This is a genomic window from Magnetospirillum fulvum (assembly GCF_900108475.1).
In the GTDB taxonomy this organism is placed as follows: Bacteria; Pseudomonadota; Alphaproteobacteria; order Rhodospirillales; family Magnetospirillaceae; genus Phaeospirillum; species Phaeospirillum fulvum_A.
Genome location: NZ_FNWO01000007.1, coordinates 56,194 through 113,864, shown reverse-complemented (window position 1 = coordinate 113,864; position 57,671 = coordinate 56,194). Strand labels below are relative to the sequence as shown.

Below are 57,671 nucleotides of genomic sequence, written 5' to 3'. Positions count from 1 at the left end.
CATCAGGGCGGCATAATCGGCGACCGGATCGAAAATATCGACTTCCATCGTCCCGATCCGGACCGTTCCCAATTGGTCGAGGTCGATATCGTCGCTTTCGACCAATTTATAGGATTGGATCGTCAACGAGCGGGCGTAAATCGCCTCGGTGATCGCCTCGGGGGCGGGGCCGCCCGCCGGAATGTTGTATTTGATCCCGAAATCCTCGTCCGGGCCGCCGGGATTGTGGCTGGCCGACAAGATGATGCCGCCGAACGTCTTGTACTTGCGGATCACGCAGGATGCCGCCGGAGTCGATAAGATGCCGCCGCGTCCGACCATCACCCGGGCAAACCCGGCGGCAGCGGCCATCCGCAGGATGGTCTGGATCGCGGTGCGATTGAAATATCGGCCGTCGCCACCCAGCGCCAGGGTCTTGCCGACCGTGTTGCCGATGCTGTCGAATACCGACTGAACAAAGTTTTCGAGATAATGCGGCTGGATGAAAACGGAAACCTTTTTGCGCAGGCCCGACGTCCCGGGTTTCTGCCCGGCGAAGGGGGTCGTGACGACGGTTTTGACGTGGGCCATGTCTGCTTCCTTTTCGGCGATATCGCACACGATGGGTCATCGCCGATGCCGGGGCGGGTGTCAACAAGCCTATGCCCTGGAACCGGAAGGATAGAGGCCGTCGAACCCCCTTGGAGCGCGGATCACCCCGTCGTAAACTGCGCGCCTTGACGCAATCACCAATCGGGACCGACCATGACCGAAGAGACCGAAACCCAGTCCGCGCCTCCGACCCGGCGCGTTTCCAGCACCGTGGCGATGAACCGCTTCATCTGGGGGATGCTGAAGCCGTTTCTGCTGGTGGTTGGCGGCGCGGTGCTCCTGCTGTTTCTGCTGCGGCAGGCGGGGGTCTGATCTTTCGGTCGCGCGTCCTATCTCCTGATAAGCCGTAAGGTTGTTCCGGGCCGGTTTCATGACTATAGTATAAGTCATAGCCACGCCGTCGTCCCCATCAGGGCGACGGCGGTTCGGACATCTTGATATGGTGGGGAGAGAAGACCGGGATGGCCGCTCCTTCCCGCGACCAGTTCATCGCCATAGCCACCCTGGTTTACGGGGCTTTTGGCTTCGCGTGGATTTTGTCCTCGGACGCTTTGCTGGTCCGGCTGGTGCCGGTCGCTCAGCATGGCTGGGTCGAGATGGTCAAGGGCGGCGGCTTCGTCCTGCTGACGACCGTCGCGTTGTTGTTCCTCCTCCACCGCGTTCCCGACCGCGCCCCGACTCTGCTGCCTTTGGCTGCTCCCCCCATCTCGTTTTCCGTGAAACAGGGGGGGCCATGGCCAAAATGGGCGGCCTATTCGTTTGCCATGCTGTCCTCTGTGGCGACGATAGTTTTGTGCGGTTCGATTTCCGATTCGTTCGATCACTCGACGCTGCTGATCCTGTTCGTTCCGCCGATCGTCCTGTCCGCCCTGCTGGGGGGGCTGGGGCCTGGTTTGGTGGCGACGCTGCTGGCGGCGGGAGCTGCGATTCTGCTGGCGATCGATCCCTTTGCCCGACCGGATGGCGCTTCATCCTACGATCTGGTCCAATGGCTGGTTCTGGTCGCGTCGGGGGTTCTGGTCAGCGTTTTGAGCGAGGCGCTGCACCGCCTGCGTCTTCAGGCCGAGATCCGTCGCCAGTTGCAGGCGGTGACCCTGAACAGCATCGGCGACGCGGTGATCGCGGCCGATACGGCCGGTCTGGTGACCTTTCTCAACCCGGCGGCCGAAAGCCTGACGGGTTGGAGTCTTCAAGACGCAGTCGGGCAGCCAGTGTCCCAGGTGTTCCGGGTTGTTTCCGAGGAGGATCACCGGGCCGTTGACGATCCGGTGGCCCGGGTCATCGCCACTGGCGACGTGGTCGGGTTGGCCAATCACACCTTGCTGCTGGCGCGCGACGGCCGCGAGATTCCGATCCACGACCGCGCCGCCCCGATCCGCGCCCCGGGGGGGCGGCTGCTGGGGGTGGTGATGGTGTTCGAGGACAATGCCGACCGCCGTGCCGCCGAGCGTGAACTGGCCGCCGAGCGCCGTCTGCTGCGCGCTCTGATCGACAGCCTGCCCGATCTGGTGTGGCTGAAGGATACCGAGGGCCACTTCATCATCTGCAACCCGATGTTCGAGCGGTTCGTCGGCCATCGGGAAGCCGAGATACTCGGCCGGACCGATTACGATCTGGTTCCGGGCGAGCAGGCCGATTTATTCCGCAGCAACGACCGCCGCGCGATGGAGCAGGGGCGTCCTGTCGTTAACGAGGAATGGATCTGTTTTGCCGACGACGGACGTCGCGTCTTGCTGGAAACGATCAAGTCTCCGCTCCGCAGCGCCGAGGGCAGCGTGATCGGAGTGCTGGGGATTGGCCGCGACATTTCCGCCCGCTGGCGGGCGGAAAGTGCCCTGCGTCGCAGCAGCGAGAAGCTGGCGCGGCTCGCCTCGACCGTTCCGGGTATGCTCTACGATTATTGCGAAGATAACGTGGGGATTCCCCGGCTGTTGTATGTCAGCGATTATTGCCGCGAGATTTTCGAGGTCGAGCCCGAGGCGGCGGTCGCCGATATCGTCGTGCTGCGGTCGATGATGGACCCCGACGACGGCTTGCGGATGCGCCAAGGTCAGAAGGTCGCGGCGTCGGCAGAGGAATTGTTCACCTGCGAGGTGCGGATCACCACCCCGTCGGGAAAACGAAAATGGGTCCAGTTCATTTCCCGCCCGGCACAATCCGATCTGGAAGGGGTGTTTCACCTTCGCAGCGGTCTTGCCCTCGATATCACCGAGCGCAAGCTGGCCGAGGCTTCTTTGCGCGAAAAGGACGCTTTGCTGCACGAAATGAGCAGTATCGCCCATATCGGCGCCTGGAACTTCGACGTCCTTACCCGTCAGGTCTCCCTGACCGACGAAGTTGCCCGCATCCACGGATTGGAGCCGGGCGAGGAATCATCGCTCGATCAGGGGTTGAGCCTGTTCCCCGACGACAATCGGCGCAAACTGGAAACCGCCCTGAGCGAGGCGATCGAGCAGCGGCGGCCCTATGATCTCGAACTGGAAATGGTTACCGCCAGGGGCACCCTGAAATGGGTGCGGACGATCGGCTTTCCCGTCTTGTCCGATGGCAGGGTGGTGGCGGTGCGGGGAACCCTTCAAGACATCTCCGACCGCAAACAGGCCGAGCAGGCGCGGTTGCAGGCCGAAGAACGGTTCCGCCGCATGGCCGAAACGGTCGGCGAGGTGTTCTGGTTGGCGACCCCCGATTTCTCGCGATTCGAATATCTGAGCCCGGCGTTCGAACCAATCTGGGGGATGAGCGGCCAGGATTTGTACGAGAACGGATTGGCCTGGATGAACCCGATCCATCCCGACGATAGCGAGATGGTGCAGGTGGCGTTTCAGAATGTCCGGACCGGAATCGCCTGCGACATCGAATTTCGCATTCTTCGCGGCGACGGCAGCCAATGCTGGGTCAATTCGCGCGCCTATCCGCTACGCCGGGGCGACGGAACGATCGACATGATCTCGGGGGTGGTCACCGACATTACCGAGCGCAAGCAGGCGGCGTTGCGACTGGGAGCGGCCGAAGCCAAGCTGCGGTTATTCATCGAAAACGCTCCGGCCGCGCTGGCGATGCTTGACCGCCAGATGCGCTATCTGTTCGTCAGCCGCCGCTGGCTGACGGATTATCGGCTGGAACGCCAGGACGTGATCGGCAACGGCCATTACGACGTCTTCCCCGACGTTCCCGAGCGCTGGCGCGAAGTTTATCGGCGCTGCCTGGAGGGCGCGACTGAAAAGTGCGACGAGGATCCGTTCCACCGCGCCGACGGTGTCACGGAATGGCTGCATTGGGAAATCCGGCCGTGGATGGAAGATGATGGCCAGATCGGCGGCATCCTGATCATGTCCGAGAACGTCACCGAGCGGGTGGTCTCGCGCGAGCAGGTGCGAAAGCTGTCGCTTGCGGTCGAGCAGAGCCCGAACGGAATTCAGATCACCAGCGCGGTCGGCGGCATGATCGAATATGTCAACGAAGCCTTCCTTGCCATGACCGGCTATGCCCGCGACGAACTGATCGGCCGCAATCCGAATATCGTCTCGTCGGGCCTGACGCCGTCCACCACCTACGCCGATTTGTGGCGGACTCTCTCCGAGGGCCATCCCTGGCAGGGTGAGTTCATCAACCGCCGCAAGAATGGCGAGGTATTCATTGAATTCGCAAGGATTTCTCCTGTCCGTAACGAAGAGGGAGCGATCACCCATTATCTTGCGATCAAGGATGACATCACCGAACGCAAGAGAATCGGCCAGGAGCTTGATCTCTACCGCCACCATCTCGAAGAGGTGGTGACAATGCGGACCGCCGAATTGCGGACGGCGGAAAGCAAGCTCCGTCTGATCCTTGAATCGAGCGCCGATGGGTTGTACGGGATGGATGTCGAGGGGTGCCTGACCTTCATCAATTCCGCCGCCTGCCAGATGCTGGGCTACACCCCCGCGGATTTGCTGGGGCGAGGCTCGCACATGACCTTCCACCACAGCCATGGTGACGGTGGGGGCTATCCCGATTATCTGTGTCCGTCCTTTGCCACCTTGCGTGATGGGATCGTTCGCCGCACCACCGACGAGGTGTTTTGGCGCGCCGACGGCACCTCGTTCCCGGTTGCCTATGCCGTCCACCCGATGATGCAGGAGGAGACGATCGTCGGCGTCGTGGTCAGCTTCTCCGACATCACCGCGCGGATCGAATCCGATCAGGCTCGCGAGGCGGCGCTGACCGAGGCCCAGCGGCTGGCCCGGCTGCGCCGCGATTTCCTCGCCAATATGAGCCACGAAATCCGCACCCCCCTGAATGCCGTGCTGGGGTTGGCCCAGATCGGCCGGATCGAGTGCCAGATCGACCGGGCCCAGGGTTTGTTCTCGCGCATCCTGGATTCGGGGCAGGCGCTGCTGGAAGTGGTCGATGATATCCTCGATTTCTCCAAGATCGAGGCGGGTAAGGTCCGGGCCGAGCGGGCTCCGCTGATCCTGGGGGCGATGATCGATCGCGCCGTCGCCCTGGTTTCGCACCGCGCCTACGAAAAAGGGCTGCGCTTCCGCGTCGAGGAAGCCGCCGGATTGCCGGTTTCGATCCTGGGAGATTCGCTGCGCCAGACCCAGGTTCTAGGCAATCTGCTGTCCAATGCAGTTAAATTCACCCCGGCGGGAGGAGCCGTGGTGCTGTCGATTGAAGGCGTCGGTGGCAATCTGGTGCTGCGGGTGTCCGATACCGGTATCGGGATCAATCCGGAACAGATCGGGCGTCTGTTCCAGCCGTTCGAGCAGGCCGACGGCTCGACCACCCGTCATTTCGGCGGCAGCGGCCTTGGTCTGTCGATCTGCCGCCATCTGGTCGATCTGATGCACGGCGCTATTTCGGTCGAGAGCAGTCTGGGCTCGGGCAGTCTGTTCACCGTCTGTCTACCGCTCGACCCCGTTGCAGACGATAGTCCGGTCGTAACCGAGGCGGCATCGGTGACTCTGGTCGGTCTGGACGACGATGACGAGGTCGCGGCGCTGGAAAATGCGTTGCGGATGCGGGGCTGCGCCGTGACGGTGGCGAGCGATCTTGCCGACACCCTGCCCGAGGCCGAGATTCTTGTGCTGGGCCACGCTTTCGCCGCCGATGTCGCCAATCATCTGATCTTACGCAAACTGGCTCAGTTGGGACGGCGGTTGCTGGTCGCGGTCGATCCCGGCGATGGCCGGGTGCCGCCTGGTCTGTCCGACTTGGCAGGCGGGCTCGACTGGCCGTTGCGAGCCCGGCACGTCCTTGCATTCGAGCCGGTGTCGCTCGGTTCCTCTTCCTCCTCCGAACGGCCGCTGAACGGCTATAGCGTCCTTGCCGCCGAGGACAACGAGGTCAACCGTCTGGTTCTCGACGAGATGTTGACCTTGGCTGGGGCGGTGCTGACCCAGGCCGTCAACGGGCGCGAGGCGTTGGCGATCGTCGAACAGAAGGGAGGCGCGGCCTTCGATGTCGTGCTGACCGATATCCAGATGCCGGAAATGGATGGGTACGAACTGGCGCGTCGTGTGTCGGTGCTGGCTCCCGGCCTGCCGGTGATCGGGGTTACCGCCCACGCGATGCCCGAGGAGGAGGGGCGGTGTCTGGCGGCGGGAATGGTTGCCCATGTCACCAAGCCGATCGATATGGACCGGTTGGTTTCGGTCATTCTCCGTCATGCCTGTCCGTCCCGGCCGGTCGTGACGCCCAGTTCGGACGAAATCATCATTTCGGGAATCGATTGGGACGCGCTGTCCCGCCAGTATCCCGGCCGCGAAAGCTTCGTGGCCCGGCTGACCGCCGCCGTGATCCATTCCCATGCCGACACTCCCGAGGCTCTGCGTCAAGCCGGTCGCGACGGCCGCTTGGCCGAGATTTCGCGGATCGCCCATGCAGTCAAGGGCACGGCCGGAAACATGTTCTCGGAATCGCTGCGTCGTCGGGCGATGGAGACCGAGCGGGCGGCGCTGGCCGAAGGTGCCGATGCCGACCCGTTGGCACTGGCCGAGCCGCTGGCTCTGGCGGTCGAAGCTCTGCTGACCGAAATCGAAGATCATGATCGGGCGTCGTCCGAGTTGGCGGTGCCGCAATGAGAGCCCGTCCGCGCATTCTGGTCGTCGATGACCAACTCGACAATTGTCTGGTTCTGGAAGACCTGCTGTCGGCGTCCTATGAGGTCGAGATCGCCGCCGACGGACTGGCCGCGTTGGCGGTTATGGAGCGGCCTTCGCTGCCCGATCTGGTTCTGCTCGACGTGGTGATGCCCGGTCTGGACGGGTTCGAAGTGTGCCGACGCCTGCGCGAGCGGCCGGTCACCCGCGACCTGCCGTTGATCTTCCTGAGCGGGCTGGAATCCGCCCGCGACGAGGAACACGGCCTGTCGCTCGGGGCCGACGATTTCATCCACAAGCCGTTCGTCGCCCCCCTGGTGCTGGCCCGGGTCCGCAACGTCATCGGCCGTCGCGAATCCGCGATTCGCGAACGCCAGATCGCGGTGATCGAGGCCCGGCTGGCCGAGCAGGATTCCAATGCCGCCGCGATGCAGGCGGTGATCGACCGTCTGACGGTGATGAACACCGAACTCGAACGCTATGCCTTTGTCGCCGCACACGATCTGCGCGAGCCGCTGCGGTCGGTCACCAGCTTCGCCCAATTGCTTGAACGCCATCTTGGCGACGGGCTCGACCAGACCGGGCGCGATTACCTGCGCTATGTTGTCGAGGGGGCGCGGCGGATGCACGATCTGATCGGCGGTTTGCTGGCCTATTCCTATATCTCGTCGAATGTCGGCCCGCCCACCTGGGTGTCGTCCGACGCCGCCTGTCGGGCCGCGATCGAGAATCTCGACCTTATCATCCGGGAAAGCCGGGCCGAGATCATCACGTCTGACCTGCCGATGGTGCGCGCCGACGAATTACCGCTGTTGCAATTGTTCCAGAACCTGATCGGCAACGCGGTCAAATTCCGCTCGTCCGAGCGACCGTTGCGGGTCGAAGTCTCGGCCCGTCGCCGTGAGGGCGAGTGGGAATTCTCAGTCGCCGACAACGGGATCGGCTTCGATCCGGTCGAACAGGACGTGTTCGAACTGTTCCGTCGGGTCCGTCCCCATGACGGACCCAGCGGCAGCGGCGTGGGCTTGGCGATCTGCAAGCGGATCGTCCAGACCCTGGGCGGGCGGATCGGGGTGGAATCCAAGCCCGGCCGGGGCAGCGTGTTCACCTTCACCCTGCCGTCGCCCGAGCAGCCGGAAGAGGGGGCCGCTCGCTAACGCGGATCGGGGACGAGGTGGCCCAGCAGCCCGGCGGCTCCGGTTTCGATCAGGTCGAGCACCCGCTCGAACGCCTCCTGCTCGCCGTAATAGGGATCGGGGACGTCGTGGGCACCCAGGCCGGGGGCAAAGGAGAGGAACAGCCGCAGCCGGTTCACCCGCTCGGGCGGGCAGCGTCGCCGCAACAGGTCGAGATGGCCGCGATCCATCGCCAGGATCAGGTCGAAACGCTCGAAATCCTCGGCGTCGACCACCCGCGCCCGTAGCGGTGCCAAGTCGAAACCGCGCCGGGCCGCCGCCGCGATCGAGCGGGAATCCGGCGGTTCGCCGACATGGTAGGCATGGGTGCCCGCCGAATCGGTCTGGATGTCGCCAGACAGCCCCCGTCGTTCGATCAGGGCGCGAAACACCCCCTCGGCGGTGGGAGACCGGCAGATATTACCTGTACAGACGAACAGAACCTTGACCATTGCTGCGTTCCGGTTTTCGATCACAGCCCACATTATAGCCGAGAGAACGGACCCCGCCATGCCTCAGGTTTCCACGCCCGGCAGCATCGTCGTGCTGACCGGGGCCGGTATTTCGAAAGAATCCGGCCTTGATACCTTTCGCGACCACGACGGTCTGTGGGCGCGGGTGCGGATCGAGGATGTCGCCACGCCGGAAGGCTTTCACCGCGATCCCGGGCGGGTCCAGCACTTCTACAACGCCCGGCGGCGCGAATTATCCGAAGGCGGAATCGAGCCCAATCCGGCTCATCTGGCCCTGGCTCGGCTGGAACGCGACTGGCCGGGCGAGGTTCTGATCGTCACCCAGAATATCGACGATCTGCACGAGCGGGCCGGGACGTCCAATCTGATCCACATGCATGGCGAGTTGTTGAAGATCCGCTGCGAACGCTGCCAGCGACCGATGCGCTGGGCCGCCGATCTCGAGGTCTCCAGCCTGTGCCCCGATTGCGGCCGGGCCGGGGTGTTGCGCCCCCATGTGGTGTGGTTCGGCGAGGTGCCGCTGGAGATGGATCGCATTTTGACCGCGTTGGATCGCTGCTCGTTGTTCGTCTCGATCGGCACCTCGGGCCACGTCTATCCTGCCGCCGGATTCGTCTCTGCCGTCCGCAATGGCGGTCGGGCGCGGACGCTCGAGCTCAATCTGGAGCCGTCGAACGGGGCCAGCCTGTTCCATGACGTCCGCACTGGACCGGCCTCGGAACTGGTCCCCGCTTTTGTCGATGAGGTGCTGACCTCTGTCGGCGCGATCGTCCGATGAACGATTTCGGTCGCGGATTTTGCTCGTTTCAGTCCCCTCTGTCCCCCCTGGGGGCGGGTTTGGCCTCTCTTCGTTCTATCTCAACTCTATCTTTAAGGGAAAGTCGCTTGCGGCGCTTGACTCCTGACTCAATCCGGGTAGGCATGTGCCGATTGTATCCAGGGGGGACCCCGACATGACCGCCACCCAGGCCGAGGGGACGTCCCGGAATGTGCCTGCACTGATGCTTGCCGCGATCGGCGTGGTGTTCGGCGATATCGGCACCAGCCCGCTTTACGCGATGAAGGAAATCTTTTCCGGCCCGCACGCGCTGGCGATGGATCGCGCCAACATCTTGGGCATTCTGTCGCTGGTGTTCTGGTCGATTACCATGATCGTCTCGGTCAAGTATGTGATCGTGATCATGCGTGCCGACAATCGGGGCGAGGGGGGCTCGCTGGCGCTGCTGGCCCTGGTCAGCCATGCCGCTGAGGGGAACAAGCGTCTGGCCCTGCTGGTCAGCGCGCTCGGTATCTTCGCCGCCGCTTTGTTCTATGGCGACAGCATGATCACCCCGGCGATTTCGGTCCTGTCGGCGGTCGAGGGACTGGGCGTGGCGGCTCCCAGTCTCGAACGCTGGGTGGTGCCGCTGACCTTGACCGTGCTGGCGGCGCTGTTCCTGATCCAGCGTCAGGGAACCACCGTGGTCGGGCGGCTGTTCGGGCCGGTGATGCTGGGCTGGTTCCTGGTCCTGGCGATTCTCGGCATCCGCAATATCGCCCATGTGCCGTCGGTTCTGGCCGCGCTCAGCCCGCATCACGCCTTGATGTTCCTGGTCCGCGAAGACTGGCACGCCTTTCTGGCGCTGGGCTCGGTGGTGCTGGCGGTGACCGGGGCCGAGGCGCTTTACACCGACATGGGCCATTTCGGCCGTCTGCCGATCCGGCTGGCGTGGTATCTGCTGGTGCTGCCCGCGCTGGTGCTGAACTATTTCGGCCAGGGGGCGCTGCTGCTGACCGACCCAAGTGCGCTGGCCAACCCGTTCTTTCGGCTGGCTCCCGCCTGGGCGACGATGCCGATGGTTTTGCTGGCGACGGGGGCGACGGTGATCGCCAGTCAGGCGGTGATTTCAGGGGCGTTCTCGGTGACCCGGCAGGCGATTCAGCTCGGCTATCTGCCGCGGATGGAGATCATCCATACCTCGCGGGACGAAATCGGCCAGATTTACCTGCCCTTCATCAATTGGATGCTGATGATTTCGGTGTTCGCGCTGGTGTTGGGCTTCCAGAATTCGAGCAATCTCGCCGCCGCCTACGGAGTCGCGGTGACGGGGACGATGGTGATCGATTCGCTGCTGATCGGCTCGGTGATGCTGCTGATTTGGAAGTGGACGACGCGCAAGACCGCGATTTTCGTCGGCGGTTTCCTGGTGGTCGATCTGGCGTTCTTCCTCGCCAACGCGACCAAGATTCCCTATGGCGGTTGGTTCCCGCTTGCGGTCGGGCTGATGGTGTTCACGATGCTGATCACCTGGAAGCGGGGACGCCGTCAGTTGATGGAGCGGTTGAAGGCTCACGCCTTCCCGGTGGTCGATTTCCTTGCCAGCCTGTCGGACCGGGTGCCCCGCGTGCCGGGTACGGCGGTGTTTCTGACCGGGATGTCCGAAGGCGTGCCGATCGCCTTGTTGCATAATCTGAAACACAATCGGATCATTCACGAACGGGTGGTTCTGCTGACCGTCCTGGTCGAAGAAACCCCCTTCATTCCTGAAGAGCGCAGACTGGAAAACCGGCTGATCGCTCCCAATGTCCATCGCCTCTATCTGCGCTATGGCTTCATGGAGAGTCCCAACATTCCCAAGGCGCTGGCCCAGGCCCGCAGCGATCAGCTCGGCTTCTTCTACGAACCGATGTCGGTGTCCTATTTCGTCTCGCGCGAGACGGTGATCCCGCTCAAGCGTCCGGGTTTTTCCGGTTGGCGCGAGCAATTGTTCGCCACCTTGTCCCGCACCTCCACCAGTGCTGCCGACTTCTTTCATCTTCCCAGCGACCGGGTGGTCGAACTGGGTAGCCAGGTGGAAATTTGAGTGGCGGGGGAGTCTGACATGACGACGGTTTCACCCGCACCCGCACCCGCACCCGCACCCTGCCCCCCGGTCGCGCCGGGATCGAAAGTCCGGCTGGGCGCGCTGTCGCTTGCCGCCGCCGGGGTGGTCTATGGCGATATCGGCACCAGTCCGCTTTACACCTTGAAGGAATGCTTCCATCCCAGTCATGGCATCAGCCCGACCACCGACAACGTGTTGGGGATCGCCTCGCTGGTGGTGTGGGCACTGCTGCTGATCGTCACCTTGAAATATGTCGTGCTGCTGATGCGGGCCGACAATCGCGGCGAAGGCGGCATCCTCGCGCTGCTGGCGCTGGCGTTGCGTTCGATCGGTCCCGGCCGGGCGGCGGCCGGGCCGGTGCTGGCGCTGGGGCTGATCGGGGCCGGTCTGTTCTTTGGCGACGGGATGATCACGCCTGCGGTGTCGGTGCTATCGGCGATCGAAGGACTCGAAGTGTTGACTCCGGCGCTTCACCCCGTCGTCGTTCCCTTGTCACTGGCGGTGCTGATCGGGCTGTTTCTGATGCAGAGCCGGGGCAGCGAACGGGTTGGACGGCTGTTTGGTCCGGTGATGGTGGTGTGGTTTCTGACCCTGGCCCTGCTCGGCCTTGTCCAGATCGTCGAACATCCCCGGATTCTGGCGGCGCTCGACCCGCGCCATGCCCTGACCTTCCTGTTCAACCAGGGCTGGATTGCCTTTTTGATGCTGGGCTCGGTGGTGCTGGCGGTGACCGGGGCCGAGGCGCTGTATGCCGACATGGGGCATTTCGGCAAGGCCTCGATCCGGCTGGTCTGGAGCGGATTGGTGCTGCCGGCGCTGCTGCTGAATTATCTCGGGCAGGCGGCCTTGGTGCTGGAGATGCCCGAGGCGGCGAAGAACCCGTTCTATCTGCTGGTGCCGGGCTGGGCCGTCGCGCCGATGGTTTTGCTATCGACCGCCGCGGCGGTGATCGCCAGTCAGGCGGTGATTTCCGGGGTATTCTCGCTGTCGCGTCAGGCGATGCAGTTGGGCTATTCCCCCCGTCTGGCGATCCACCACACCTCGGACGAGGAAGAGGGGCAGATTTACGTGCCCCGCGCCAATTGGGGGCTGATGCTGGGCGTCATCGCCCTGGTCGTCGGCTTCCAAAGCTCGTCCGGTCTGGCCACCGCCTACGGCATCGCCGTCACCGGAACGATGGCGGCCACCTCGATTCTGGTGATGGTGGTGGCGCGGACGTTGTGGCGCTGGCCGCTGTGGCTGTGCCTGGGGCTGGGCGGGGTGATGCTGGCGGTCGATCTTGCCTTCTTCGCTGCCAATCTGATGAAGTTCGGCCATGGCGGCTGGTTCCCGCTGCTGGTCGGCGCGGCGATGCTGCTGTTGATGGGAACCTGGCGCAAGGGGAGGGCGATTCTCGACCGCCGCCTCGCCGAGGGCGCCACCGAGTTGCGGCTGTTCCTCGAGCAGCAGAAGACCAACCCCAACGTCATTCGGGTCGATGGCACCGCGATCTACATGACCGGCAATTCGCGGACGGTGCCGCTCGCGATGCTGCACAATCTGAAGCACAACAAGGTTCTGCACCGCCGCGTCGTGTTCATGACCGTCGCGATCGACGATATTCCCCGCGTCCATGGCCGTGAACGCCTGTCAATCGAGGATCTGTCCGACGGGTTCTACCGGATCACCGTCCGCTACGGCTTTGTCCAGGAACCCGATATCCCCAAGGTCTTGCGGCTGTGCAAGGCGCTGTACGGGATCGAGTTCGACATGATGGACACCACCTTCTTCCTCGGGCACGAAACTTTGGCGCCTTCGGCCCATCACGACATGCCGGAATGGCGCGAACGCCTGTTCGTGGTGATGAGCCGCAACGCCGTACCCGCCACCGAATTCTTCCACATTCCGCCGGGGCGGGTGGTCGAACTGGGCAGCCAGATCCGGCTGTAAAGCCGGTTACGGCCCGCCGGGGTCGGGATCGGGCGCGGTCTGGGCGGGGTGGCGCAGATCGAGTTCGACTTCGAGAATGTCGCCATCGACGGTGCGGGTGGGCACAAAGCCGAGATGCTGGACGAAGGCCAGCATTCGCGGATTGTCTTTCAACACCTGCCCGGCGATCGCGCGGGTTCCGCGCGATCGGCAATAATCGATCATCTTGACCAGCAGGCGCTTCCCCAGACCGGTTCCCTTGATATCCGAGCGGACGACAATCGCGAACTCGGCCTTCTCGTTGTCGGGATCGGTGACGGTGCGGACGACGCCCACCGTCTCGCGGCCTTCGGCTACGGCGATTTCGGCGACGAAAGCCATTTCGCGGTCGTAATCGATCTGGGTCAGTCGGGCCATTTCGCTGTGTGGCAGTTCGTGGACCAGACCGAAGAAGCGGAAACGGATGTCCTCGGGCGTCAGTTTCGAGATGAAGACATGGTGGTTAGGCTCGTCCTCGGGGCGGATTGGCCTCAGCAGAGCCTTCTGACCGTCAGGGAGGGCGAACACCTCCTCCAGTTCCTTGGGATAGGGCCGGATCGCCAGATGCTCAGTGCCGGGCTTGGCCGGGGCGACCGAGATATGGGCGTCGAGCGCCAGCACGCCTTTCGAGTCGGCAAATAGCGGGTTGAGGTCGAGTTCGACGATTTCGGGGAAATCGACCACCAATTGCGACAGATGCACCAGGGTGCGGGCGATCGCCTCGCGGTCGGCGGGAGGGCGGCCGCGATAGCCTTCGAGCAGGCGGGACACCCGGGTCCGCGAGATCAACTCATAGGCCAGCGTGGTGTTGAGCGGCGGCAGCGCCATCGCGCGGTCGGCGATCACCTCGACGGCGATGCCGCCTTGGCCGAACATGATCACCGGGCCGAACACCGGGTCGGTGGCGACGCCGACAATCAGTTCCTGCGCTCCGGCGCGGCGCGCCATCGTCTGAACGGTAAAGCCGGTGATGCGTGCCCCGGGATAGAACTGGACGACGCGGTCCAGCATGTCCTGGGCGGCTTTCTCGACTTCGGCCGCGCCGGTCAGGTTCAGCACGACTCCGCCGACATCGGATTTGTGGAGGATGTCGGGCGACAGGATTTTCAGCGCGATCCGGCCCGACATCGTCGCGGCAATCCGACCGGCGTCGGCCGGGGTTTCGGCGACATGGGTCTCGACGGCGGGAATCCCATAGGCTTCCAGCACCGCCTTGGCCTCGGGCTCGTTCAGGGTGCCGCCGCCATGGGCCAGGGCGTTGTCGATCAGGGCGCGGGCGCGGGCGGTGTCGGGGACGAAATCGAGCGGGGCCGAGGCCGGGACTTCCATCAGCAAGGTCTGATTGCGACGATATTCGATCAGGTGCATGAAGGCCTGAATCGCCGCGCGCGGGGTGTCATAGGCCGGAATCCCGGCACCGCTGAACATGTGGCGGGCGTGGGCCACCGCCTCGTTGCCGACCCAGCAGGTCATGATGTTGGCGCGGGGGCGGTCCTTGCTGCTGCGGATTACGGCTGTCGCCGCCTCGGTCGGGTCCGAGATCGCGCTGGGCGCATGCATCACCAGAACGGCATCGACCGCCTTGCATTCGGTCAGGATCATCAACGCCTTGACGTAGCGTTCGCCGTCGGCATCGCCCGCGATATCGACCGGATTGCCGCGTGACCAGTTCGGCGGCAGCACCTCATCAAGCTTGGCGATCACCTCGTCGGGCAGCACCGCCAACTCGCCGTTGCGTTCGGCCAGATCGTCGGCGGCCAGCACCCCGATCCCGCCGCCATTGGTCAGGATCGCCAGTCGGCGGCCCTTGATCGGGCGCGAGCGGGCCAGCGTCTCGACCGCGCCGAAAATCTCGTCGATATCGCGCACCCGTAACATGCCGGCGCGGCGCATCGCGGCGTCGAACACCAGATCGGACCCGGCCAGAACGCCGGTATGTGAGGCGGCGGCGCGGGCGCCTTCCATGCTGCGGCCGGCCTTGATCGCCAGAATCGGCTTGTTGCGGGCGGCGGCGCGGGCGGCCGACATGAAATTGCGCCGCTGCTGGATCGTCTCGATATAGAGCAGGATCGCCCGGGTCGAGGGATCGCTGCCGAGATAGTCGAGCACGTCGCCGAAATCGACTCCGTCGGTATCGCCCAGATGGATGAAATGGGAAAAGCCGATCTCGCGCGGGCGAGCCCAATCGAGGACAGCCGTGCACAGCGCGCCCGATTGCGACACGAAGGCCAGCTTGCCCGGCCGGGCTCCGCGATGGGCGAAGCTGGCATTCAGGCCGATTCCCGGCACCAGAATCCCCATGCTGCCCGAGCCGAGAATCCGCATGTCGTGGGTGCGGGCCACCGCCAGCGTCCGCTCGATCACGCTCACTCCGTCCGGGGTAACGGCCCGATGCAACCCGTGAGTCATGATGCAGGCAGCGCGGGTGCCGCGCTGACCCAGCGTATCAAGGATGCCGGGAACGGTCTCGGGCGGGGTACAGATCAAGGCCAGATCGGGGGCCTGGGGCAGGCAGGCGACATCGGGATAGGCCAGGACGCCAGCGACCGAGGGGTGATCGGGGGTGACCGGCATCACCGGTCCGGCGAATTCCTCTTGCAGCAGATTGCGCATGACCACCCAGCCGATGCTCTTGGGCTTGGTCGAAGCCCCGACGACCGCGATTGATTGCGGTCGGAACAGCGGTTTCAGGTTGCGGATGCTCATCGTACCCCCGGGTGCGAACCTTCGCGTTAAACCAACAAGATATGCTTCGACCCCGGTGCACGGCAATCACCGACCAAGACGTCGGCTGTCGCGAACCGGTCATTGTGCCTATGCCAAGAGTTAGATTATATTGTGCGCTGCAAAATAAAAAACGCAACGGACGCCTTACACGGAGCCGACCATGCCCGAGATGATTGAAAACAGGACGTTCGACGAGATTCGGATCGGCGATACCGCTACTCTGACGCGGACCTGTAGCATGGATGACGTCGAACTGTTCGGAGTCGCCATCGGCGGGTTGAATCCAACCCATTACAGCATTGAAAGCGCAGAGAAATTCACCAGAAGCGGCAAGGTGAAGGCCCACAGCATGTGGGGATGCTCGCTGCTGTCGGCGCTGTTTGGCAACGAATTGCCGGGGGCGGGGACGTCCTATCGCAGCCAGGACATCACCTTCACCGCGCCAATTGATGTCGGCGACACGGTGACGGTGACGGTTACCGTGGTCGAGACTCTGCCGCCTCACGACGTCGTGTTCGATTGCCTGGCGACGAAGCAAACCGGCGAAACGGTCTATACCGGACGGGCACGGGTCGCGGCCCCGACGGTCAAATCGGTGCAGCCGCGCATCCAGTTGCAGGAAGCCAGCCTGCGGCGGCGCCATCACGTTTTCGAAGACATCATCGCCAGTTGCGGCGGGCTTACCCCGGTTTCGGTGGCGGTGTGCCACCCGTGCGATCAGGTGTCGCTGGAAGGTCCGGTCGAGGCGGCCCGGCTGGGGCTGATCGTGCCGATTCTGGTTGGCCCCGAGGCCAAGATCCGTCAGATCGCCGCCGAATTCTCGATCGATATTGCCGGACTGCGCATCGTCGATAGCGCTCACAGCCACGATTCGGCGGGAAAAGCGGTCGCTTTGTGCCGGTCGGGCGAAGCCGAAGCGTTGATGAAGGGCTCTTTGCATACCGACGAGATGATGCACGAGGTTGCCTCGCGCGAGAAGGGGCTGAGAACCTCGCGGCGCATCAGTCACGTCTTCATCATGGACGTGCCGACCTATCCCCGCACCCTGCTGATCTCGGATGCGGCGATCAACATCTATCCGTCGCTGGAGGACAAGGTCGATATCGTTCAGAACGCTATCTCCCTTGCCCATGTCCTGGGGGTCGAACAGCCCAAGGTGGCGATCCTGTCGGCGGTCGAGACTGTCTATCCCAAGATTACCTCGACCATCGAGGCGGCGGCGCTGTGCAAGATGGCCGATCGCGGCCAGATCACCGGGGCTCTGCTTGACGGGCCGCTGGCGTTCGACAACGCAATCAATGTCGAGGCGGCGAAGATCAAGAAGATCGTCTCGCCGGTGGCGGGGCGGGCCGACATCCTGATCGTTCCCGATCTCGAGGCGGGCAACATGCTGGCCAAGCAATTGTCCTATCTGGCCGATGCCGAGGCCGCCGGGATCGTCCTCGGTGCACGGGTGCCGATCGTGCTGACCAGCCGGGCCGACAGCGCCAAGGCGCGTCTGGCCTCGTGCGCGGTGGCGGTGCGGTTCGCCCATGCCCGCCGCGCCAAGAACAAATCCATCGCCGCCGAATAGAGCGGGTCGGGTCAACCAGACATCTGAAAGAGCCTGCCCATGCAAGACGGTATTTTGGTCATCAATGCCGGTTCCTCCAGCATCAAATTTTCCCTGTACATCTCGCAGGAAGGAATCAAGCCAACTCTATCCTGCAAAGGTTCGGTCGAGGGGATCGACACAGCGCCGCATTTTGTCGTCAAATCGCCGCTCGGGCTGGTTCTGAACGAACGACGCTGGACCGATCATCCCGAGATGAGCCATTCCGACCTGTTCAAGCATCTGATCGAGTGGGTCGAGGATCATCTGGGCGATGTCGAACTGCGCGCGGCCGGTCACCGGGTGGTGCATGGGGGCGCGCTTTATTCCCAGCCGATGCTGGTCACCGACACCTTACTCGACGAACTGGACGAACTGGTTCCGCTGGCCCCCCTGCACCAGCCGCACAATCTGGCCCCGATCCGGGGCTTGCGCGAGGTTCATCCCGATTTGATCCAGGTGGCCTGCTTCGACACCGCCTTTCACCGCTCCAATCCCTGGGAGGCGCAAAGCTTCGCTCTTCCGCGCAAGATCACGATCGAGGGGGTGCGGCGCTATGGCTTTCACGGATTGTCTTACGAATATATCTCGCGCACGTTGAAGCTTTACGCTCCGGCGACAGCGCGGGCCAAGGTGGTGGTGGCGCATCTGGGTAACGGCGCCTCGATGTGCGCGATCACGGAAGGCAAAAGCATCGCCAGCACCCTGGGCTTCACCGCGCTGGACGGCCTGCCGATGGGAACCCGCAGCGGCGCGCTCGATGCCGGTGTCGTGCTCTATCTGTTGCAGCAAAAGGGGATGACCCCCAAAGAGATCGAGGATCTGCTCTATCGCCAGTCCGGTCTGCTCGGCGTGTCGGGAGTCAGCAGCGACATGCGGGTGCTGCTCGACAGCCTGGAGCCGCGTGCCGCCGAGGCGGTCGATCTGTTCATCTATCGCATCGCCCGCGAATTGGGCTCGCTGGCGGCGGCGTTGGGGGGGCTTGATGCCTTTGTCTTTACCGGCGGGATCGGCGAGAACGCCGTCAGCATCCGCACCCGCGTCTGTGCCGCCGCCGAATGGCTGGGGGTGCGGATCGACGAGGAGGCCAACGAGAAGGGTGCGCCCCTGATCAGCGCCCTCGACAGCAAGGTCTCGGTCTGGGTGATCCCCACCGACGAGGAGATGATGATCGCCAAGCACACCCGCGAGGTTCTGCGGGCGTTGCGCAGCCAGGGCGGGGTGGTTTGACCGCGCCCTGGGCACATGGGCCAGGGTCGCCATTTAACGCGCCCTAGCCAAGTCGCGTGGGAAAAGGCAAACTGACACCTAATCGCAAACGGTTGGGGGCCGGGTGATATGCCGAAAGTGAAAATCAGCGTCGGGCGTGTTGCCCTTCAGGTGGACTTGCTTGATACGCCGACCGCCAAGGCCATTCTGGCAGCGGTGCCGTTCGAATCGCGGGCGGCCACGTGGCCTGGCGAGGTTTATTTTCAGGCCCCGGTGCGGACCCCGCTTGAAAGCGATGCTCTCGAAGTGGTCCAATCCGGCGAGATCGTGTTCCGCTCCGAAGGCGAATCGATCATTATCGGCTATGGTCCGACCCCGTGCTCGGACGGCGATGAAATTCGGCTGGCGGCGCGCGCCAATCTGTGGGGCCGGACCAATGACGCTCTGGCCGGTTTGGCGGAGGTCGAGGCGGGCGATCTGGTTCGGGTCGAAGCGGTCGATCCGGCCTGACGCCACGGAAGGATGGGTGAAGACGTGCGTGCGGTTGTTTTGGTGTGGGTGTTGGCTCCGCTGCTGGCGGGCTGCGGTATTCCCGATCTGGTTGCCCATACGGTCAAGGCGGTCGAGAAAAGCCAGCGGGAGCCTGCCTCTTCGGCTGCGGCTCCGACGGCCGTTCCGGCTCCGGCAACCGCAGAATCCTCTTCCCAGGATCGAATCGAGGAAGCTCCGGCTCCGGCTCCGGCCTATACGCCGTCCTCCCGCTCTGGCGGAGGGGGCGGTGGAATCACCGTCGAGGAATTGCCGCCGCGCTGAAGTGAGGCGGCAGATCTTCCACCGCGAGGGCCAGTGCCGTCAGCGTGGCCTGAAGCCGGACCGCGTCGCGGTCGCCGTCGAACCTTTCGACATGCTCGCGGGTGGAACCGCCCCGAACCGCTAGGGCGAAATGGACCAGCCCGACCGGCTTGTCGGTTCCGTCCGAGGTGGGGCCGGCGATTCCCGTGATCGAGACGGCCCGATCAGCGTGAGAGTGAGCGATGGCCCCTTCGGCCATCGCCCGAGCGACCTCCGCGCTGACCGCGCCATGGGCGCGGATCAGGTCGGCGGGAACGCCCAGCATTTCGGTCTTGGCGTCGTTGGAATAGGTAACGAAGCCGCGCTCGACCACCGCCGACGATCCCGAAATCGCAGTCAGCGCCGCCGAAACCATCCCGCCAGTGCAGGATTCGGCGGTGGCGAGCTTTAAACCCCGATCCTTGAGGGAATCGAGAGTCCGCTTGGCGGACTCTCTCAATGCGTCGGGATCGCTCATCCGAGCAGAGGCCGGAGGTGGAGGAAGAGGACCAGCCCGGCCATCGCGAACAATCCGGCCAGCATGTCGTCGAGCATCACCCCCATTCCGCCGCCGAAAGAGCGGTCGGCCTGACCGATCGGTCCGGGTTTCCAGATGTCGAACAGCCGGAACAAGATGAAGGCGACGCCATACGCAACCGGATCAAGCGGGGCCGCTGCCAGAACCAGCCATTGACCGGCAACTTCGTCGATCACGACTTCGGACGGGTCTTCAACCCCGGTCCGGCCGATATATTCGCGAGCGGCCCACCAGCCGACGACGAAACAGATGATCGCCGCCACCAGCACCAACCGGCCGCCGCCAGCCGTCGCCAGCGCCCAGCCGAGGGGAAGCGCCACCAGAGAGCCCCAGGTGCCGGGGGCCTTGGGCAGCAGACCGACACCGAAACAGGTGGCAATCAGGGTCACGGGATGAAAGGCGGTGATGCCGTCGCGTCGATAGGCCAAAGTCGAACTCCCCTGGGACAACTGAAGGCCCTCAGGATATCACGACCGGCCCGAACGGTCACCCGGCCGGACGGGGGAGAGGCGGCGCGATCGGAGGGATATCCCAGCCGGATTGCAGCGCGATCCGCACCGCTTGAGCCCGGTTGGCTGCGCCGATCTTGCGATAGACGTTGCGGAGGTGGACCTTGATGGTGATTTCCTGAAGATTGAGCGCCAGGGCGATTTCCTTGTTGGTGCGCCCCTCGATCAACTGCGCCAGAATCTCGCCCTCGCGCCGCGACAGGCGGTCAAACGGCGGCGGCGCAGCCCCTGGACGGACGGCGGGCGGGGATTCCGTGGTTTCGAAGAAGCTGCTGGAGGGCAGATAGGTTTCGCCTGACAGAACCAGCCTGAGGGCGTTGACCATCGCGGTACCGCCAACGGTCTTGGGGATGAATCCAGCGGCACCGGCCTGAACTGCGGCTTGGACATGGTCGCGGGAGGAATAGCCCGAGACGATCACGACCGGAATCCCCGGAGCCAGAGTCTTGATCCGGGTCAGTCCGTCAAGTCCGGTCATTCCCGGCATCATCAGGTCGAGTAGCACCAGATCCGGGAGGGGCGCGCCGTCGTCGATGGCGGCGACAGCTTCATCCAGTGTGGCGGCGTCAATGATTTCGGCCTCGGAATCAAGCTCGCGGAGGAACGGTCGTAACCCATCCCGCACCAGCTTGTGGTCATCGGCCACAAGAATACGCACTTCGGTTACTCCCAGAATCGGGGTGGGATGGAATCGTCCCGCCCGAAAGTATAAGCGTCCCCGTTCGCCCCGACAACCCAGACCTAAGAGGAAATAAGCCTTATCAACAGGATGTAAAGGGTTCTTCGGACGGGGGGAGAAGGAACGCAGCAATCAGCCGAGTGATTTCGGACAAAGGCGGCGGTTTTTTCACTACGACACAGCGTTCGTCCCGGAAGCGCGCGTCCAACCGGTCCGCTCCGCCGGGTCGGGCGGTGGTGACGATGATCGGCAGCAGGGGGTCGAAATCGCGCAGGACGGTGATCAGATCCTCGCCATCTCCGGTCTGGACCAACAGATCGGTGATGACGACGTCGGCGGGATCGTTACGAAAGCGGTCCCAGGCGTCGCGTCCGCTGTCGGCCAGACTGACCCGGCAGCCCTGCGCGGACAGATAGGAAGACAGGGCGGCGGCGGCGGCGGGATCGTTCTCGACCACCAGGATGTGCGATCCGGCAGGTTGGGGGAGGGCGGCGGACGAAGCGGACGGGTCGGGTTCGTCAATCCGCAACGTGTCGAGAATCTGTGCGGTGCGTTCGGATTGCTCGGCGATCAGGGCGAATTGGCTTTCCGGCCAGCCATCGGCGGGAATTCTGTCCCGCTCGATCATCAGCAGCGCCCCCTCGGCGGCGAGCCGGATCACGTTGAGCGGCTGGGACAATTTGTGCCGTACCCTGGCGATTTGCTCCTTCAGGGCCTGTCGGGCGTCGCGGCGGGACTGATCGCGCGCCCGGCTCTGTTCGCTGGCGTCACGGATCACCAGCAATCGCGAGGGCCGGTCCCGAAAGACGATGTTGCGCCCGGTCAGTTCGGCTTCAAAATGATCGCCGTTGAGACGGCGCAGATGGTAGGGAAACACCTGTTCGGTGGCGGGAGGATCGGCCAGACGCATCATCGCCAGGGCGAGCGAGCGGTCATCGACCAAGTCAAGCGCATGGTGTCCCTGCACCTCTTGCCCTGTTTCTGCTCCGAACAAGCGCTGGGCGGCCGGGTTGGCGAACACCACCTCGGCTTGGGTGGTGACGATGACGGCGTCGGGAAGAAGGTCGAGCAGCAGACGGATATTGTCTTCGCTCGGGACGGTCGAGGCGATGTCGTCGCTGGCGGGCGGCGCGCTCATCATCTACACCCCAAACTGACGATCTATTTTGAGGATACGTCCGCCGCCTTGTCCGTTCCATAGAATTCCAATGGGTTGATGCCGCCGGACCTTGAGCCAAGCCCGTTCTCGTGATCTTCTCGGGGGCGGTAATCCGGAATGGACGAGGATAGAATAGAATGTCGAGACGGCTTGGGGCTCTGATGCTGATCTGCGCGCTGGCGGCGGGGCCGGGAGCCCAGGCGGCCGAACCGGCGCTTGATGTGCTTGACGCTCCGGTGTCCTACAGCGCCGATTTTACCCTGACCGGACCGCGCGGGGCCTATACCGGCCATGTCTGGCACGCGCCGGGAAGCGAGCGGCGCGAGGTCGCGACCCAGGGCGGCGGGCAGGGCGTGTTGATTCACCGCGATACCGGGACCGCCTATTTCCTGGGGATCGGGGGCAAATGGTATGTCAGCCTGTCGATGGAGGCGGCCAGCACGTTGATCGGCGGTCTGCAATCGTGGGAGATCGAACGGAGCCGGATCGGCGAGGAAACCGTTGCCGGGGTTCGGGCCACCCGCTGGCGTGCTCAGGCGAGCGGGCCAAAGGGCGGGTTCGACGGCGAGATGTGGACCAGCCGCGATGGGATCGTCGTCAAGGCGGTTGGCACCGTTGCCGCTCCCGGTGGCTCTCCGTCTCCGGTTGAAATGACCCTGTCCCGGCTCAAGGTGGGGACGGTCGATTCCAAGATGCTGGAGGTGCCCGAAGGCTGGTTCAGCCTCGACCTGCGCAAGTTGCCAGCCGATCGGGTGGTTCAGGCGATCGAGGGAATGAAGCCGATGTTGGACAAGCGAAGCGCCCGCTGATGCGGGCGTCCTACCACACCCGGACGCGTCCGGTGTCGATATGGACGAAGTCAGACTCGGGATAAGTGCCGACGCCCCCGGCGCGGAGCGAGCGGGCGGCGCGGCCGATCATCCGAGGGGTGTGGCCGGGAACGCGGATATCGACCGCTTTGCCTTCGGTGTGGAGGCTGTGGGTGGCGACGCCGTCGCTATAGCTGGCCAGGATCGCGTTGGTGGCGGGGGAGCGGTAGCCGCTGACGATGTGGACCGAGCCCTTGACGCCGACTTTGCGCTGAACCGACACCAACAAATCCAGCAGACGCGGATCAATCGGGTGAATCGCCCCGGTACGGTGATCGCGCAGGAACCGGGAAATCTGGGCAATGGCGCGGGGCTGGTAGCGGCCTTCCCCCCAATAGACCGTTTTCAGGGTCTCGCCAGTATGGATATTGTAGAGATTGAGCGAGCGTTCGGGCAAACGGCGAACAGCAGCCTCGACCGGAGAAACGGCCACCATCGCGGCGGCTGCACCCAGACCAAGGGTCAGGAAACCTCGCCGGTTCTTCACCTCGTCGATCATCCTCCCCCTCCTTGCGGATCGCCCTTCGGGTGGGCGCGGACCTTTCTTAGCACCGACGGCCGGTCGGGTGTCAACCCTATCCGTGCGGATTCGGTTTCATTCCGCACGCGTTCTGGCGGGAAACCGCTCAATTATTGGCGGTTGAGCGGTACCGTAGAACCGCTCTGACCTAGCTTCATTTTACGCCGATCATGCCGGAGGAGACGCAGGGCGCGGCTTGGCCTGAATCCGCGACTGGCGCAGGGCTTGGCCGAGGCGGCGATCGTGACCGTAAATGTCGTCGCGGAAATTGATCTCTCCCGTCGGATCGACCCAAGCCGTGAAGTAGATCAGATAGACCGGAATATTGCGTTCGAGCTTCAGGGTCCGGGTTTTCTTGTCCTCGTTCAGATTCTCGCTCAACCGGCTCTTCCAGCGGCTGCCCAGCAGCATCTCGCCCAAGGCAACCGGCTCTTCCAATCGGATGCAGCCATGCGATAAGGCGCGGTAAGCCCGTGAAAACGCCCGATGATTGGGGGTGTCGTGCAGATAGATGTCGTCGGCGTTGCGCAGGTTGAACTTCAACTGACCGAGCGCGTTGTCCGGTCCCGGCGGCTGACGCAGCCGATAGGGAAACTTCTTGCCGATCGCGTTCCAGTCGATGCCGTCGCCAGCGGCTTCGGGGCTGTCCTCGGGGTAATCGGCGATCTGGAGGTTGCTGGTGGCTAAATAATTGGGATCGCGCCGCAATTTGGGCAGAATCTCGTTGTTGGCGATGCTGCTCGGCACCGACCAGGGCGGGTTCAGCACCACCGAACTCATCGAGGTATCCATGCTCGGCGTCGGGTGGCGGGTGTCGCCGACCACCACTCGCATCGTCATCGCCACCGCGCCATCCTCGACCAGATCGAGCGAGGCGGCGGGGATGTTAACGCTGACATGCAGTCGCCCGAGCTGGTGCGGCATCCAGCGCCAGCGTTCGAGATTGGCGGTGATCTGGCGCAGCCTCACCTCGACCGGGACGTTGAGAGCGGCCAGACTGCGGGCGCCGATGGTACCGTCGGGGTCGAGCCCGTGGCGGCGCTGGAAGCGTTTGACCGCTTCGACCACCGGCGCGTCATAGGTGGTGCCCTCGGCCAAAGCGGGGTCGAGATCGCCGCTGACGATCAATCGGCGGCGCAGGACCGGCAGGCGGTCATCGACCGCTTCGAGCGGAACCAGCTTCGCTCCTTCGGGGATGATCGGCCAGCCCCCGGCACGGGCGATCGTCTGGAGCCGCTCCAGCCCTTCCTTCAGGCGCAGATAGCCGACGAACGGCGGCTGGACCGCCGCAGCCTGTTCGGCCAGCGTTTTTCCGTCAGCAAGACCACGCAGGAAGCGGGTGCCGTCGAATCCGTTGCGGTTGTTGCCGCCGAACCCGCCGAAGGCCCGGTCGGGATCGACCCGGCCGATCGCGATATCGCGGCCAAGCCGCAGCAGCGCGCGGCTGTGCGAGATGTCGGCCTCGATGTCGGTCGGAAACGAGGACGGGACGGCATAGGGTGAGCGGTCGAGTCCCTCGGCGGTGGCGACGGCGGGCAGGTCTTCGAGCAGCCGCGAGCCCGATGCGGCACGGGGACCGGTCCAGGCCAGATGATAGGAGCGGGTGCGATAGAATTCGCGCAAGACCCGGCCGTCCCGGTCAGGCTCGGTAGTGGCGGCCGAGGCGATCACCGTCTCGATCCGCCGCTGCACCGTCGGTGCCGATTCGGCCCAGGCCAAGGAATCGCCCCCCAGCGTTGCCAAGCCGAGGGTTAGGGAAACGTAAAAGTGGCGGGCGAAGGGCACGTTCAACCTCTGACCCCGGGGGCGGGGCGCGCTGGGGGGGCGATACGAAAGTCCCGCCGAGGATCGACGGGTTGTCCGACTCGGATATCGAACCAATCGACGGGAGTGTCAACGCCCAACCGCCCTTTGTTACGCCATTGGAGTCTGTTTCTTTAACCCTGTTGCCAAGGCAACGCGCTCGCTTTCCATCCTGACACGGTACCGCGATGCTTTTGGGCGTCGAATCCGCCCTCGAATCCGTCGGTGATGTTCCAGCATTCGCGATAGCCGATCTCGGTCAGATACTCGGCCGCCGCCCGCGACCGCACGCCCGAACGGCACAAAAGATAGATCGGATCGTCGCGGCCAACCCCTTCGGACTCAAGAAGGGCGGCGAAATCGTCGTTATGGGTCATGCCGGGAAAAATCTGCCACGACACCCGCACCAGAGACCGCCCCAGCGAGGACAGATCGGGCTGGCCGACGAAGGTCCATTCCGCCTGGGTGCGGACGTCGATCAGCCATGCGCGTGGAGTTTGGGCCAAACGCCGCCACGCCTCGGTCGGCGAAACCTCGCCGGCATAGGTCAGGGAACTGGCGGTTGATGAACTCATGACAATGGCTCCTTGGGAAAATACAACATCGTGACAATGTCATATTGCAAAATTATACACAATAATAATGTTGTCCGCTCCGGGGTCGGGCGGGCGTTGACTCCGGCCGGGTGGCGGTGTTGTTGTTCGCCCTGTGCATAACGGGAGGGGGGCCAGGATGGCCGGGTTGCGGTGGGCGTCGATCCTCGTGGCGGCGGTGCTGCTGTTTTCCGCTGTTGCGCCAGCCGAAGCCGCGCCTGAACCGGGCGCGTCCGACTGGGTGAGCTCCGAGTCTGGCCGGGTGCGGCTGATTGCCGCCCGCGCCACCCTGGCCGAAGCCGGGACGGTGCGGCTGGGCCTGCATTTCGATCTCGCTCCCGATTGGAAGATCTACTGGCGGACTCCGGGCGACGCCGGTTATCCCCCCCGGATCGACTGGGCCGGTTCGCAGGGCGCGGGAGAGGCAGCGATCCGCTGGCCCGCGCCGCATCGCTTCGTTCTGGCCGGGTTGCAGAATTACGGGTATCAGGGCGAGGTGGTGCTGCCGATCGATCTGCGCCTGACCGCGCCGGGTCAGGCGGTGTCGCTGCGGGCCAGGGTCGAGTTCCTCGCCTGTGCCACGCTGTGCGTGCCGCAACAGGCCGATCTGTCGCTCGATCTGGCGGCAGGCGACGGCGCAGCCTCGATCTATGCCCACACCATCGCCCGCTTCGATGCGCTGGTGCCCAGCGAGGGGGAGCGCCACGGCCTGTCGCTCGACCGCGCCGAAGCGGCGGGGCAGGGCGAGTCCAGCCGCTTGCGTCTGGTCGTTCGCGCCGCCGAGCCGTTCGAGGCTCCCGATCTGTTCGTCGAATCCCCTGATTTTCCCGCCTTTGCCGCGCCTCGCGTGACCGTGTCGCCCGACCGCCGCCAGGTGACGTTCGAGGTCGAGCCATCGACCCCGCCGACCCGGTCGTTGCTGGGGGCTCCGCTGACCGTCACCATCGTCGATGGTGCCCGCTCGCTCGAAGCGATGGTCGAGCCGGTTGCCGCTCGCGCCGATGCCACTCCGCTGGCCGGAATGCTGCTGATCGCGCTGCTGGGGGGGCTGATCCTCAATCTGATGCCCTGCGTGTTGCCGGTGCTGTCGATCAAGCTGCTGGGCATTCTCGGCCATGGCGGCGGTGAACGCGGTCATGCCCGGTTGAGCTTTCTGGCCTCGGCCGCCGGTATCGTCGCCTCGTTCCTGGCCTTGGCCACTCTCGCCATCGTCTTGCGTCAAGCCGGGCTGGCGGTGGGGTGGGGGATCCAGTTCCAGCAACCGGCCTTCCTGGCGGCGATGGTGCTGGTCCTGCTGCTGTTCGCCGCCAATCTGTGGGGCGGCTTCGAGATCCGGCTGCCGCGCTGGCTGCTCGACCGCACCCCGGCAGGTGAGGCGCAGCCGTCGCTGAGTGGGCACTTTCTGTCCGGCGCGCTGGCGACCCTGTTGGCGACTCCGTGCTCTGCGCCGTTTCTCGGCACTGCGATCGGGTTCGCCCTGGCGCGCGGCCCGGTCGAGATCATTGCGATCTTTACCGCCTTGGGGCTCGGCATGGCCGCTCCATTCCTGCTGGTCGCGGTCTGGCCCGACGCGGTGCTGCGACTGCCCCGGCCGGGGCGGTGGATGATCCGGGTCCGGGTGGCGATGGGGGTCGCGCTGGCCGGAACCGCCCTGTGGCTGTTGCTGGTTCTGGTCGAGCAGTTTCACACCGTCTCCCCGCCCGAGGAGAACAAGGTGGCGGCGGGCGCAATCGCCTGGACTCCGTTCGACCCTGCCGCGATCCCCGCTTTCGTCGCCGAGGGCAAGACCGTGTTCGTCGATGTCACCGCCGATTGGTGCATCACCTGCAAGGTCAATAAACTGGCGGTGCTGGAGCGGGGCGAACTGGCCCAAAGGCTGTCCTCGCCCGGACTGATCGCGATGCGGGCCGACTGGACCCGGCCCGATGTGGTTGTGACCGATTATCTCGCCTCGTTCGGGCGCTATGGGATTCCCTTCAACGCGGTCTATGGGCCGGGGGCACCCCAGGGGATCGCGTTGCCGGAATTGCTGTCCGAACAGGCGGTGCTCGATGCGTTGGAGCGGGCGGCGGCCCAGCCGCCTATTCCCGCCGCTGTTCCGCCCATCGTTCCCGAGAGCGGGCCTATTCCGCCGCCTCCCCCCCCGGCGGGCGGCTGAGGCCGGGGGGAAGCCGGGTGTCGAGATTGCACAGCGTCTTTTCGACCTGAGTTTGGGTCAGGTTCTCGACCTTCGACAGATCGGCGGCGCGCAGATCGGCCCCGATCAGGATCGCGCCCTTCAGATCGGCTCCGGCCAGTCGGGCCCGCGACAGCACCGCTCCGGACAGGTCGCTGCCGCGCAGGATCGCGCCTTCAAGATTGCTGAGGTCGAGGCGGGCGTGGCGGAGCGCCGCGACGCCCAGATTGGCGCCACCCAGATCGGCGGCGGACAGAACGGCGCGGCGGAAATCCGATCCGTCGAGCCGGGCGCGGGCCAGACTGGCGTCGGACAGGTCGGTCTCGCGGAACGAGGCCTGGGGCAAAATCGTGTCGGTGAGGTCGGCTCCGGCCAGATCGCGGCTGGCGAAATTGGCGCGCTGACCCTCCGCTCCGCTGCTTTCCAGCCATTTGCCATGTTCGGCAATCACCGCCGACAAATCGAAGCGGGCGACGTCGCCGCCGATGCGGACGACACGGCCTTCGGCGGCCAGCGCGTCCTGCCACGCTTGCCTGCGTCGTTCGGCGCGTCGGCGGGCCGCTTCGGCCTCGGCATCGAACGGGGAGGGAGCCAGATCGTCGTCGCCAAGGCGGCCGGAGCGTCGGGTTGGCAACGCGACCAGATCGTCATCGCCCAGGGTTCCCCCCGAAGGCCGCCGGATCAAAGCCGCGGCGATGCGACCGCCCGTCGCTTCGATCCGACGCGGCGGCGTTGGAGCCTGGGGCGGCGGGGCCGAGACGACCGCCACGATCGGGGCCGGGGGCGGGATCGGGGCTGGCGGCGGAGCGGGCGGCGGCGGGGGTGGAACGGCGCGGACGAAATTTGGTCTGACCCGGTCGTGGGCAGCGGTGGGGGCGGGCATCCGGGTCGGAGCGGCCAGGGTCTCGGCGACCCGCAGTGTCAGTTCGTGCCCCGAGACTGGTTTGGGCACCATTCCCTCGATCCCCAGCGCGCGGGCATGATCGACCGCGCCTTTTAGCGCCGAAGATGCCACGACCAGGATGGGAATCGCGGTGGGAGAGTGGCCGCGCAGACGCTCGATCACCGTCAGGCCTTCGTCGGGCACACCGGTCAGATCGACAATCGCGAGATCGGCTCCGCGCCGGATCAGATCGGTCGTATCGGCGGCAACGCCATAGGAGACGATGTCGCCGACGGCAAGCTTGCGGAAGGTCTGGCGCACCAGAAAGCGGAACTGATCGTCGGTGCCGAACACCAGAAGGCGAACGCTTTTCCACTCCGTCCGGCGCCCGCCATCGGCGTGGCTGGGATGTCGCATGCTCCGGCGCCCTTCTTTTGTCTAACACGAAGATAGGCATACTTTCGTCAATGCGCAATTGCCTCGATCAAATGTCGGTGACGCCACCTTGTCTTGTTGCGGCGCACGGAGCGGGCCGCCATGATGCGCAAATGCGTAGCAAACGAACCCCCTCGAATTGGGACCGGGCGCGTGGCCAGGGAGCCGCCGCCGACTGGTCCACCATCCGCGCCCTGCTGCCCAGTCTCTGGCCCGAGGGCGAGCCCAATCTGCGCCTCAGGGTTGTGGTGGCGATGCTGCTGCTTGCCCTGGCCAAGGCAGTTACCGTCACGGTTCCGCTGATCTACAAGCATGCGGTCGATGCCCTGTCGCAGCATCCCGGAGCGGGGGCGGTGGTGGCGGTGCCGTTTGGGTTGCTGCTGGCCTATGGACTCGCTCGTGTGCTGGCCGGAACCTTCGGCGAGGTGCGCGATATCGTTTTCGTCAAGGTGGCGCAGCGGGCGATCCGCACCACCGGGCTCGATGTGTTCCGCCACCTTCACCAATTGGGCTTGCGCTTTCACCTCGACCGCCAGACCGGCGGCGTGACCAGGGCGATCGAGCGCGGCACCAAGGCGATTGAGTTCCTGCTCCATTTCCTGCTGTTCAGCATCCTGCCGACTCTGCTGGAAATCGCGATGGTGACGGCGGTTCTGTGGGGTCTTTACGATTCCGGTTTCGCTCTGATCACGGTCGGAACCATCGTGATCTATATCTCCTTCACCTTCGCGGTGACGGAATGGCGCACCAAGTTCAGACGCCGGATGAACGAGACCGAATCCGAAGCGGCGGCCAAGGCGATCGATTCATTGCTAAATTTCGAGACGGTGAAGTATTTCGGCAACGAGGCGCACGAGGCCGGGCGCTACGATTCCTCGCTGCGAACCTACGAGGCCGCCGCCACCAAATCCAAGGTGACGCTGTCGCTGCTCAATATCGGCCAGGGCGCGATTATCGCCATCGGCCTGACCCTGGTGATGGTCGAGGCGGCCAAGGGCGTCGCCGCGGGGCGGATGACCGTCGGCGATTTCGTCCTGGTCAATTCCTATCTGGTCCAGTTGTACCTGCCGCTGAACTTCCTCGGCGCGGTCTATCGCGAAATCCGCCAGTCGTTGACCGATCTCGAATCGATGTTCCGGCTCTTGCGCGAACCGGCCGAGATCAAGGACGCGCCCGATGCCGGGGCGCTCGAGGTCTATGGCGGCGAAATCCGGTTCGAGGATGTTCGTTTCGGCTACGATCCAGATCGTCAGATTCTCGGCGGGGTCAGCTTTAGCGTTCCCGCCGGGCGGACCCTGGCCATCGTCGGTGCCTCCGGGGCGGGCAAAAGCACGATTTCCCGCCTGCTGTTCCGCTTCTACGAGGTCGGATCGGGGGCGATTCGGATCGACGGCCAGGATATCCGCGCCGTGACCCAGGATTCGTTGCGGGCTGCGATTGGAATCGTGCCCCAGGACACGGTGCTGTTCAACGACACCATCCGCTACAACATCGCCTATGGCCGTCCCGTCGCAGGTCCGGACGAGATCGAGGAGGCGGCGCGTCTGGCCCGCATCCACGATTTCGTCGTCTCGCTGCCCCAGGGCTACGACACCCGGGTCGGCGAGCGCGGCCTGAAGCTGTCCGGTGGCGAAAAGCAGCGGGTCGCGATCGCTCGCACCATCTTGAAGCGTCCGGCGATCCTGATCTTCGACGAGGCCACCAGCGCGCTCGACACTCAGACCGAAAAGGAAATCCAGGTGTCGCTGCGCGAGGTGTCGCGCAACCGCACCACCCTGATTATCGCGCATCGTCTCTCGACCGTGGTCGATGCCGACGAGATCCTGGTGCTTGATCGCGGTCAGGTGATCGAACGCGGCCGCCACGCCGCGCTGCTGGCCGCCGACGGACGCTATGCCCAGATGTGGCGGCGCCAGCAGGAAGCCGGCGACCTCAAGCAGCGCCTCGCCGAAACCAGGGAACGGCAGGGGCAGTGAGGCTTTCATTAGGGGCGGACCGGTGGGAGTGGTATATCCCGCTCTAAAGGGGAGGACATCGTTTTATGAGCATTCGTCGCAAGCTGATTGCCGGCAACTGGAAGATGAACGGACTGAAGGCCGATTCGGCCGAACTGGCGAGCGCGCTGGCCGCCCGCTGGAACGCCGGGCCGCGTCCGGACTGTGACCTGCTGGTCTGCCCGCCGTTCCCGCTGATCGTGCCGGTCGCCGCCGCACTGGCCGGGACCGCGATCGCGGTGGGGGCGCAGGATTGCCACGCCAAGACCGCCGGAGCCCATACCGGCGACGTCGCCGCCCCCCTGCTGGCCGATCTGGGCTGCACGGCGGTGATCGTCGGCCATTCCGAGCGCCGCGCCGATCATGGCGAAAGCGACAGTGCGGTCAAGGCCAAGGCCGAAGCCGCCCTGGCTGCCGGTCTGATCGCCATCGTCTGCGTCGGCGAGACGCTGGAGCAGCGCGAGGCCGGGCGGACGCTGGAGGTCAATACCAGCCAGTTGCGCGGATCGTTGCCCGCCGGAGCGACTGCCGCCAATCTGGTGATCGCCTACGAACCGGTTTGGGCGATCGGGACCGGCCGGGTCGCCACTCCGGCCCAGGCCCAGGAAGTCCATGCCGTATTGCGGGCCGAACTGATCGCACTGCTGGGGGCGGAAACCGCTGCGGCGACCCGCATCCTCTATGGCGGCTCGATGAAGCCCGACAACGCCACCGAACTTTTGTCCCTTCCCGACGTCGATGGCGGATTGATCGGCGGGGCCAGCCTGAAGGCGGCGGATTTCTGGGCAATCGCCACTGCCGGCTGAAAGGTGCTGGGGATAACTTTGCACTAGCCTTCCTTTGCGACCGGGTCTAAAAACGGCGCATGCAATTCATCCCCGACCGGGAGCAGTGTCCGAACGGACCCCGCTCCCGGTCGGACGGATTCCCGGTGCAAATTCCCTGGTGGTCGCTACATGGACTTTTTTCCGATCATTCTGGTCATCCACATCCTCCTCGCGCTCGCCCTGGTCGGGGTGATCCTGCTTCAACGCAGCGAGGGGGGCGCGTTGGGTATCGGCGGCAACAGCGGCGGCGGACTGATGTCCGGCCGTTCGGCTGGCAATCTGCTGACCCGGACCACCGCGATCATTGCCACTCTGTTTTTCTCGACCAGCATGGTTCTTGCGCTGATCGCCAGCCACCGTTCCGGCGAAGGCTCGCCCTTCGACAAGGTGCAGGTTCAGGCTCCGGTCGCTCCGGCGGCCCCCGCCGAGCCTGCGGCTCCCAGCGCGCCGTTGGCGCGCTGATCGTGGCTTTGGTCCCGGGCGCAGGTGTGCCCGCGGGTCGTTTGATGAGTGAATCGCTTCTGGTCGGACCTTTTCCGGCGTTCCTTGGGGACGTTACGGCCGTATGGGCTGTGGTCGGGGCGATTGTTGACTTGGGAAATGCGAGGACGGAAGGCAGATGACCCGTTTCATCTTCATCACCGGTGGCGTGGTCTCCTCGCTCGGCAAGGGACTGGCTTCGGCGGCGCTGGGAGCGCTGTTGCAGGCGCGTGGATTCAAGGTTCGGCTGCGTAAGCTCGATCCCTATCTCAACGTCGATCCCGGCACGATGAGCCCCTATCAGCATGGCGAGGTCTATGTCACCGACGACGGTGGCGAGACTGACCTCGATCTGGGCCATTACGAGCGTTTTACCGGGGTGGCGTCGCGCAAGAGCGACAACATCACCACCGGACGAATCTATTCCAACGTCATCGCGCGGGAACGCCGGGGCGATTATCTTGGCGCGACTGTCCAGGTGATTCCCCACGTCACCGACGCGATCAAGGAATTCATCCGCAGCGATCTCACCGACGAGGATTTCTGTCTGTGCGAGATCGGCGGCACGGTCGGCGACATCGAAAGCCTGCCGTTCCTTGAGGCGATTCGCCAGATGGGCAACGAACTGGGCCGCTCTCAGGTGATGTTCGTTCACCTGACTCTGGTGCCCTATATCCCCTCGGCGGGCGAGCTCAAGACCAAGCCGACCCAGCATTCGGTCAAGGAATTGCTGTCGGTCGGCATCCAGCCCGACATGCTGATGTGCCGGTGCGACCGGGAAATCCCCGAAAGCGAGCGGCGCAAGATCGCGCTGTTCTGCAACGTCCCCACCGACGCGGTGATCCCGGCGCTCGACGTCGATTCGATCTATCAGGTGCCGATCAGCTATCACCAGCAGGGGATGGACGACGTCGTCTGCCGTCATTTCGGCTTCGACGCCCCGCCGCCCGACCTCAAGCGGTGGAGCACGATCGCCGAGCGGATCCGCCAGCCCGAGGGCGAGGTCACCATCGCGATCGTCGGCAAATATATCAGCCTGCTCGACAGCTATAAGTCGCTGGCCGAGGCGCTGTATCACGGCGGCATCGCCAACAATGTCCGGGTTCGCCTCAACTGGATCGACAGCCAGATTTTCGAGCGCGAGGATGTCGTCAGCCACCTCGAACCCTGTCATGGCATCCTGGTGCCGGGCGGTTTCGGCGAGCGCGGCTCCGAGGGCAAGGTCGAGGCGGTCCGCTTCGCCCGCGAACGCCGGGTGCCCTATTTCGGCATCTGCTTCGGGATGCAGATGGCGGTGATCGAGGTCGCCCGCCATCTTGCCGGGATGACCGAGGCCAGTTCGACCGAGTTCGGCCCCTGCGAAATGCCGGTGGTCGGTCTGATGACCGAATGGACCCGGGGCAACAGCGTCGAAAAGCGCGATCATGGCGGCGATCTCGGCGGCTCGATGCGGCTGGGCGCCTATGAGTGCCTGTTGAAGCCGGGGTCACGGGTCCGCGAGATTTATGGGGCCGACCGGATCAGCGAACGGCATCGCCATCGCTACGAGGTCAACCTCGATTATCAGGCCGACCTGGAAAAGACCGGTTTGTCGTTCAGCGGCCTGTCGCCCGACGGGATCTTGCCCGAAATCGTCGAACTGCCGGATCATCCCTGGTTCGTCGGCGTTCAGTTCCATCCCGAACTGAAGTCGAAGCCGTTTGATCCGCATCCGCTGTTCACCAGCTTCATCGCCGCTGCGGTGCGGCAATCACGTCTGGTCTAGCAAAAGGGGTTTGGGGCGCATGACTTGCCACCACGTTGCCGTCACGCCCTCTATCGTCTTCGGCAACGATCTGCCGCTGGTCCTGATCGCCGGGCCGTGTCAGATCGAAAGCCGGGACCACGCGATCGAGTGTGCCCAGGCGTTGAAGGAGATCACCGCCGCCGCCGGGATCGGACTGGTCTATAAATCCTCGTTCGACAAGGCCAACCGCACCAGTCTGGCCGGGCAGCGGGGCATCGGGCTGGACAAGGCCCTGCCGATCTTCGCCGAGATTCGCGGCCGCCTCGGTCTGCCGGTTCTAACCGATGTCCATACCGAGGAACAGATTCTCGCCGTCGCTCCGGCAGTCGATGTGCTCCAGATCCCCGCCTTCTTGTGCCGTCAGACCGATCTTTTGATCGCCGCCGGGCGCTCTGGCGCGGTGGTCAACGTCAAAAAGGGTCAGTTCCTGGCACCCTGGGACATGGCCAACGTCGCTGCCAAGATCGAAAGCACCGGCAATTCGCGGATCATGCTGACTGAACGGGGTGTCTCGTTCGGCTATAATACCCTGGTCACCGACATGCGGGCCTTGCCGATCATGGCCCGCACCGGCTGGCCGGTGATCATGGACGCGACCCACGCGGTGCAGGCTCCGGGCGGGCAGGGCGGCTCCTCGGGCGGTGATCGCCGCTTCGCTCCGGTCCTGGCCCGCGCCGCCGTTGCCGTCGGTGTTGCCGGTCTGTTTATCGAAACCCATCCGGACCCAGATCGGGCCCCTTCGGACGGCCCGAACATGATTCCGTTGTCGGCGATGCCCGCGCTGATCGAGATGTTGATGATGCTCGACGCCACGGCCAAGTGCCATCCGCTTTCCATCGAGTAATTCTGCAAGGGGGAGAGGTCATATGACCGCCATTGTCGATATCCACGCCCGTGAAATTCTTGATTCGCGCGGCAATCCTACCGTTGAAGTCGATGTCGTTCTCGAAACCGGCATCCTGGGCCGCGCCGCCGTGCCGTCGGGGGCTTCGACCGGGGTTCACGAAGCGGTCGAACTGCGCGATGGCGACAAGTCCCGCTATCTCGGCAAGGGCGTGCAGAAGGCGGTCGAGTCGGTCAATGGCGAGATCTATGACGCCCTGGCCGGCATGGATGTCGAAGAGCAGCTTCTGCTCGACAACACCATGATCGATCTCGACGGGACCCCCAACAAGGCCCGTCTGGGTGCCAACGCGATCCTCGGCGTGTCGCTGGCCGCCGCCAAGGCTGCCGCCGACGAATCCGGCCTGCCGCTCTATCGCTATGTCGGCGGCGCGTTCGCCTCGACCCTGCCGGTGCCGATGATGAACATCATCAATGGCGGCGCCCATGCCGACAACGCGATCGACATCCAGGAATTCATGATCATGCCGGTGGGGGCTTCCAGCGCCGCCGAATCGATCCGGATCGGCTCCGAGGTGTTCCACGCCCTGAAGAAGACCCTGAAGAAGGCCGGTCACAACACCAATGTCGGCGACGAAGGCGGCTTCGCTCCCAACCTGAAGAGCGCCGAGCAGGCTCTCGATTTCATCATGAGCGCGATCGAGGCCGCCGGGTTCAAGGCGGGCGACGACGTGGTGCTGGCGCTCGATGCCGCTTCGTCCGAGTTCTACAAGGACGGTTCCTATGTGATGGAAGGGGCCAAGAAGACCTTCGATCAGAAGGGTCTGGTCAAGTTCTACAGCAAGCTGGTCAATTCCTATCCGATCATCTCGATCGAAGACGGCTGCGCCGAGGACGATCTTGAAGGCTGGGCGCTGCTGACCGAAGCCCTGGGCGAGAAGGTTCAGCTGGTCGGCGACGATCTGTTCGTCACCAACCCCGAGCGCCTCGCGATGGGCATCGAGAAGGGCCTGGCCAACTCGATCCTGGTCAAGGTCAACCAGATCGGAACCCTGTCCGAGACCCTGGAAGCGGTCGAACTGGCTCACAAGGCCGGCTATACCGCGGTGATGAGCCATCGTTCGGGCGAAACCGAGGATTCGACGATCGCCGATCTTGCTGTCGCCACCAATTGCGGCCAGATCAAGACCGGTTCGCTGTCGCGCTCCGATCGTATCGCCAAGTACAACCAGCTGATCCGCATCGAGGAACAGCTGGGCACCGCCGCCCGCTTCGCCGGAACGGCGATCCGTCGCCGCTGATCCGAAAAGAATAGGACCGGAGAGGGGATCCTTTCCGGTCTTATTCCCTCTGGGGTAGGGCTTGCTTTCCGCGCCAATTCCATGTTGCGGGGGCTCTTTCCCCTCCTTATGATGCGGTTTCCCTGGCGAAAGACGCTTCCCGCACGGGTGGCGCCGCCGTCCCTTCCCCCCAACCGGGACACAGTCAACGCCGATGCTCGACGTTTTTCGCAAATTCTCGAAGACCTGGGTGGTCAGGCTGCTGTTCGCCCTGCTGGCTCTCAGTTTCGTGGTCTGGGGGGTGGGCGATGTCGTTCGCGGCGGTGCCAGCCGTGGACCCGCGATCGAGGTCGGCCGTACCGCCGTCTCGGCGACCGAGGTCCAATCCGAATTCAAGCGCGAGATCGAACGTCTGCAACCGCTGTTCGGCGGCAAGCTGACCGCCGAAGAGGCGCGCAAGCTCGGGATCATGGATCGCACCATTGATACCGTGATCACCCGCTCGCTGATCGACGAAGCCGGTCGCGGCCTGGGTCTGGTCGCGGTCGATGACGTGATCCTGCGCCGGGTGACCGCCAATCCCGCGTTCCGTGGCCCGACCGGTCAGTTCGACCGCGATCAGTTCCGCTCGCGCCTGTCCCGTGTCGGGATGAGCGAGGAGATGTTCCTTCGCGCCGAACGCGGCAACATGATCCGCAATCAGATGGCGGAATCGCTGGCCAGTGGTATCCAGGCCCCGGTGTCGATGGCCGACCCGCTGTTGCGCTGGCGCGAAGAGCGCCGGGTTGCCGAGACCCTTCTCGTTGCCGATGACAGCGTGCCGCTGCCCGCAGCCCCCGATGCCGCGACGCTCGAAGCCTATCACAGCGCCAACGCCACCCGCTTCATGGCCCCGGAATTCCGTGCCCTGACCGTTCTGCTGTTGCGCCCCTCCGACATCTCGGCTGGCATTGACATCGACGAGACGATGGTCCGCGAATCCTATCAGCAGCGGGCCGAGGAATTCTCGACGCCAGAGCGCCGTCAGGTGGCTCAGATCGTCGTCGATGGCCAGTCCGACGTTGCCCGCGCCTATGAATTGCAGGGCCAGGGCAAGGATTTGCCCGCGATCGCCAAGGCTTTGGGCCGCGATATCATCGACCTCGGCTGGGTCGAACGCCGCGATCTGCCCGAGGGTCTGGCCGATGCGGTGTTCCGGATCGAGTCCGGCGCGACCGGTCAGCCGGTGAAGACCGCGCTCGGCTGGCATGTCGTCCGCGTCGGCGCGGTTCAGCCCGGGCGGGTCCAGCCCTTCGCCGATGTCCGCGTCAAGGTCGAACAGGATCTGCGCCGCGAGAAGTCGCTCGACGGGCTTTCCGAACTGTCGAACAAGGTCGAGGATGCGCTGGGCGGTGGAGCCACCCTGGAAGAAGCGGCGGCCCGCTTCTCCCTCAAGGTGGCGAAGGTCGCGGCGGTCGATGCCCAGGGGCGCGGCACCAACGGCAAGCCGGTCGCCGATCTGCCCAAATCCGACCAGTTCCTCGACGTCGCCTTCCACACCGATCTCGGCACCGAAAGCCCGCTGACCGAAGTGCCCGAGAACGGCTATTTCCTGCTGCGCGTCGATCAGGTGACCCCGCCCGCCCCGCGTCCGCTCGCCGAGATCAAGGCCGAGGTCGTGGCCCGCTGGCAGGCCGAACGCCGTCACGAAGTCGCCCACGACAAGGCCCAGCGCCTGCTTGAGCGAGTGAAGTCGGGCGAAAGCATCGCCGCCGTGGCTCAGTCGGCCAATCTGCGCGCCGACAAGACCAAGCCGTTTGCCCGCGAAGGCGGCGAGGGGGTCACCCTCCCGCCCGCTCTGGTCACCGGTCTGTTCGGGGTCAAGCCGGGCGACGTCGTCACCGGCGATCTGCCCGGTGCCACCCTGGTTGCCCGTCTGGCCGAGGTGATTCCCTTTACCGCCGACCCCTCTTCCCCGGTTGTCGAATCCGGTCGCCGCCGTGTCTCGCAAGGTGTCGCCAACGATATCGCCGACCAATTCATCGCCGCCTTGAATGCCTCGATTGGCGTCAAGGTGGATAAGCAGCAACTCAGCAACGAAGAGTAATCATGACGCTCCAGCCCGCTTTTTCCACCTTCGCCCAGACCTATGATTCCGGTCGGCCGCAGGTAGTCTGGCGGGTCTTGGTCGCTGATCTCGAAACACCGGTTTCCGCCTTCCTCAAGCTCGCCAACGGCCAGCCCAACTCCTTTCTGTTGGAATCCGTCGAAGGTGGCGCGATCAAGGGTCGGTACTCGATCCTGGGGATGAAGCCGGATCTGCTGTGGCGCTGCGAGGGCAACCGCGCCTGGATCAATCGCAATGTTCGCTCGGGCCAGGACGGCTTCGTCCCCTGTCCGGTCGCGGAACAGTCGGGCGCCCTCGACAGCCTGCGGGCGCTGGTCGCCGAAAGCCGGATCGACATTCCGCCCCACCTGCCGCCGATGTCGGCCGGGCTGATCGGCTATATGAGCTACGACATGGTGCGGCTGGCCGAGCGTCTGCCCGACACCAATCCCGATCCGATCGGCATCCCCGACGGCATCTATATGCGTCCGTCGATGATGGCGGTGTTCGATAATGTCAACGGCACCCTGACGGCGGTGGCTCCCGTCTGGCCGCGTCCCGGCGTCGATGCCCAGGCTGCCTGGGATCTCGCCTGCGAGCGGCTGTCGAATGTGGTCGAGGCGCTGGAGCGTCCGCTGCCGCTGGCTTACACCGTCGGCGGACGGGACAATCATCAGCCGATCCCCGAGCCGCGGATCACGCCCGACCAATATTGCCGGATGGTCGAGAAGGCGAAGGAATACATTGCCGCCGGTGACATCTTCCAGGTGGTGCTGTCGCAGCGTCTGGCGGTGCCGTTCCATCTGCCGCCGTTTTCGCTCTATCGTTCGCTGCGTCGGCTCAATCCCAGCCCGTTCCTGTTCTTCCTCAATTTTGGCGATTTCCAACTGGTCGGCTCCAGCCCGGAAATCCTGGTCCGCCTCAGAGACGGCAAGGTCACCATCCGCCCGCTGGCCGGAACCCGTCGGCGTGGAGCCAGCCCGGCCGAGGACGAGGCCCTGGCTGCCGATCTGCTGGCCGATCCCAAGGAACTGGCCGAGCATCTGATGCTGCTCGATCTCGGCCGCAACGATGTTGGTCGTGTCGCCTCGATCGGATCGGTCACCGTCACCCGCAAGATGGTGGTCGAGTATTATTCCCATGTGATGCACATCGTCTCCAATGTCGAAGGACAATTGCGCGACGGTTGCGATGCGATGGACGCCCTGATGGCCGGGTTCCCGGCCGGTACCACCTCGGGCGCGCCCAAGATTCGGGCGATGTCGATCATCGACGAATTGGAAAGCGAGCGCCGGTCGTTCTATGCCGGAACGATCGGCTATTTCGATTGTAACGGGAATATGGATACCTGTATCGCCCTGCGCACCACCCTGATCAAGGATGGCACGATGTACGTCCAGGCCGGGGCGGGGATCGTGGCGGATTCGGTGCCGCTGGCCGAGCATGAGGAATGCATGAACAAGGCCCGGGCCTTGGTCCGCGCCGCCGAGGACGCCTACGACTACACCCAGTCCCGCTAGTCGAACCGCCTGGAAAGGCCAAGCCGCGTCGAATCCGATGCGGCTTGGTTCAGGGGGCGCATCTCCCGACCCGTCGCCTCTCTCTGTCTGAGAAGCCCTGATCTTCGCCTCCGATCCTTCGGAGGGGCGATGTGAGGTTTTGCCTGGGGTGTGTATAGCCCAGAAATGGCGAAAGCCTCAAGGTTTCCCTTGAGGCTTTCATGGTGGGCGGTACTGGGATTGAACCAGTGACCCCTACGATGTCAACGTAGTGCTCTCCCGCTGAGCTAACCGCCCGTACTACAAGAATTATGCTCTATTGAGCATCGGCCTTGTGTTCCGCTTATTTAGCTGACCTTTGGCTCATTTGCAAGCACTTTTGCTTTGCTATCGCCGCCGGGTTACTTCGACTTGTTACCTCACCCCGTTGCCGGGGCCGCTTTCTTACTCGACCTTTCCTTCCGACGCAACGAAAAAAACACGAAGCGGAAGAAACGGTCTCGGTTCCCGGAGGAGCCGCCCCGGTGGTGGCCGGGGGAGGTTCTTTTAGCGTCGTTCCCGCTGCTTTGCAAGTGCTTCCGACAGCGATCCGGTATCGATTGCGGCGTGGCTGGAGTGAACAGGAGGTATGACAGCCGCCTCGCGACCTGTTAAACAAGATGGACGAGGCCATGGATACCACCACGATCCCTTTCGCCGTCGATGACGACGACGTTCTCAAGGTTCTGGCGCCAGAGCACCAGACCGTCCCGTTGATCTTCTCCTCCCCGCATTCCGGGCGAGGCTATCCTGATTCATTCATTGCCGGATCCCGGCTTGATCCGCAGGCTCTTCGCCGGTCCGAAGACAGCTTCATCGACGAATTGTATCAAGGGGTGGTGGATCGGGGGGCGCCGCTGTTGTACGCGCTGTTCCCGCGGGCTTATTGCGACGTCAATCGCGAACCGTGCGAGCTTGATCCGGCGATGTTCACCGGGGTGCTGCCGCTTAACGCCAATACCCGCTCTCCCCGCGTTCTGGCCGGTCTGGGGACGATTCCCCGGGTGGTCGCCAGCGGATCGGAAATCTATGCCGGGAAAATTCCGGTGGCCGAGGCCGAGCGCCGCATCGCTCAATGCTACCACCCCTATCACCGTCGTCTCCGCCAATTGGTCGAGGCGACCCAGGCCGCGTTTGGCTGGTCGCTGCTGGTCGATTGCCATTCGATGCCGTCGGTGGGCGGGCCGATGGACCGCGATTCCGGCCTATCAAGGGTCGATGTGGTGTTGGGGGATTGCTATGGCGATTCCTGCTCGCCCCGGTTCACCTCTGCCGCCGAGGCCGCGTTTCGGGCCTTGGGCTATCGGGTCGTCCGCAATTCTCCCTATGCCGGAGGCTATCTGACCCGAGCCTATGGCCGACCGCGTCAGGCCAGTCATGCCCTTCAGATCGAACTGAATCGGGCGCTCTATATGGACGAGGCCCTGCATCAGCACGGCCCCGGATTCGAACAGGTCCGTGCCGATATCGACCGGGTGGTCGAGGCCCTGGCCACTCTTGCCGCCGAAGGAAAGCCGATATGAGCCCGCCCTCTTCTCCGTTGCCGGTGACGATCCGCGATGCCACCGAAGACGACATGGTGGCAATCCAGGCGATCTATTCCTTTTACGTCACCCGCACTGCCGCCTCGTTCGAGGAGGTGGTTCCCGACGTCGAGGAAATGAAGAACCGGCGTCGCTTCGTTTTGTCGCGCGGGTTGCCCTATCTGGTCGCCGAGGAGCATGGCGAAGTGCTGGGCTATACCTATGCCGGTCCGTTCCGTCCGCGCTCGGCCTATCGCTATACCGTCGAGGATTCGATCTATGTCGCGCCGTTCGTGGTGCGCCGGGGGATTGGCGGCACCTTGCTGTCGGCCCTGATCGAGCGCTGTACCGCGTTGGGATACCGGCAGATGATCGCGGTGATCGGCGATTCCGGTAATCACGGCTCGATCGCGGTGCATCGCTCGCGCGGGTTCGGGCAGGAAGGGGTGCTGCGCGGGGTCGGTCTGAAATTCGGCCGCTGGATCGACGCCGTAATCATGCACCGGGTGCTGGGCGGAGACGACCGGCCCTTGCCGGACGGAAGCGTCGCGCCGCCATTGCCGCAATCGTGCTTCCACGACGAGGAAATGGTGTGAGGCCCGGAGGATTAGACCGCAGCGGCGGGCAGGGTGAAGGTAAAGCTCGATCCGACTCCGGGAACAGACTCGACCTGGATGGTTCCTCCCATCCGTTCCACGCTCTTCTTGCAGATTGCCAGCCCGATACCCGTGCCGCCGCCGTAATCCTCGCGGCCGTGCAGGCGCTGGAACATCCGGAAAATGCGCTCGAACTGGTTTTCGGGAATGCCGATGCCGTTATCGGCGACGGTAATGGCGATCAGGTCGCCCTCGGTCCGGCACGAGATTGAAATCATCGGCGTGCGGTCGGGTGGACAATATTTGATCGCGTTGGCGATCAGGTTTTGCAGCACCCGCAGACAATCGTCTTCGTCGGTTTCCGCGACCAGATCGTCGCCGGTGGTGGCGATCACGGTATTGGTTTCCTCGATCGCGACCTTGAGGTTGGACAGTGTCCGTTCGATCGTCCGACTGAGCGAAAACCGCTTCGGCCGTCGCGACACCCGACCGATCCGCGAATATTCGAGCAGGTCGAGGATCAGATTGTCCATTCGCCGCGCCCCATCGACGGCGAAAGCCATGTAATCCCGGGTGTCCTGGTCGATGTCCGTGCCGATCCGCCGCTGGATCATGCCCAGATAGGAGGTGACCATCCGAAGCGGTTCGCGCAGGTCGTGACTGGCGACATAAGCGAATTGTTCCAGTTCGGCATTGATCGCCAGCAGGCGGCGCTCGTTTTCCTTGCGGTCGCTGATATCGCTGAACACCGCGACATGGTTGCAAATGGTGCCGTCGCTGTTCATGACATGGCTGATCGTCAGCCAGACCGGAAACGCCTTGCCGCCCTTGCGACGGTTCCACACTTCGCCGCGCCAGACTCCCGACGTACTCAGCTCGTTCCACATATCGCGGTAGAACGCGGAATCGTGGCGGCTGGAGACGAACATTCGCGGGGTGCGGCCGATCACGTCTTCGGGGGTGTAGCCGGTGGTTTCGGTGAAGGCACGGTTGACCGAGACAATCCGCTCCTGGGCATCGGTGATGACGATCCCTTCGCCGCTGTTTTCGAACACGCTGGCGGCGAGACGAAGATCCTCTTCGATCCGCTTGCGGTCGGTGATGTTGATGTGGCTGACCACCGCGCCGCCGATTCCGCCTTGGACCGGGGCAACATTCATCAGAAACCAGCGGAATTCGCGGGGCGAGTGACAGGGATATTCCCAACTGAAGGTCTCGGCCTGACCGAGCAGAACGGCGCGGACACCGGCCGAGACGGCCCCCCCGTCGGCCCTGGGATCGCAGGCTTTGAGGTAATCGTTGCCGACCCCGATCAGATCGGGCCGCCCCCCGTTTTCGGCGGCGAAGCGGGCCCAGGCCGCATTGACCAGCCGGATGATCCCGTCGGAATCGATCACCGCGACCTGATGCGGCAGCGAATTGATATAGACCTGTAACCGCTTTTCCGCTGCGGTCAGGCGGGTGACATCGACAAAGGTCAGCACGGCCCCGGCTAGGGCCGAGCGCCCAGTGCGATAGGGGCGAATCCGCACCATCATCACCTGACCGTCGCCAGTACTGACGGCTTCGTGCTCGATTGCCGGGCCGCCGTCCAGCACGGAGCGGAGATCGTCGTCGAAGGTGGGATAGTCGAGGTTTAGCGTCAGATCGAAAATGCTTCGGCCGATATCGGCCTCGGCCAAGGCGATCGACACGGCCGCGATCGGGGTGAAGCGGCGGATGCGCCCGGTCAGGTCAAGGAAGATGGTGCCGATGTCGGTGGCGGCAATCAGATTGTCGAGGTCGTCGTTGAGACGGGTCAGCTCCTCGACCTTCGCCGTCAATTCTTCGTTGACGGACTGAAGCTCTTCATTGACGGCATGCAGCTCTTCGTTGAGCGATTGCAGCCCTTCATTGCTAATCGGCAAATTCTCGTTCGGGGTCGGCATCGCTGTCTTCCCCCTCCTTGACCGCAGAATGGGGAAAAACCCATCCCTTTACCGTACATTACTCGTTCGAACGCAAGGTTCAAGGGGAGTAGCGTTGTTGCGGTGCGGTTGAAGAAAGGAAGAGCCGATCTCTCCTGCGATAGAAGAGGGCTGGGGGAATTCCCCCAACCCTCCCGCGTGAAACAGGGCCTAACGAAGGCTTTCGCAGAAACGCTTGATCCGCTCGCACGCCTTGGTTAACGCCTCGGTCGAGGTGGCGTAGGAGATGCGGAAATGCGGCTCCAGACCGAAGGCGGCACCTTGAACCACGGCGACGCCCTCGGCTTCCAGCAGTTCGGAAACGAACTCGCTGTCATTGCCGATCACCTTGCCCGACGGAGCGGTCTTGCCGATCACGCCCGCACAGGACGGGTAAACATAGAACGCGCCTTCCGGGGTACGGCAGGTGATGCCCGGGCACTGGTTGAGCAGGCCGACCACCAGATCGCGCCGCGCCTTGAAGATCTCGGCGTTCTTCGGGATGAAGTCCTGCGGACCGTTGAGGGCTTCGACCGCCGCCGCCTGACTGATCGACGCGGTGTGGCTGACCGATTGCGACTGGATCATGTTGATCGCCTTGATCAACGGCAGCGGACCGGCGGCATAGCCGACGCGCCAGCCAGTCATCGCATAGGCCTTCGACACACCGTTCATCGTCAAGGTGCGGTCTTTCAGCTTCGGTTCGACCTGGACCGGGGTGGTGAATTTGAAGCCGTCATAGATCAGGTGTTCGTACATGTCGTCCGACATGATCCACACATGAGGATGACGCAGCAGAACGTCGGTCAGCGCCTTCAACTCGGCCTCGGAATAGGCGGCGCCGGTCGGGTTGGACGGCGAGTTCAGCACCAGCCACTTCGTCTTCGGCGTGATCGCCCGTTCGAGGTCGGCGGGCTGAAGCTTGAAGCCGTGCTCTTCGGCGCAGGGGACGAACACCGGGACGCCGCCGAACATCAGGGCGATATCGGGATAGCTGACCCAATAGGGCGCCGGGATCACGACTTCGTCGCCGGGATTGATGGTGGCCATGAAGGCGTTGAAGATCACGCCCTTGCCGCCGACGCCGACGGTGATCTGGTCCGGGGTGTAGTCGAGCCCGTTCTCGCGCTTGAACTTGGCGGCGATCGCCTGACGCAGGTCGAGAGTCCCGGCCGGGGGAGTGTATTTGGTCTTCCCGGCGGCCATCGCGACGGCGGCGGCGGTCTTGATATGCTCGGGAGTGTCGAAATCGGGTTCGCCCGCTCCCAGGCCGATCACGTCACGGCCGGCGGCCTTCAACTCGGCGGCCTTCTGGGTGACCGCAATGGTCGGAGACGGCTTGATGGCGGACAGCCGGTCAGCGATGAACGACATGGAGTTGGCCTCGGACTAAAGGGGGAAACGCGGGGGGCGAAAGTACGCCCCTAATCGGTCGCAGGCAAGCGCAAGCATGCCAGAGGGCCGCGTGGCGCAGGGCGAGCGATCGGAAAAAACCCCCTCGTCCCGCCGATGCGGAACGAGGGGGGCCGGATTAGAAGGCCAGAGCCTTGGCCTGAACCACCTGCGGAAGGGCGCGAACCTTTTCCAGCAGATCGGGGGCCACCGGCTGATCGACCTGGGTCAGCAGGATCGCATCGCCCCCCGGCGCGGCGCGGCCGAGATGGAAGGTGGCGATGTTGACGCCGTTTTGTCCCAGCAGCGAGCCCAGGGCACCGATGAAGCCGGGCTTGTCCTGGTTGGTGACGTAGAGCATGTAGGGACCGAGTTCGGCCTCGATCGAAATCCCCTTGATCTCGACCAGACGCGGCTTGTCGCCGCCGAACAGGGTGCCAGCAACCGAACGCTCGCGCTGATCGGTGGTGACGGTAACGCGGATCAGGGTGTGGTAATCGCCGACGCTGTCGGTCTTGACCGTCGACACCTTGATGTTGCGGTCCTTGGCCACCACCGGGGCATTGACCATGTTGACCGTCTCGTTCATCGGCTTCAACAGCCCTTCAAGCACGATCGCGGTCAGCGGCTTGGTGTTGAGGGTGGCGACGTGGCCGATATATTCGATCTTGACGTCGCGGATGCCGGTTTCGGTCAACTGCCCGGCAAAGCTGCCCAACTGGTTGGCCAGCGTCATGTAGGGGCGCAGCTTCGGCGCGTCCTCGGCTGAAACCGAGGGGATGTTCAGCGCGTTGGTGACCGCCCCGGTCAGCAGGTAATCGGCCATCTGCTCGGCGACCTGGAGAGCGACGTTCTCCTGCGCTTCCGAGGTCGAGGCACCGAGATGCGGGGTGCAGACCACCTTGTCGTTGCCGAACAGCTGGTTTTCCTTGGCCGGTTCGACCTTGAACACGTCAAGCGCGGCTCCGGCGACATGGCCGGATTCGATCGCCGCCTTCAGGTCGTCTTCGACGATCAGGCCGCCACGGGCGCAATTGATGATCCGCACGCCCTTCTTCATCTTCGCGATCGCCTTGGCGTCGATGATGTTGCGGGTGGCTTCGGTCAGCGGGGTGTGCAAGGTGATGAAGTCGGCGCGCGGGAACAGTTCGTCCAGCTCGACCTTCTCGACGTTCAGTTCCTTGGCCCGCTCGGCCGACAGGAACGGATCATAGGCAATCACCCGCATCCGCAGCCCCTGGGCGCGGTCGGCGACGATCGCGCCGATATTGCCGCAGCCGACGATGCCCAGCACCTTGCCGGTCAGCTCGACGCCCATGAACTTCGACTTTTCCCACTTGCCCGCATGGGTGCTGGCATTGGCCTGGGGGATGTCGCGGGCCAGCGAGAACATCATCGCGATGGCATGTTCGGCGGTGGTGATCGAATTGCCGAACGGGGTGTTCATCACCACGATGCCGCGCGCGGTGGCGGCGGGAACATCGACGTTATCGACGCCGATCCCGGCCCGGCCCACCACCTTCAGATTGGTGGCGACGGCGAGAACCTCGGCGGTAACCTTGGTGTTGGAGCGAATGGCGAGGCCGTCATACTGGCCGATCACAGCCTTCAACTCGTCGGGCGACAGGCTGGTGTTGACATCGACCTCGATGCCGCGATCCTTGAAAATCTGGATGGCGGCGGGGCTCAGCTTGTCGCTGATCAGAACTTTCGGCATGGATGGTCCCCCGATGGAAGGCGGACGCCGCTCCGGTTGAAGCGGCGTCCGTGACTGTCTTTTTGCTTAGGCGGCCTTGGGTTCGAATTCCGCCTTGACCTGGGCGAAGGCCCAATCGAGCCAGGGCAGCAGGGCCTTGACGTCGGCGGTTTCGACCGTCGCGCCCCCCCAGACGCGCAGGCCGGACGGAGCGTCGCGATAGGCGCCGATATCGTAGGCGACCCCTTCCTTATCCAGGATCGAGACGATCTTCTTCGCCGCCGCGGCCTGATCTTCAACCGAAAGCTTGGTGAAGAACGGAGCCTTGATCGCGATGCAGATCGAGGTGCACGACCGCACCATGGGGTCGTCGGCCAGATTGGCGGCCCAGTCCGAGGAATCGAGCCACGCCTGCACCACCGCCAGATTGGCTTCGGAGCGGGCGATCAGGGCCTTCAGGCCACCGATCGATTCGGCCCATTTCAGAGCGTCGATCTGGTCTTCGACCGCGATCATCGACGGCGTGTTGATCGTCTCGCCCTTGAAGATGCCTTCGCTCAGCTTGCCGCCCGAGGTCAGACGGAAGACCTTGGGCAACGGCCACGCCGGCTTGTAGGTCACCAGTCGTTCGACCGCACGCGGGCTGAGCACCAGCATGCCGTGCGCGCCTTCGCCGCCCAGCACCTTCTGCCACGACCAGGTGACGACGTCGAGCTTGTCCCAGGGCAGATCCATCGCGAACACCGCGCTGGTCGCGTCACAGATGGTGAGGCCAGCCCGGTCCGACTTGATCCAGTCGCCGTTGGGAACCCGGGCACCGGCGGTGGTGCCGTTCCAGGTGAACACGACGTCGCGGTCGAAATCGACCTGAGCCAAATCCGGCAGTTCGCCGTACCCGGCGCGCAGGACGCGGGTGTCGGCCAGCTTCAACTGTTTGGTAATGTCGGTGACCCAGCCTTCGCCGAAGCTTTCCCAGGCCAGGGCATCGACACCGCGCGCGCCCAGCAGCGACCACAACGCCATTTCCACCGCGCCGGTATCCGAGGCGGGGACGATGCCGATGCGGTAATCGTCGGGAATGCCGAGAACGGCACGGGTGCGGTTGATCACCTCTTCCAGCCGCGCCTTGCCGATCTTGGCACGGTGGGAACGGCCGACCGGGGTGTTCGCCAGTGCCTCGACCGTCCAACCGGGACGCTTGGCACAGGGACCGGAAGAAAAATTGGGATTATTCGGCCGGACGTCCGGCCGCGGAAAATCGGTCATAAGATGTAACCCTCCCTCGCAGAAGGGACGCGGCCCGGTGGGGGGCCGTGGCCCGCGCGAAGTTTATGTGGCTCGGGGGAAGGCCGTCAATGTCACATTTTTGTCCCATCCCAAATGGGGGATCGGGGCTTCGGCCAGACCGGCGTCAGATCAGGAACAGGTTGTCCAGCGCCCGGAACAAGTCGTCGCCGAAGCTCGGTCCCTTGAACAGCACCGGGACGCGCTTGGGCAGATGTTTCAGCGACTCGTCGTCGGGATCGAGGCTGGTGATCACCGCCAGCGGGATATTGCGGGTCGAGGGCATCGCCGACAGGCCGACCGCCAGATCGATTCCTTCCAGCGCGGGCATCATCGCCGAAATGATCACCAGATCGGGCTTAGTCTGCACCACCACCGGGAAGGCCTGGAGCGAATCCGGCACGATCGAGACCCGATAGCCGCATTGTTGCAATTCGCGCTCGACATAGCGGGTCTGGGTGCCGTGCGGCATTACCAGCAGGACTTCGACCGCGCGGATTTCGATGTCGGCGAGGTTGAAGCCGAGCTTGGGCGGCAAGGTCCGCACCAAGGCGGCGGGATCGCCCTGGCTGGCTCCGGCCGTTCCCTCGGCCAGCTTCAACATCAGGTCGAAATAGCCGTCGAGATCGTCCCATAAGCGGGGCGGGGCAACCGCCGGAGCATTGGCCAGATACTCTTCCAACCGATGGGCGACGGCAGACAGCCGGTGCATCGCGAAATTGGCGGCCTGACCGCGAAACGTCACGGCGGCGCGACGGCAATCGGTGATCACCGAGGGCAGGTCAGCCCGGCCGTGGCGGGCGGAATCTAGTGCAACATCAAGCTCATGGAGCGTCTCAGCCACTTCATCGACGAACTCGCGCCGAAGCTGCTCGATGACCTCTGTCGGCCCGCTACCCGTTTCGGCCATGACCTTATGCGCCTCGAATTCGACGTGATTGAAATCGGTTCGCAGTGTAGTCGAGCGTCGGTGACCGTGACCATTGCTTTCGTGTACGGCCTCCCTTTCGCGGCGGGAGAAACGGCTGTTGCCGCTGTTGCGTGGCGGGCGCGCTTCGGCGAAACTGCAAGGCGCTAAACCGTATAAATTCCGTTCCTGGTGGGATGGCTTTCTCGAGGTGGATCGGCACTTGCCCTTGGACCAGACCATCGCGCGCATCGTCCATACCGAGATATTGAGTTGCGCTCCCGAAACCTCTGTCCGCGATGCGGCCAGACGGATGTCGATGGCTCGGTGCAGTTCGATTTTGATTGTCGAGGCGGGGCGTCCGGTCGGGATCTGGACCGAGCGCGATTCTCTCTCGGTGGATTTGTCCGACCCGACCGCTCTGGATCGGCCGATCTCAGCCGTGATGAGTGCGCCGATCAAGACCATTCACCAGCAGGCCACGATCGGCGACGCCGGCATTCTGTTCCGGCTCGAAGGTGTCCGCCATCTGGTGGTAATCGATGATTCCGGCCGCGCCACCGGTATCGTCAGCCAGACCGACGTTATCATGCGCCATGGGGTCGAGCATTTCCTGATGCTGCGACGGGTCGGTTCGGCGCTGCGGCGGCCGATGCTGGTCTTACCTGCGACTCTCAGCCCGGCCCAGGCGGCGGCTCGTCTCAACGAGGCGCGGGCCGATTCCGCGATTGTCGAGGGCGGTACGGGTGGTCTCGGCATCATCACCGAGCGCGACATCGTGCGCCTGATCGGCGGAACGGCCCCGCCACCCGCGACAATCGACGCGCTCGCCAGTCGTCCCCTTGTCACTATCGGCTGCGATGATTCGCTGCTGGCGGCGCGGACTTTGCTGGAAGCGCGCCGTATCCGTCATGTCGGCGTCATTGCCGCCGATGGACGGCTCGATGGCGTGCTGTCCTTTTCCGACATCCTGGCGACGCTGCAATACGAATATGTCCATCGGCTGCATGAAGCGTTGATCGAGCGTGACGAGGCGCTGCTGCGCGCTCGCCACGATCTGAGTGTCGCGCGCAAAGTGATCGACGCCTCGCTTGACGGGGTGATGATCGTCAATTCCTCGTTTCAGGTTGAGTTCGTCAACCCTTCATTTACTCACCTGACCGGATATTCTCCCGAAGAGATTATCGGCAACAACCCCAAGGTGCTGAAGTCGGGACGACAGTCCGAGTCGTTCTATCGCGATCTTTACGATTCGCTGGCCCGCTTCGACCATTGGCAGGGCGAAATCTGGAACCGGCGCAAGAATGGCGAGATTTTTCCCGAATGGTTGACGATCAACGTCATCCGCGACGAAGACGGCGACGTTTCGCAATATGCCGCGATCTTCAGCGATATCAGCGAGCGCAAGCGGACCGAGGAGCGGATCAAGAATCTGGCCTATTTCGATGTGCTGACCGGGCTGCCCAATCGAAGGTTGTTTATTGACCGGCTCCAACTCGCCTTGGCCAATGCCAGCCGCTATAATCATGTCCTGGCGGTGATGGTCCTTGATCTCGATCTGTTCAAGCGGATCAACGATTCGCTTGGGCACGGAATCGGCGACCAGGTGTTGGTCGAAATCGCCGGTCGTCTCAGTCGCTGCCTCCGTGAAGGGGATTCGGTGGCGCGGATGGGCGGCGACGAATTCACCATTTTGTTACCACAGATCGAGCAGATCGAGACCGCCGCCCGTCTTGCCGAACGATTGCTCACCCAGATCAAGCAGCCGATCGTCGTCAACGATCACGAACTCTATGTCACCGCCTCGATCGGGATCGCCGTATTTCCCGATAACGGTCCCGGAATCGAGGCGTTGATCAAAAACGCCGACACCGCGATGTACCGGGCCAAGGATATCGGCCGCAACGGCTTCCAGCTCTATTCCCCGGCGATGAATGCCCGCTCGTTCGAGCGACTCAGCATGGAATCCGCGCTGCGGCACGCTTTGGTTCGCAATCAGTTCCGTCTGGTCTATCAGGTCAAGGTCGATCTGATCAGCGGGCGGATGTCCGGGGTCGAGGCGTTGATCCGCTGGCACCATCCCGAATCGGGGCTGATTCCGCCGACCGAGTTCATCCCGCTGGCCGAGAATATGGGGGTGATTTCCGAAATCGGCGAATGGGTGCTGCGCGAGGCCTGCCGCCAATGCCGCCACTGGCTCGATCTCGGTCTGCCGCCGGTGCGGATCGCCGTCAATGTTTCGGCTCTGCAATTCCACGAGACCGACATTCCCGATGTCGTCGGCCGCGCCTTGCGCGATACCGCTTTGCCGCCGCAATTCCTCGAACTGGAACTGACCGAATCGGTGTTGATGCAGCGGGTTGACGAAGTTGCCGAGGTGTTGCGCGACTTGCGGACGATGGGGGTGCGGATTTCGATCGACGATTTCGGCACCGGCTATTCCAGCCTCAGCTATCTGAAGAAGATGCCGATCGACGCATTGAAGGTCGATCGCTCGTTCATTCACGATATTTTTAACGAAACCGGCAGCGTTGCCGATGAAGGGGCCTCGATCGTTTCGACGATCATCAATCTTGCCCATAATCTGAAGCTGAAGGCGATTGCCGAAGGGGTCGAGACCATCGCCCAGGCCGACTTCCTGCGGGCGCGCGGCTGCGACGAGGTCCAGGGCTTTCTCGTCAGTCGCCCGGTGTCCGGCGAGGATCTGATCAGTCTGTTCGACCGCAATCTTCTCCCCGCCGGAACCGAGATGTGAGGCGACATTTCCCTTGGCGGTGATGTCGCTCAGACCGTCTTGCGTTCGGTGGGCAGCAACGCCGCCGCCGCCGCGATCACCAAGGCCGCCCCTGCCAGAATCAGGAACACCAGTTCGAAGCTGCCGGTGCTGCCCCGGATCAACGACACCATCGGTACGCCGAGACCCGACACGCCGAAGCCCAGGACGAATTTGAGGCCAAGCGCGGTGCCGCGCCATCCCGGCGGGCTGTAGCGGGACAGCAGCAGGTTTTCGGCCGGGATCGCCGCCATGTTGAAGACGACGGCCAGGGTCGCGACGACCAGCAGCCCCAGTCCCGAGGCATAGGCCAGCCCGATCAGCATCGGTACCTGCAACAGCGCCGCCGCGACATAGATCCGCCGCGGCGACATCTTGTCGGCGAGATGACCGGCAAGGATCTGGGTCAGCCCGGCCAGCAGATAGACCACGGTCACGCCGCCCGCCGCCGCCAGGATTCCAGTCTCGCCCAGCCGTTCCTCGAACAGCTTGGGCAGCACCGGCTGGGTCGCCTGATAGATCAGCCCGGCGCACAACATCGTTACCGACAGCACCAATCCGGCCCGCACCGTGTCGCCGCGATGGGGCGTCGGTTCGGGCTTGCGGTCGATTTTGGCCTCGACCACCAGACCGCAGGCGAGAAAGATGACAAAGACGATCCCGGTTGCGACGACCACCAGTCCGGGGATCAGAAAGGCGGCGCGCCAGCCCCACAGTGCGATCAGGAAGCCTGCCGTCAACCCGGCCAGGGCCGGGCCGACGCCGCCGAACACCCCGTTGATGCCGATCGCCTTGCCCTTGTCGATCGCGTTGCTCAACAGCCACGAAATGCCGACCGGGTGATAGATCGAGCCGAACAGCCCGACCAGACCCAGCGCGACCGCAAGGCTGAGCGGCCCGGTCGCCAGTCCCGCTGCCACCGCCGCTCCGCCCAGGCCAAGGAAGTAAAGCGCCATCATCCCGACCGTGCTCCAGCGGTCGCCCAGCCATCCCGCCAGCGGGGCGAGCAGACCATAGAGCAGCTTTCCGGCGATGATGAGGGTCAGCACCTCTTCATACGACATGCCGAACTCGCCCGGCAGCACCAGGGCGACAATGAAGAAAATCGGTTCGAAAATGTGGGAATAGGCATGACCGGCGCAGGAAAAGGCCAGCGATGCCCGCGCCGAAGCAGGGGAAATCGTGGGGGCCGGCGCGAATTCCATGATCGTAAACCTCCGGGATGAAACCGGCGGCACTGTGCGCCAGCCGTGGTTCAGGCGCAACTTGACTAACGATCTGACCGTTCTATCCAGGCGGTGTTTTTTCGACGGACTGAACAGCGGGCCGTTCGTCTTGCATCCCCGGCGGGTTTGACCCAAAGTATCGTCCGGTTCCCACGCCATAGCCTTGCGGCCCATCTCCGATGTCCATGTCGAGCGTCATCATCGTCAGTCTTGCCGCCGCCGTGATCTTGGTGATCGGCGGCGGGCTGGTGATGTACATGTCCAGTCTGGTCAAGAACGCCTATGAACTGAAGGTGCAGATCAGCGCCGACATCGACGCCCGTCTGGGCAAGATGGCCGAGGATCTCGACAAGAAAAGCCGCTGGATCAAGCGCGATCTGATCGAGGAAATCGAGAAGATCAAGGTCGCGCTGGAAACGGAAAATGGCCGTAAATTCGAGGCGTTAGCCCTGCCTCTGAACAATTCTCTTGAAGGAATCAACGCGCAGGTCCGGCGCGACCGGGCCGAATGGAGTGCCGCAATCGAGCGCGACCGCCTCCTCATCGCCCAACTCGAGAGCCAGATTGATGCCTTGCGCGGCGATCTTAAGAGTCCGTCTTCGCCTTCGGGCTCTGCCCCGGCCCAGGAACCGATCCCGCTGGGGGATCCATCTGCCGCCGTTTCCACGGTTGCCCCCGCCGCCCCGGCGCAATCCGATCCGCGCACGATGAGTCAATTTCTGCCCGATCTTGGCCGGAAAAGGTAAGCTGTTGCCGTCCTAATTGGACGACGGTTCCCCCTTGGAAGGTGAAATACGGATCGATGGCTCATCAGCATCTTGGCGAATTCGGCGATTTTTCCCTGTCGGTGGTGGTGACCAGTCCGCCCTGGTACGAAAATTGTTATCTGGTGAGCCATCGGCCCAGCGGCGCGCTGGCAATCGTCGATCCCGGTGGTGACGCGCCCCGTCTGCTTGAGGCGGTGACGGCGATCGGTGGAACTCCGGCGGGGATATTGCTGACCCACGGCCATCCCGATCATCTCGGGGCGGCGGCGGCGCTGGAGCGCGCGTTCGGCATCTCGACCCGCGCCCATATCGACGAGAGTCCGGTGATCGCCGCCGCCAGCGATCTCAACCGCGCTTTTACCGGCCAGTCCCAGCCCGGTCCGGCGCGGCTGGAAACCTTCAGCGGCGAGCCGCTCGAACATCTGGGCGGGGCCGAGATCCGGGTGATCCACACTCCGGGCCACAGTCCGGGGGGAGTCTGCTACGATTTTGGGCCGTTCGTTCTGACTGGGGACACCCTGTTCCGGGGTGGGGTCGGGCGGACCGATCTGCCCGGCGGCAGCGAGCACAAGCTGTGGGAATCGATCGACCGCCTGCTGGGTCTGGTTGCCGAGGACGCGATGCTGTTTTGCGGCCACGGTCCGGGCTGGAGCGTCGCCGAGGCGCGGCGGTGGTGGGCTTTGGCCAGTTAGGAACGGGAAAGCCGGGGCGGGGGTCTTTCCCCCGCCGCCGCCCTGCGGTCGTTCAGAGGCCGCCCATGCACAGATATTTGGTTTCGAGGAACTCCTCGATCCCGTGCTTCGATCCTTCGCGGCCGAGACCGGATTCCTTCATTCCCCCGAACGGAGCGACTTCGGTCGAGATGCTGCCATCGTTGATTCCGACGATGCCGTATTCGAGCGCGCGCGCAACCCGCCATACCCGCCCGATGTCGCGGGCGTAGAAATAGGCGGCCAGACCGAATTCGGTGTCGTTGGCGATCCGGATCGCGTCCTCTTCGGTGTTGAAGCGGAACAGCGGCGCAACCGGGCCAAAGATTTCTTCCCGCGCCGACAGCATATCGGGGGTGACCCCGGTCAGGATGGTCGGCTCGAAGAAAGTGCCGCCCAGCGAATGGCGCCGTCCGCCCAGCGCCACCTGCGCCCCCTTGGCGACCGCGTCGGCGATGTGGCGCTCGACCTTGGCAATCGCCTCTTCGTTGATCAGCGGCCCCTGCTGGCTGGTGGTGGTGAGGCCGGGACCGACGGTCAGCTTTGCCGCCGCCTCGGTTAACTTCGCCGCGAAGGCATCGTAGATGCCGTCTTGGATCAGGAAGCGGTTGGCGCAGACGCAGGTCTGTCCGGCATTGCGGTATTTCGAGGCAATCGCCCCGGTCACCGCCTGATCGAGGTCGGCATCGTCAAAAACGATGAACGGGGCGTTGCCGCCCAGTTCCAGGCTCAGCTTCTTGACCGTTCCGGCGCATTGACGCATCAGCAGCTTGCCGATCTCGGTCGAGCCGGTAAAGCTTAACGCCCGCACGACCGGACTGGCGGTCAACTCGCCGCCTACTGCGGCCGGGTCGCCAGCGGTAACGACATTGAACACCCCCGGCGGAATCCCCGCCCGCTCGGCCAACATCGCCAGCGCCAGCGCCGACAGTGGGGTGTCCTCGGCGGGCTTGATGACGACGGTGCAGCCCGCCGCCAGCGCCGGGGCGCATTTGCGGGTGATCATCGCGCTCGGGAAATTCCAGGGCGTGATCGCCGCCGCGACTCCGACCGCTTCCTTGGTGACGACGATCCGCTTGCCCTGGGCATGTTCGGGGATGACCTCGCCGTAAACCCGCTTGGCTTCTTCGGCGAACCATTCGACGAAAGCGGCACCATAGACGATCTCGCCCCGTGCTTCGGCCAGCGGCTTGCCCTGTTCGGCGGTCAGCAGCAGGGCAAGATCGTCCTGGGCCGCCATCAACAGGTCGTACCAGCGCCGCAAAAGCTGCGATCGCTCCTTGGCGGTCTTGGCTTTCCAGGCGGGGAGGGCGCGGTCGGCGGCGGCGATGGCGCGACGGGTCTCGGCCGCTCCCATCGCCGGGACAGACGCCAAAAGCGTTCCATCGGCGGGGTTGGTGACGGCAAAGGTCGCGCCGGATTCCGCGTCGCACCACAGTCCGTCGATATAGGCCCGGTTTCGCAGCAAGGTCTGATCGGCAAGGGAAAGCATGGCTTGGTCCGGGATCGGTTGGGGGGATGTATCAGCCTATACCGGTCGGCCCGGCCCCGCCACGGCTTGCTAGCGCGGCCGTCCGGATTTCCGATTGAGGTCGAGCAATCGGAATGTCTCGTTTTCAAGCTCGGCCAGACAGGCGATCTTGGCCAGAACCTCGTCGAGGACGTGGCGCTCCAGACCGGGAGACTCAAGCGCGTCCATCGCGACCAAGGTGGTGTGAACCTCGGCGTAGGCTTGTTCCAGTCGCTGCGCCAGCCCCAGGCGATGCACCCCGGACGACAGGGTGTCGGAGGCTTGGCGGTCGATATAGGCCAGCCGCGTTTCGATCTTCTTGAGATGGAGTTGAACCCAGCGCCCCCGCACGTCGCGCAGCAGGGCGTCGAAATGGCTGCGGAAGGTCAGGTCGGACGAATGGTTGACCTCGGCGATTGCCAGCGAAATCAGATTGCTGAGCCGCGCCGTTGCATCTTCTAACTTGTCGCTGAGCAGATCGGCCAAAGCGGGTGTCAGACCACCCGCGCCGAGATGTTGCCGATACCGCTCCATATCCTCCGCGACGGCACGGGCGGACAGAAGAATCTGGATCGCTCTGCTTTCGACGTCCCCCGATGGCGACATGGTCCCGGCTCCTTTTCGTCCCCGGAAGACAGCCATCATAGGCGACCGCCTCCGTCGGGTACAGCTGATAAGGGAAACACCCATGTCAATCCGAGGTTGACTGCGGGGCGGCGCTCTCGCACTCTCGCAAGCGGTGGTTTGGCAACGGTTTGACAATGGCAGAAAAATCCGACGAAGGGGGAGCGCGCAATCGCGAGGCCGAGGCCCTGTCGCTGCTCGACCGGCTGATCGATCGCTATGAATCCC

Annotated in this window: 45 protein-coding genes and 1 tRNA gene (2 of these 46 only partly in view); 26 read left to right on the top strand and 20 right to left on the bottom strand. The window is 64.0% G+C overall.

Features of this window, described 5'->3' with window-relative positions:
- A protein-coding gene (locus BLW40_RS10065) for an alpha-D-glucose phosphate-specific phosphoglucomutase (RefSeq protein ID WP_074768302.1) crosses the window boundary here: on the bottom strand, positions 1 to 570 show its beginning. 1,059 nt of this gene lie to the left of the window's left edge; the window shows 570 of its 1,629 coding nt (coding positions 1-570); its start codon is at positions 568 to 570; its stop codon lies beyond the left edge, outside the window.
- A 174-nt stretch (positions 571 to 744) separates the two neighbouring features.
- Between BLW40_RS10065 and BLW40_RS17630 the strand changes: the two genes are divergently transcribed.
- From BLW40_RS17630 to BLW40_RS10055, 3 genes are all read left to right on the top strand, one after another.
- Positions 745 to 903, top strand: coding sequence for a hypothetical protein (locus BLW40_RS17630; RefSeq protein ID WP_170834554.1), 159 nt, complete (start codon positions 745 to 747; stop codon positions 901 to 903).
- Positions 904 to 1,052: 149 nt separating this feature from the next.
- The gene (locus BLW40_RS10060) at positions 1,053 to 6,656 is read left to right on the top strand and encodes a PAS domain S-box protein (RefSeq protein ID WP_074768141.1); all 5,604 of its coding nucleotides are present in this window, start codon (positions 1,053 to 1,055) and stop codon (positions 6,654 to 6,656) included.
- Positions 6,653 to 7,831, top strand: coding sequence for a sensor histidine kinase (locus tag BLW40_RS10055; RefSeq protein WP_074768139.1), 1,179 nt, complete (start codon positions 6,653 to 6,655; stop codon positions 7,829 to 7,831). Before BLW40_RS10060 ends, BLW40_RS10055 begins: the two co-directional genes overlap by 4 nt.
- Here BLW40_RS10055 and BLW40_RS10050 read toward each other — a convergent pair.
- Positions 7,828 to 8,301 (bottom strand): low molecular weight protein-tyrosine-phosphatase, encoded by a 474-nt coding sequence (locus BLW40_RS10050; RefSeq protein ID WP_074768137.1) that lies wholly within the window; start codon positions 8,299 to 8,301, stop codon positions 7,828 to 7,830. The two genes, BLW40_RS10055 and BLW40_RS10050, sit on opposite strands and share 4 nt — an antisense overlap.
- A gap of 58 nt (positions 8,302 to 8,359) precedes the next feature.
- Between BLW40_RS10050 and cobB the strand changes: the two genes are divergently transcribed.
- The 3 genes from cobB to BLW40_RS10035 all read left to right on the top strand — a co-directional run bounded on the left by cobB (position 8,360) and on the right by BLW40_RS10035 (position 13,115).
- Positions 8,360 to 9,100, top strand: a complete 741-nt coding sequence (cobB, locus tag BLW40_RS10045; protein WP_074768135.1) for a Sir2 family NAD+-dependent deacetylase — start codon at positions 8,360 to 8,362, stop codon at positions 9,098 to 9,100.
- A 175-nt stretch (positions 9,101 to 9,275) separates the two neighbouring features.
- Positions 9,276 to 11,165 (top strand): potassium transporter Kup, encoded by a 1,890-nt coding sequence (locus tag BLW40_RS10040; RefSeq protein WP_074768133.1) that lies wholly within the window; start codon positions 9,276 to 9,278, stop codon positions 11,163 to 11,165.
- Positions 11,166 to 11,183: 18 nt separating this feature from the next.
- Entirely contained in the window at positions 11,184 to 13,115 is a 1,932-nt protein-coding gene (locus tag BLW40_RS10035) for a potassium transporter Kup (protein WP_074768131.1), read from the top strand.
- Between the two features lie 6 nt (positions 13,116 to 13,121).
- On the opposite strand, the gene BLW40_RS10030 is transcribed toward BLW40_RS10035, so the two are convergent.
- The gene (locus BLW40_RS10030) at positions 13,122 to 15,839 is read right to left on the bottom strand and encodes a bifunctional acetate--CoA ligase family protein/GNAT family N-acetyltransferase (RefSeq protein WP_074768129.1); all 2,718 of its coding nucleotides are present in this window, start codon (positions 15,837 to 15,839) and stop codon (positions 13,122 to 13,124) included.
- A gap of 181 nt (positions 15,840 to 16,020) precedes the next feature.
- Between BLW40_RS10030 and BLW40_RS10025 the strand changes: the two genes are divergently transcribed.
- The 4 genes from BLW40_RS10025 (at position 16,021) to BLW40_RS10010 (ending at position 19,473) form a co-directional block, all read left to right on the top strand.
- A complete protein-coding gene (locus BLW40_RS10025; protein ID WP_074768127.1) occupies positions 16,021 to 17,433 on the top strand; it encodes a bifunctional enoyl-CoA hydratase/phosphate acetyltransferase in 1,413 nt (470 codons plus the stop codon).
- Positions 17,434 to 17,472: 39 nt separating this feature from the next.
- The gene (locus BLW40_RS10020) at positions 17,473 to 18,681 is read left to right on the top strand and encodes an acetate/propionate family kinase (protein ID WP_074768125.1); all 1,209 of its coding nucleotides are present in this window, start codon (positions 17,473 to 17,475) and stop codon (positions 18,679 to 18,681) included.
- A gap of 108 nt (positions 18,682 to 18,789) precedes the next feature.
- Entirely contained in the window at positions 18,790 to 19,170 is a 381-nt protein-coding gene (locus BLW40_RS10015; RefSeq protein ID WP_074768123.1) for a cyclophilin-like family protein, read from the top strand.
- A gap of 24 nt (positions 19,171 to 19,194) precedes the next feature.
- Entirely contained in the window at positions 19,195 to 19,473 is a 279-nt protein-coding gene (locus BLW40_RS10010) for a hypothetical protein (RefSeq protein ID WP_139305557.1), read from the top strand.
- Here the strand turns inward: BLW40_RS10010 and BLW40_RS10005 are convergent.
- The 4 genes from BLW40_RS10005 to BLW40_RS09990 all read right to left on the bottom strand — a co-directional run bounded on the left by BLW40_RS10005 (position 19,445) and on the right by BLW40_RS09990 (position 22,355).
- Positions 19,445 to 19,969 (bottom strand): CinA family protein, encoded by a 525-nt coding sequence (locus BLW40_RS10005; protein ID WP_074768119.1) that lies wholly within the window; start codon positions 19,967 to 19,969, stop codon positions 19,445 to 19,447. The two genes, BLW40_RS10010 and BLW40_RS10005, sit on opposite strands and share 29 nt — an antisense overlap.
- A complete protein-coding gene (locus BLW40_RS10000; protein ID WP_244511123.1) occupies positions 19,966 to 20,478 on the bottom strand; it encodes a phosphatidylglycerophosphatase A family protein in 513 nt (170 codons plus the stop codon). The genes BLW40_RS10005 and BLW40_RS10000 overlap by 4 nt, the downstream gene beginning before the upstream one ends.
- A gap of 37 nt (positions 20,479 to 20,515) precedes the next feature.
- Positions 20,516 to 21,196, bottom strand: coding sequence for a response regulator transcription factor (locus tag BLW40_RS09995; RefSeq protein ID WP_074768115.1), 681 nt, complete (start codon positions 21,194 to 21,196; stop codon positions 20,516 to 20,518).
- Between the two features lie 103 nt (positions 21,197 to 21,299).
- On the bottom strand, positions 21,300 to 22,355 hold the full coding sequence (locus tag BLW40_RS09990) for an ATP-binding response regulator (RefSeq protein ID WP_074768113.1): 1,056 nt from the start codon (positions 22,353 to 22,355) through the stop codon (positions 21,300 to 21,302).
- 158 nt (positions 22,356 to 22,513) lie between these two features.
- Here BLW40_RS09990 and BLW40_RS09985 point away from each other — a divergent pair, with 158 nt between their 5' ends.
- Positions 22,514 to 23,185, top strand: a complete 672-nt coding sequence (locus tag BLW40_RS09985; RefSeq protein ID WP_074768111.1) for a hypothetical protein — start codon at positions 22,514 to 22,516, stop codon at positions 23,183 to 23,185.
- A gap of 10 nt (positions 23,186 to 23,195) precedes the next feature.
- On the opposite strand, the gene mepK is transcribed toward BLW40_RS09985, so the two are convergent.
- From mepK to BLW40_RS09970, 3 genes are all read right to left on the bottom strand, one after another.
- Complete coding sequence (mepK, locus tag BLW40_RS09980; protein ID WP_074768109.1) at positions 23,196 to 23,744, bottom strand: peptidoglycan L,D-endopeptidase MepK; 549 nt, start codon at positions 23,742 to 23,744, stop codon at positions 23,196 to 23,198.
- A gap of 189 nt (positions 23,745 to 23,933) precedes the next feature.
- Positions 23,934 to 25,550 (bottom strand): L,D-transpeptidase family protein, encoded by a 1,617-nt coding sequence (locus BLW40_RS09975; RefSeq protein ID WP_074768300.1) that lies wholly within the window; start codon positions 25,548 to 25,550, stop codon positions 23,934 to 23,936.
- Positions 25,551 to 25,702: 152 nt separating this feature from the next.
- Positions 25,703 to 26,143, bottom strand: coding sequence for a rhodanese-like domain-containing protein (locus BLW40_RS09970; RefSeq protein WP_074768107.1), 441 nt, complete (start codon positions 26,141 to 26,143; stop codon positions 25,703 to 25,705).
- Positions 26,144 to 26,300: 157 nt separating this feature from the next.
- Between BLW40_RS09970 and BLW40_RS09965 the strand changes: the two genes are divergently transcribed.
- Entirely contained in the window at positions 26,301 to 28,319 is a 2,019-nt protein-coding gene (locus BLW40_RS09965; RefSeq protein WP_083386726.1) for a protein-disulfide reductase DsbD family protein, read from the top strand.
- Here BLW40_RS09965 and BLW40_RS09960 read toward each other — a convergent pair.
- Complete coding sequence (locus tag BLW40_RS09960; protein WP_074768105.1) at positions 28,285 to 29,637, bottom strand: pentapeptide repeat-containing protein; 1,353 nt, start codon at positions 29,635 to 29,637, stop codon at positions 28,285 to 28,287. The two genes, BLW40_RS09965 and BLW40_RS09960, sit on opposite strands and share 35 nt — an antisense overlap.
- A 131-nt stretch (positions 29,638 to 29,768) precedes the next feature.
- Between BLW40_RS09960 and BLW40_RS09955 the strand changes: the two genes are divergently transcribed.
- The 8 genes from BLW40_RS09955 to trpE all read left to right on the top strand — a co-directional run bounded on the left by BLW40_RS09955 (position 29,769) and on the right by trpE (position 40,471).
- Positions 29,769 to 31,631, top strand: coding sequence for an ABCB family ABC transporter ATP-binding protein/permease (locus BLW40_RS09955; protein WP_074768103.1), 1,863 nt, complete (start codon positions 29,769 to 29,771; stop codon positions 31,629 to 31,631).
- A gap of 65 nt (positions 31,632 to 31,696) precedes the next feature.
- Positions 31,697 to 32,455 (top strand): triose-phosphate isomerase, encoded by a 759-nt coding sequence (gene tpiA, locus BLW40_RS09950; RefSeq protein ID WP_074768101.1) that lies wholly within the window; start codon positions 31,697 to 31,699, stop codon positions 32,453 to 32,455.
- 150 nt (positions 32,456 to 32,605) lie between these two features.
- Positions 32,606 to 32,938, top strand: coding sequence for a preprotein translocase subunit SecG (gene secG, locus BLW40_RS09945; RefSeq protein WP_074768099.1), 333 nt, complete (start codon positions 32,606 to 32,608; stop codon positions 32,936 to 32,938).
- Between the two features lie 157 nt (positions 32,939 to 33,095).
- Positions 33,096 to 34,721 carry a CTP synthase gene (locus BLW40_RS09940; protein ID WP_074768097.1) on the top strand — a complete coding sequence of 542 codons (1,626 nt, stop codon included), beginning with the start codon at positions 33,096 to 33,098 and terminating at the stop codon, positions 34,719 to 34,721.
- A 19-nt stretch (positions 34,722 to 34,740) separates the two neighbouring features.
- Positions 34,741 to 35,586, top strand: coding sequence for a 3-deoxy-8-phosphooctulonate synthase (gene kdsA, locus BLW40_RS09935; RefSeq protein ID WP_074768095.1), 846 nt, complete (start codon positions 34,741 to 34,743; stop codon positions 35,584 to 35,586).
- Between the two features lie 22 nt (positions 35,587 to 35,608).
- On the top strand, positions 35,609 to 36,886 hold the full coding sequence (eno, locus tag BLW40_RS09930; RefSeq protein WP_074768093.1) for a phosphopyruvate hydratase: 1,278 nt from the start codon (positions 35,609 to 35,611) through the stop codon (positions 36,884 to 36,886).
- Between the two features lie 193 nt (positions 36,887 to 37,079).
- Positions 37,080 to 38,951: a peptidyl-prolyl cis-trans isomerase gene (locus tag BLW40_RS09925; RefSeq protein WP_074768091.1), complete on the top strand. Its 1,872-nt coding sequence runs from the start codon at positions 37,080 to 37,082 to the stop codon at positions 38,949 to 38,951.
- Positions 38,952 to 38,953: 2 nt separating this feature from the next.
- Positions 38,954 to 40,471 (top strand): anthranilate synthase component I, encoded by a 1,518-nt coding sequence (gene trpE, locus BLW40_RS09920; RefSeq protein ID WP_074768089.1) that lies wholly within the window; start codon positions 38,954 to 38,956, stop codon positions 40,469 to 40,471.
- Between the two features lie 201 nt (positions 40,472 to 40,672).
- Here trpE and BLW40_RS09915 read toward each other — a convergent pair.
- A tRNA-Val gene (locus BLW40_RS09915) sits at positions 40,673 to 40,747 on the bottom strand.
- Between the two features lie 374 nt (positions 40,748 to 41,121).
- Here BLW40_RS09915 and BLW40_RS09910 point away from each other — a divergent pair.
- Together BLW40_RS09910 and BLW40_RS09905 are read left to right on the top strand one after the other, a co-directional pair.
- On the top strand, positions 41,122 to 42,012 hold the full coding sequence (locus BLW40_RS09910) for an N-formylglutamate amidohydrolase (protein WP_074768298.1): 891 nt from the start codon (positions 41,122 to 41,124) through the stop codon (positions 42,010 to 42,012).
- Positions 42,009 to 42,608 carry a GNAT family N-acetyltransferase gene (locus tag BLW40_RS09905; protein ID WP_074768087.1) on the top strand — a complete coding sequence of 200 codons (600 nt, stop codon included), beginning with the start codon at positions 42,009 to 42,011 and terminating at the stop codon, positions 42,606 to 42,608. Before BLW40_RS09910 ends, BLW40_RS09905 begins: the two co-directional genes overlap by 4 nt.
- An 11-nt stretch (positions 42,609 to 42,619) precedes the next feature.
- Here BLW40_RS09905 and BLW40_RS09900 read toward each other — a convergent pair whose 3' ends face one another.
- The 5 genes from BLW40_RS09900 to BLW40_RS09880 form a co-directional block, all read right to left on the bottom strand.
- The gene (locus BLW40_RS09900; protein WP_074768085.1) at positions 42,620 to 44,536 is read right to left on the bottom strand and encodes a PAS domain S-box protein; all 1,917 of its coding nucleotides are present in this window, start codon (positions 44,534 to 44,536) and stop codon (positions 42,620 to 42,622) included.
- A gap of 189 nt (positions 44,537 to 44,725) precedes the next feature.
- Complete coding sequence (locus BLW40_RS09895; protein WP_074768083.1) at positions 44,726 to 45,928, bottom strand: pyridoxal phosphate-dependent aminotransferase; 1,203 nt, start codon at positions 45,926 to 45,928, stop codon at positions 44,726 to 44,728.
- A 157-nt stretch (positions 45,929 to 46,085) separates the two neighbouring features.
- Positions 46,086 to 47,663, bottom strand: coding sequence for a phosphoglycerate dehydrogenase (gene serA / locus BLW40_RS09890; protein ID WP_074768081.1), 1,578 nt, complete (start codon positions 47,661 to 47,663; stop codon positions 46,086 to 46,088).
- 66 nt (positions 47,664 to 47,729) lie between these two features.
- Positions 47,730 to 48,908, bottom strand: a complete 1,179-nt coding sequence (locus tag BLW40_RS09885; RefSeq protein ID WP_074768079.1) for a phosphoserine transaminase — start codon at positions 48,906 to 48,908, stop codon at positions 47,730 to 47,732.
- Positions 48,909 to 49,053: 145 nt separating this feature from the next.
- The gene (locus BLW40_RS09880; RefSeq protein ID WP_074768077.1) at positions 49,054 to 49,836 is read right to left on the bottom strand and encodes an Hpt domain-containing protein; all 783 of its coding nucleotides are present in this window, start codon (positions 49,834 to 49,836) and stop codon (positions 49,054 to 49,056) included.
- 208 nt (positions 49,837 to 50,044) lie between these two features.
- Between BLW40_RS09880 and BLW40_RS09875 the strand changes: the two genes are divergently transcribed.
- The gene (locus tag BLW40_RS09875; protein ID WP_074768075.1) at positions 50,045 to 52,588 is read left to right on the top strand and encodes an EAL domain-containing protein; all 2,544 of its coding nucleotides are present in this window, start codon (positions 50,045 to 50,047) and stop codon (positions 52,586 to 52,588) included.
- 29 nt (positions 52,589 to 52,617) lie between these two features.
- On the opposite strand, the gene BLW40_RS09870 is transcribed toward BLW40_RS09875, so the two are convergent.
- A complete protein-coding gene (locus BLW40_RS09870; RefSeq protein ID WP_074768073.1) occupies positions 52,618 to 53,811 on the bottom strand; it encodes an MFS transporter in 1,194 nt (397 codons plus the stop codon).
- A 206-nt stretch (positions 53,812 to 54,017) separates the two neighbouring features.
- Here BLW40_RS09870 and BLW40_RS09865 point away from each other — a divergent pair, with 206 nt between their 5' ends.
- Together BLW40_RS09865 and BLW40_RS09860 are read left to right on the top strand one after the other, a co-directional pair.
- A complete protein-coding gene (locus tag BLW40_RS09865; RefSeq protein WP_211656755.1) occupies positions 54,018 to 54,578 on the top strand; it encodes a hypothetical protein in 561 nt (186 codons plus the stop codon).
- Between the two features lie 56 nt (positions 54,579 to 54,634).
- Positions 54,635 to 55,291 carry an MBL fold metallo-hydrolase gene (locus tag BLW40_RS09860; RefSeq protein ID WP_083386725.1) on the top strand — a complete coding sequence of 219 codons (657 nt, stop codon included), beginning with the start codon at positions 54,635 to 54,637 and terminating at the stop codon, positions 55,289 to 55,291.
- 52 nt (positions 55,292 to 55,343) lie between these two features.
- Here BLW40_RS09860 and BLW40_RS09855 read toward each other — a convergent pair whose 3' ends face one another.
- Together BLW40_RS09855 and BLW40_RS09850 are read right to left on the bottom strand one after the other, a co-directional pair.
- Positions 55,344 to 56,801, bottom strand: a complete 1,458-nt coding sequence (locus tag BLW40_RS09855; RefSeq protein WP_074768069.1) for an NAD-dependent succinate-semialdehyde dehydrogenase — start codon at positions 56,799 to 56,801, stop codon at positions 55,344 to 55,346.
- A gap of 69 nt (positions 56,802 to 56,870) precedes the next feature.
- A complete protein-coding gene (locus BLW40_RS09850) occupies positions 56,871 to 57,425 on the bottom strand; it encodes a hypothetical protein (protein ID WP_074768067.1) in 555 nt (184 codons plus the stop codon).
- A gap of 155 nt (positions 57,426 to 57,580) precedes the next feature.
- On the opposite strand from BLW40_RS09850, the gene BLW40_RS09845 reads away from it, so the two are divergent.
- A protein-coding gene (locus BLW40_RS09845; RefSeq protein ID WP_074768065.1) for a helix-turn-helix domain-containing protein crosses the window boundary here: on the top strand, positions 57,581 to 57,671 show its start. 893 nt of this gene lie beyond the right edge of the window; 91 of the gene's 984 nt are visible here — the first part of the coding sequence; the start codon lies at positions 57,581 to 57,583; the stop codon falls past the right edge of the window.

Excerpts from the sequence above, each read along its gene's own strand:
- BLW40_RS09965 (WP_083386726.1), top strand. The coding sequence starts at position 26,301 with ATGGCCGGGTTGCGGTGGGCGTCGATCCTCGTGGCGGCGGTGCTGCTG.
- eno (WP_074768093.1), top strand. The coding sequence starts at position 35,609 with ATGACCGCCATTGTCGATATCCACGCCCGTGAAATTCTTGATTCGCGC.
- BLW40_RS09960 (WP_074768105.1), bottom strand. The coding sequence starts at position 29,637 with ATGCGACATCCCAGCCACGCCGATGGCGGGCGCCGGACGGAGTGGAAA.
- BLW40_RS10030 (WP_074768129.1), bottom strand. The coding sequence starts at position 15,839 with ATGAGCATCCGCAACCTGAAACCGCTGTTCCGACCGCAATCAATCGCG.
- cobB (WP_074768135.1), top strand. The coding sequence starts at position 8,360 with ATGCCTCAGGTTTCCACGCCCGGCAGCATCGTCGTGCTGACCGGGGCC.
- BLW40_RS09990 (WP_074768113.1), bottom strand. The coding sequence starts at position 22,355 with ATGAGCGCGCCGCCCGCCAGCGACGACATCGCCTCGACCGTCCCGAGC.
- serA (WP_074768081.1), bottom strand. The coding sequence starts at position 47,663 with ATGCCGAAAGTTCTGATCAGCGACAAGCTGAGCCCCGCCGCCATCCAG.
- trpE (WP_074768089.1), top strand. The coding sequence starts at position 38,954 with ATGACGCTCCAGCCCGCTTTTTCCACCTTCGCCCAGACCTATGATTCC.
- BLW40_RS09895 (WP_074768083.1), bottom strand. The coding sequence starts at position 45,928 with ATGTCGTTCATCGCTGACCGGCTGTCCGCCATCAAGCCGTCTCCGACC.
- BLW40_RS10055 (WP_074768139.1), top strand. The coding sequence starts at position 6,653 with ATGAGAGCCCGTCCGCGCATTCTGGTCGTCGATGACCAACTCGACAAT.
- BLW40_RS09940 (WP_074768097.1), top strand. The coding sequence starts at position 33,096 with ATGACCCGTTTCATCTTCATCACCGGTGGCGTGGTCTCCTCGCTCGGC.
- BLW40_RS09850 (WP_074768067.1), bottom strand. The coding sequence starts at position 57,425 with ATGTCGCCATCGGGGGACGTCGAAAGCAGAGCGATCCAGATTCTTCTG.
- BLW40_RS09860 (WP_083386725.1), top strand. The coding sequence starts at position 54,635 with ATGGCTCATCAGCATCTTGGCGAATTCGGCGATTTTTCCCTGTCGGTG.
- BLW40_RS09855 (WP_074768069.1), bottom strand. The coding sequence starts at position 56,801 with ATGCTTTCCCTTGCCGATCAGACCTTGCTGCGAAACCGGGCCTATATC.
- BLW40_RS09870 (WP_074768073.1), bottom strand. The coding sequence starts at position 53,811 with ATGGAATTCGCGCCGGCCCCCACGATTTCCCCTGCTTCGGCGCGGGCA.
- mepK (WP_074768109.1), bottom strand. The coding sequence starts at position 23,744 with ATGATCGACGAGGTGAAGAACCGGCGAGGTTTCCTGACCCTTGGTCTG.
- secG (WP_074768099.1), top strand. The coding sequence starts at position 32,606 with ATGGACTTTTTTCCGATCATTCTGGTCATCCACATCCTCCTCGCGCTC.
- BLW40_RS10050 (WP_074768137.1), bottom strand. The coding sequence starts at position 8,301 with ATGGTCAAGGTTCTGTTCGTCTGTACAGGTAATATCTGCCGGTCTCCC.
- BLW40_RS10040 (WP_074768133.1), top strand. The coding sequence starts at position 9,276 with ATGACCGCCACCCAGGCCGAGGGGACGTCCCGGAATGTGCCTGCACTG.
- BLW40_RS09955 (WP_074768103.1), top strand. The coding sequence starts at position 29,769 with ATGCGTAGCAAACGAACCCCCTCGAATTGGGACCGGGCGCGTGGCCAG.
- BLW40_RS10005 (WP_074768119.1), bottom strand. The coding sequence starts at position 19,969 with ATGAGCGATCCCGACGCATTGAGAGAGTCCGCCAAGCGGACTCTCGAT.
- BLW40_RS10015 (WP_074768123.1), top strand. The coding sequence starts at position 18,790 with ATGCCGAAAGTGAAAATCAGCGTCGGGCGTGTTGCCCTTCAGGTGGAC.
- BLW40_RS10035 (WP_074768131.1), top strand. The coding sequence starts at position 11,184 with ATGACGACGGTTTCACCCGCACCCGCACCCGCACCCGCACCCTGCCCC.
- BLW40_RS10060 (WP_074768141.1), top strand. The coding sequence starts at position 1,053 with ATGGCCGCTCCTTCCCGCGACCAGTTCATCGCCATAGCCACCCTGGTT.
- BLW40_RS10020 (WP_074768125.1), top strand. The coding sequence starts at position 17,473 with ATGCAAGACGGTATTTTGGTCATCAATGCCGGTTCCTCCAGCATCAAA.
- BLW40_RS09985 (WP_074768111.1), top strand. The coding sequence starts at position 22,514 with ATGTCGAGACGGCTTGGGGCTCTGATGCTGATCTGCGCGCTGGCGGCG.
- BLW40_RS09885 (WP_074768079.1), bottom strand. The coding sequence starts at position 48,908 with ATGACCGATTTTCCGCGGCCGGACGTCCGGCCGAATAATCCCAATTTT.
- BLW40_RS09865 (WP_211656755.1), top strand. The coding sequence starts at position 54,018 with ATGTCGAGCGTCATCATCGTCAGTCTTGCCGCCGCCGTGATCTTGGTG.
- BLW40_RS09905 (WP_074768087.1), top strand. The coding sequence starts at position 42,009 with ATGAGCCCGCCCTCTTCTCCGTTGCCGGTGACGATCCGCGATGCCACC.
- BLW40_RS09910 (WP_074768298.1), top strand. The coding sequence starts at position 41,122 with ATGGATACCACCACGATCCCTTTCGCCGTCGATGACGACGACGTTCTC.
- tpiA (WP_074768101.1), top strand. The coding sequence starts at position 31,697 with ATGAGCATTCGTCGCAAGCTGATTGCCGGCAACTGGAAGATGAACGGA.
- BLW40_RS17630 (WP_170834554.1), top strand. The coding sequence starts at position 745 with ATGACCGAAGAGACCGAAACCCAGTCCGCGCCTCCGACCCGGCGCGTT.
- BLW40_RS09925 (WP_074768091.1), top strand. The coding sequence starts at position 37,080 with ATGCTCGACGTTTTTCGCAAATTCTCGAAGACCTGGGTGGTCAGGCTG.
- BLW40_RS09970 (WP_074768107.1), bottom strand. The coding sequence starts at position 26,143 with ATGAGTTCATCAACCGCCAGTTCCCTGACCTATGCCGGCGAGGTTTCG.
- BLW40_RS09900 (WP_074768085.1), bottom strand. The coding sequence starts at position 44,536 with ATGCCGACCCCGAACGAGAATTTGCCGATTAGCAATGAAGGGCTGCAA.
- BLW40_RS10025 (WP_074768127.1), top strand. The coding sequence starts at position 16,021 with ATGCCCGAGATGATTGAAAACAGGACGTTCGACGAGATTCGGATCGGC.
- kdsA (WP_074768095.1), top strand. The coding sequence starts at position 34,741 with ATGACTTGCCACCACGTTGCCGTCACGCCCTCTATCGTCTTCGGCAAC.
- BLW40_RS09880 (WP_074768077.1), bottom strand. The coding sequence starts at position 49,836 with ATGGCCGAAACGGGTAGCGGGCCGACAGAGGTCATCGAGCAGCTTCGG.